Origin of the sequence: Corynebacterium sp. CCUG 70398 (assembly GCF_024454055.1) — a bacterium.
Taxonomy (GTDB): Bacteria; Actinomycetota; Actinomycetes; order Mycobacteriales; family Mycobacteriaceae; genus Corynebacterium; species Corynebacterium genitalium.
Genome location: NZ_JAGPYZ010000012.1, coordinates 1 through 41,759 on the forward strand (window position 1 = coordinate 1; position 41,759 = coordinate 41,759).

Here is a 41,759-nt window from a genome sequence, read left to right on the forward strand (position 1 = left end):
TGTCGCGACTGACCTGTCAACCATCAGGAATGCTGTCCCAGGCACGCCGTGTCAACTATGTCATGACTTCAGACACCGTCAGCCACCCCAACGCGAAAGGCCCTGTCCGCCCTTGAGAGGGAACGGACAGGGCCTTCTACTTTGGCCGCTTTGGTGGCTAGAAGTCCTCGCCTGCCTTGACGGATTGGCCCGGCTCAAGCTCGATGTTCCAGTAGCCCAGGCCGTCGTACGGGCTCAGCGTTTCGCCGCCGGTGTTAATGATTTCCACCGGGTCGCCGCGCTTGGTGTTTTGCAAAAACCACAGGGCATCGTCAGGGCGCGCGTTGATGCAGCCGTGCGACTGGTTGTGCTTACCCAGCGCCCAGATTGCCCACGGCGCGGAGTGGACGTAGATGCCCGAGTAGGACAGCTGCGTCGCGTAGTCGACCGGGGTGACGTAACCACCGTTTTCCAGCGCCAGGCCGTACGTGCGGGAATCCATGACCAAGTGGTCGTGCTGGTCGCCCACGACATAGGTGCCGTTCGGGGTATCAAATGCCCCGTCCTCACCGAGGGAGACCGGGAACGACTTGATCTCTTCGCCGTTCTTGAACACGGTCAGCGTCTTGCCGTAGTTGTTCACCACCGTGCGGAACTCATCGCCGACGGTGAAAGAGGTCTCTGTGTCCTCAGCGCCATAGATGCCGTCGCCCAAGTCGCGGCCGTAGAAATCTGCCTTGACGGTCACCTCGGTGCCGGGCTCCCAGTACTCCACCGGGCGCCAGCGCAGCTGGTTGGCGTCCAGCCAGATGAATCCACCCTCGGTGTCATTGGATGTTTCGACAGTGATCGCGTCCTCAACGGCCTGCTTGTCGCTAGGAGCGATGTCGAAGTAGAACGAGATCGCCTGGCCGACGCCAACCTCTTCGCCTTCCTGCGGGCTCAGGGAAGCGGTCGACTGCGCCGACGGAGTCACCGTCGAAAACGTCGCCGTCGAGGTCTTGCCGGATTCCGTGGTGGCTTCGACGGTGTACTCGCGGCTGTACCCCAGCGGCTCTGCCGTGGTCCACTCCGTCTTGTCGTCGTTGAGCTCGGCTTCAACCTCTTTGCCGTCTTCGTTGGTCATGGTGACCTTCTCAAGACCGGCGGGGGCGGTCACGGTGACTGGGACAACCGGTTCCACGTCCTCGGCACCGTCTTCGACAGAGATCTCTGCGGGGTCATCCTTGACCTCTTCCGTCGTCTCTGTCGCCTCTGAATTCTCCGCTGCGTTCCCATCCTGCTCGATGGTGCACGCCGCCAACGCCGAACCCGCGATGATCAATGCCACACCTGCGGCTGCCGCGCGCCTGACACGCGAACCCCAGCTCTTACTCATCCTCGAAACACACAACCCTTATTCAAGTCCCAAACAGGTGCCATACACGTGCAAGGCCCCGTCGCAACAACTTCTCACAATATAGGTGGCCGACACACGAACTCCAGTTGCATCACGGGCCTTCCACCAACCTGCCACCAAGCTGATATTAACCGTGTACCGTCGCGTTATCGCACCGTTACCCTCTGTTCAACGGCCAGCGAAAACAGGGCTCCCTCACCCTTTCCACCACCTCCCCGCTTTTCGGCAGTGACCTGGCGATTTCACTCTGCGCAGACCTAACTGCTATATTTTCTCTTCGTTGCCGTAACGGCCAACGCGCCACTAGCTCAACTGGCAGAGCAGCTGACTCTTAATCAGCGGGTTCGGGGTTCGAGTCCCTGGTGGCGCACACTACGACAGGCTGGGAGTTGCTCCCGGCCTGTTTTTCTTTGCGCGCATTCCGCACCCAGCCTTTTGTACCCTGGGGCCCGTGAATATCTCCGCAGTGACTGTGTTCGCGGGGGCGCGCGAGGGTGTGGACCCAACAATGACGTCCCTCGCGCACGCCTTCGGTACCGCGTTGACGCGCCACGGAATGACCCTGGTGTACGGCGGCGGCCGGTTGGGCATGATGGGCGCCGTCGCCCAGGGGGTCATTGATGCCGGCGGCGCCAGCGTGGGGGTCATGCCAGAGCACCTCGCCGCCCACGAGGTTGCGCACACAGGGTTGGGGGAACTGGTCATCGTGGATACGCTCGCGCAGCGCAAACGCATCATGAGTCAGCGGTGCGACGCGTTCGTCGCGCTCCCCGGCGGTGCGGGCACGCTCGACGAGCTTTTCGACGAATGGACCAACCAGCAACTCGGCCTGCACACCAAACCTATTGGCCTGCTCGGGGCTGATTTCTGGCGGCCGTTGACGGACATGATCGATCACATGGTGGCCCACGGGTTTGTGCGCCAGGAAGACCGCGACAGTCTCGTCGTGGCTGACGATCCGGATGAGCTCCTCGCCGCACTGACACAGTGGACACCCCAACCGCCCCGGTGGTGAGCACGGCGGTGAAAGCATCCGCGCGCCGGCCACGCGGGCTAAGCTGGCACGCATGAACCGCGCACTCGTTGTCGTTGACGTACAGAATGACTTTTGCCCCGGCGGCACCCTCGGCACCGCACGCGGTGATGAGGTGGCTGCCACCATCGCCGAACACATCGCCGCCGCCGATAATTACTCCCACATCGTCGCTACCCAGGACTGGCACATTGATCCGGGCAGCCACTTCTCGGAAGAGCCGGACTTCGTCGACACATGGCCGGTCCACTGCGTCGCCGACTCCGAGGGTGCTGCACTGCGCGCACCTATCGCAGATGTCCGCTTCGACGAGTACTTCCGCAAAGGCGAGTACGAGGCGGCGTACAGCGGCTTCGAGGGGGCGTCGGCAAGCGAGGGCGCGCTGCTCGCTGACTGGTTGAAAGCGCATGATGTCGCTGGCATCGATGTCGTCGGCATCGCCACCGACCACTGTGTGCGCGCCACCGTGCTCGACGGGCTGAAGGAAGGCTTCAACGTGCGCGTACTGCGCGAGATGTGCTCGCCTGTCGACGACGCATGCGGCGCCGCCGCCCTCGAGGAGATGCGCAGCGCCGGTGCCGAGCTGGCCTAAACCAGTCTAGAAACACGACCAGCGCACCCCGCAACGGATATTGCGCAGGGTGCGCTTGGGCGCGACGAAGGACTACTTGCGGTCTGCCAGCAGGCGCTGCAGGTCCTTGAGATCCTTCTTCTTCTTGCGCTTGTTGGACACGTTGATCACCACAATGGCGGCAATAGCGACACCGATGCCGGCGAGAACCTTCTGCACCTTGTCGTCTTTCATCTTGTTCTGCACCTGAGCCTTCGCGTTGTTGGCCAGGTTCTCCGGGCGGGTGCGGTCAGCGATCTCGTCGATCGTCTGGGCCAGGTTGCCGCGGGTGCGCTCGATGTCGCGCTGGATGTCGTTAATGTCGCGTGCCACGTCATACTCCTTTGTGGATAAATTTCTCTCGCCACCACAGTACTGCATCCCCGCTACAGTGGCGGGCATGACTGAAAACACACGCTTGACCCCCGGCGATAAGGCTCCCGACTTCACCCTCACCAACGACAAGGGCGACACCGTGTCGCTGAGCGACTATGCGGGTCAGCGCGTCATCGTCTACTTCTACCCGAAGGCGAACACGCCGGGCTGCACCACCGAGGCGTGCGATTTCTCCGAGAACTTGAGCCAGTTCAACGACGCTTCTGTCGCCGTTGTGGGCATCAGCCCTGACACCCCGGAGAAGCTGGCGAAGTTCCGCGCCGACCACGACCTGGGCTTCGAGCTGCTGTCCGACCCGGACAAGGAGGCAATGACCGCATACGGCGCCTTTGGGGAGAAGAAGAACTACGGCAAGATCGTCCAAGGCGTCATCCGCTCCACCTTCCTGGTCGATGCCGACGGCACCATCGAATCCGCCCAGTACAACGTCAAAGCAACCGGCCACGTTGGCCGTTTGCTGCGCGATCTGGACCTCTAGCTTTCGCCGCGAACTACGCGCCCTGTACACTGTGAACCGCTTCGCGCACCGGGCATCGGCTCATGCGCGAATAGGCGCCCGTGGCGGAATTGGCAGACGCGCTGGATTTAGGTTCCAGTGCCGTAAGGCGTGAGAGTTCAAGTCTCTCCGGGCGCACTACTCATTCCCGGCGCTTTTGGCGCACTTAGGCCGGTTGATAGACTTTCACTGTGACCGAACCAGCGCCGGGCTCCTCTTCCAGCCCCGAAGAACAGCCGCAACGCGACCATGTGCGCGTGAAGGCGTGGCACGTGCTGCTGCTCATCGCTGCTGTGATCGTCTCGCTGATGCTGGCTAACTGGCAGTGGTCGCGCTACACCTCCGGCACCGGTTCGCTACAAAACCTCGGGTACGCGCTGCAGTGGCCCATGTTTGGCCTTTTCCTCATTTTCATTTACCGCGCAGGCATGCGGATGGAAAACGAGAAGATTGACGCGGAGAACTCCGGCGACCGCATGCAGGCGCTTTACGACGCTGATGCCGCCGCCTTCGGCAACCCCTCCCCCAGCCCGAACCAAACCGACGCCGCGCCCGAGTCCCGCCGCACTGCCGACGAGGACCTCCTCGAGGACTTCCTGCCCTCGCGCCCGGAGCTCAACGTCGAGGAGTTCAACGCCCTGAACACGCCGCGACGCCGCCAGCACGACGCGTGACGCCCAGTACTACAAGGAGAAACTACACCCCATGACAACGCCCGAAAGCCAGCCCGCCCCGCAGCCGGGCCAGCCCCGTATTCACCCTGAGCGCCAGCGCCGCGTGAAGACCGCACTGAATCTTTTCTCCGTCGCTGCGTGGGTCACCGGTGTCATGCTGCTACTCCTGTGCGCACGCATGATCATGGAATACGGGCTGAACATGGATGTCAGCGCACTGAACTGGGTGGCGGTCGGCCACGGCTGGATGTACGCACTGTTCCTTCTGGCCACACTCAACCTGGGTATGAAGGCACGGTGGTCGGTGCAGACATGGCTGGTGACCGCACTGGCCGGCGTGGTGCCGTTTCTCTCCTTCTTCGTAGAATACTGGCGCCGCAGGGAAGTCAAGGCGGAGTTCGATCTGGCGTAGTGCCAACGCTGGGCGGGCGCGTCCAGCCCCTAGAAAACGTGAAAGGACCGGTGTGAAAACCGGTCCTTTGTTGTTGCACTAGTAGTCGGTGGGGCTATTCGCCGACCTTGGTCAGCACGAGAATGTCCTTGGCGTCGCCACCGTCCGGGGTCAGGGTGAGCGAGTTCTCGGTCTGCTCGGTCTTGTACTTCAGGTCCTTGCCGGTAATAACGTCGGCAAGCTTCAGGTCGTCGCCGTCGACCTCGCAGCGGGCGGTGTCGGACTCGTTAGTGTCCGGGTTGGTGACCATCCACTCACAGTCGCCGCCGTTGATCTTCAGAGTGACCTTGCCCGCTGCGACACCAGTCTCTGCGTCCTGGCCGGTGCCCTCCCAGGTGCCGTCCAAGGAGTTACCACAGGCAACGAGCAGACCTGCAGACATCACGGTTGCACCTGCGAGTGCGATTGCCTTCTTTGCTGACTGAACAGTCATTTTTGCGATTCCTCCAATGAGTTTGATTAGCATTTAATAATTCGACTCTACCAGCGCGGTGCTCCCTCACTCCGAGACGCAGCGGCCCGAGCCGATTGCTACCGTAGTGCCGCGATATGCGTGGCGAGCTCGCGCAGTGCTTTTCCGCGGTGGGAGCGGGCGTTCTTCTCCTCCGCACTGAGCTCAGCAGACGAGCGCCCGTCAGCATCAGCGGGCTGGAACAGCGGGTCGTAACCGAAGCCGTTGGAGCCGCGAGGCGCGCGCAACAGCGCACCTTCCCAGCGCCCCTCAGCGGTGACCTCGGAACCGCCGGGCACGACGAGCGCGCAGCAGGACACGAACGCTGCACCGCGATGCTCGTCAGGAATGTCGCTGAGCTGTGCTAACAGCAATTCGTTGTTGGCAAGGTCGTCACCGTGGCCGCCCGACCACCGCGCAGAGAGAACACCAGGCATGCCGTTCAAGGCGTCGACGGCGATGCCGGAGTCATCCGCCACGCACGGCAGACCGGTAGCCGCTGCCCCGGCGCGGGCTTTGATGAGCGCATTTTCGGCGAATGTCAGCCCCGTCTCCGCAGGTTCAGGGTAGGCCTGCACGTCGCGCAAGGAAACGAGCTCGATCTCGTCGATGCCGAGCTCAGAGAGAACAGTTTCCAGTTCTCCGAGCTTCTTCGCGTTTCCGGAGGCGACGAGGACACGCACAGGATTGGGGGTTACCACCCGAGGGCCGCCTTTTGTGCGTCGATAAGCTCACGGCATCCCTTTTCCGCGGCGTCGAGCATCAAGCCGAGCTGCTCGCGGCCGAAGAGGCCGTGCTCACCGGTGCCCTGCACCTCGACGAAGTCACCGGAGTCAGTCATGACCACGTTGAGGTCGACCTCGGCGCGGGAGTCCTCTTCGTACGGCAGGTCGAGACAGACGCGGCCATCGACAATACCCACAGAGACCGCAGCAACAGGGGCGAGCAGCGGCTCGCCGGGGACGACTCCTTGCTCCTTGAGGTAACCGATCGCGTCCGCAAGCGCGACGTACGCGCCCGTGATCGAGGCCGTGCGAGTGCCGCCGTCAGCCTGCAGGACATCGCAGTCGAGCTGAATCGTGTTCTCCCCCAGCGCCGTGAGATCCACAGCGGCGCGCAGCGAGCGGCCCACCAGACGCGAGATTTCATGCGTGCGGCCCTTGACCTTGCCCTTCATCGACTCGCGCGGCATGCGGTCGTGGGTCGCAGCCGGCAGCATCGCGTACTCGGCGGTCAGCCAGCCTTCGCCAGAGTCCTTCTTGAAGCGCGGCACGCCCTCTTCGGCGGAGGCGGTGCACATCACGCGGGTGTTGCCGAACTCGACGAGCACGCTGCCCGCCGGGTTTGAGGTGAATCCGCGGGTGATGCGCACGGGGCGCATTTCGTCCAGAGCGCGGCCGTCGGCACGCAAGAAAGCTTCAGTCATGCTCACGAGCCTACAACTCGTAGACTGCCTTAGCCTCGCCGAGCACGATCTCGCCTTCGAACTCCGTGCGCGCAGCTTCCAGCGTGGCTTGCATGTCCGACCACGGTTGGATGTGCACGAGCACAAGCTTGTCGACGCCTGCCTCACGCGCAATCACACCCGCTTCCTGCCCCGACATGTGCATGCCCTCAGGGGTGCCGTCACCCTTGTACGGGCCCCACGCGGCTTCGCAGAGGAAGAGGTTGGCGTTACGCGCGGCGTCGATAAGCGTGGGCGTGTAGCAAGAATCGCCGGAGAAGCAGATGACGTTGCCTGAATCGCGGTGCTCCACGCGCAGTGCGTGCGACTCAGCAGCCGGGTGGACAACAGGGAACGGGGTGACCGTCACCGAGTCGATGTCGACGGGCTTGCCGGATACCCATGCCTGAAAGTCGAACGTGTCGGACAAATCCGCGATGTCATCCGGCCCGTCGCCGCACATCCGGCCAATGTGTTCTGGGGTGTAGCTGGGCCCGCACAGCTTGTGGCGCTGCCTGGCAGGAGCCGTCGGGTGAAAGCGGCGCCACACGCACAGCGACGCGGTATCGGAGCAGTGATCCGCGTGCAGGTGGCTAAACAGCAGGTGCGCATCAGACGGGTCCGCGACTTCCTGCATGGCAGCCAGCGCACCGGGACCAAAATCCATGAGGATGCCCGGCTCGTTCGCCCCCGTCTCAATCAGGTAGGAAGAGCCTGGGTTGCCCGGCGCTGCCAAGGACCCCGTGCACCCGAGAACTGTCAGCTTCATAACTTTACTGTTACACAAACCTGAGGGAAAGGTTAAGCCAGAGAGCGGAAGATCACGCATGGTTTTCCTCTGAGACACCCGCCACAGACGCGCCTGCAGCTGGGCCGAGGAAGCGCGGGCCGAGGCGGTGGAAGGGTTCCGGATCACCGGTCGATTCGAAAGTGCGGACTGGCTCATGGTCAACATCGGCGAACATATCGCGCTCCGTGAGAATGCGCAGAACGTCCTTGGCGGTCTCTTCCGCAGAGGAGACGAGGGTGACATCATCGCCGATAGCCAACTGAATCACGCCAGATAGCAGCGGGTAATGGGTGCACCCAAGCACAAGCGTATCCACGCCCGCCGCCTGCAGCGGCTCCACATAGCCTTGGGCTACGCCGAGCACTTGACGGCCGTGAGTGATGCCGGCCTCCACAAACTCGACAAAAGCGGGACATGCCGCCGCCGTCGCTTCAATCCCGGGAGCAAGGGAAAACAGATCTTGGTACACACCAGAACGAATGGTGGCTTGGGTACCAATGACGCCGACTTTGCCGTTCCGTGTCGTCGCAACAGCGCGGCGGACGGCGGGTTTGATCACCTCGATGACGGGGACGCTATAGCGCTCGCGCGCGTCATGCAGGAAGGCGGCGGAAGCCGTGTTGCACGCAATGACGATCATCTTGCAGCCACGCTCCACGAGATCGTCCGCAATTGCCATAGCGTGGCCGCGCACCTCAGCGAGCGGCTTCGGGCCATAGGGCCCGTTCGCGCCGTCGCCGATGTAGATAACTGATTCCCCCGGCAGCTGGTCCATGACAGAACGTGCGACTGTCAGACCGCCGAAACCGGAATCAAAAATGCCGATGGGGGCGTTATTGCCCCCACCGACGTTGTCATCGCTGAAGCTGTCACCACTGTCCATCATGATTGGCCAGTCTAGTGACAGCCGCAGCCGAACTGCATTAAGCGGCGTCCAGGCCGGAGGATTCGCCGACCAGCGGGGAGTCCGCGACGACCGGGCGAGCCGGCTCCGCCAGAGCAGCAGCCATCTTGGCCAGAGCGGAGGAGACGACCTCCATCTCGTAGTCCGACAGGTTGTCGAACATGATGCGGCGCATCTCGCCCACGTGGCCCGGGAGCCCTGCATCGACGGTCTTGGTGCCGGCCGGCGTCAGCGTAGCGAAAGTGGAGCGGCCGTCGTTCGGGTCCGGGGTACGGGAGACGAGGCCCTTCTTCTCCAGACGCGTGACAACGCGGGAGAGGTGAGACAGAGACATCATCGTTGCGTCAGCCAGTTCGGTCATGCGCAGAGACTTCTTCGGAGCCTTTGCCACGTTCAGGAGAGCCTGAAATTCGAAGTAGGTGACACCTGCATCACGCTTGAGCTGTGCGTCCAGAGTCGACGGCAGCTTCATGTGGCAGGCCCAAACGCGCGTCCAGGTCTCAGCCTCGTGCGCAGAAAGTCGTGTGTTCAAGTTCGCGTCCATGTTTCCCATAACGCTTAATATAATCTAAGACCTTAGAAGTTCATGTGCTGACACAGAAAATATTTCTTTTGCATGTACCGAAAACGCAGTGAACAGGTCTTTTGCTCAGAAAATTTTCTGAAAATCTGAATTTAATCTGATTTCCTTGTCCATAACCGAACAATGAATGCGCGACAAAGAAGCCTTTGCCCATGTAGTTCACAGGTTCAGCGCGCTTGCCTCCGCGCCTGTTTCTCAGCCTTCCGGGATTGCTTCCTGGCCTGCAGTTCCGGCGGATCGTCCGAGGTGATCAGCACACCAGCGGCGACACCGCCAAGGCCGCCGAACAGGTGAGCCTGCCAGCTAATGCCGTCCTGCATAGGCAAGACACCCCAAATAAATCCTGAGTACATCAGGCCCAGAACACCCGCCAGCGCAATCTGGCTGCCGGAACGGTTGAAGAATCCGCGTACAAGCAAGTAGCCCAGCCAGCCGTACACGAGCATGGAGGCGCCGATGTGGTTTGTCCCCAACCCGCCAAGAATCCACGTGCCGATCCCGCCCACCAGCACCACGAAGGCCGTGACCTCCCAGAACACCCGATGCCCGGAGTAGCCGATCAAAAACGCGAAAATCGCGCCGGGGATCGTGTTGGACATCAGGTGCTCGAAGTTCGCGTGCAGGATCGGCGATGAGAGGATGTGCGGCAGCGAAGAAGGGTCCAGCGGGTGAATGCCGAAGTACGTCAACCGGCCGCCGAAGATGACCACATTGACTATGTGCACCGCCCAGATGAGCACCACATATCCGATGGCGTAGGTGAAGCCCGTTCGCGTTTGCTGGCCGCGGGAGCGGTACGGACTCCTTTGCTGAGAGGGCACAACGGGACCGCCGCCAACGCCGGGAGCACCGTGCTGACCGGGTTGACCACCGTAGGGGTTGAAACCGTATGTAGGTCCCTGGCCAGGATGCGGGGAGGAATATGGATAGCTCATGGTGCGGCCAAGCTTAGGTGATCTCGCTCCACGCGGCGACACCATAACCAGGTTCAGCGGCCGCGACGCCACGGACGACTGCAGCTTCGACGCACCGAGCGGACGCGTCGCACAAGGCGTAGTAGAGCTCCGGGTCCGCGGCGGCGTCGGCTGCGGACCCCGTGTAGGCCTCCGGTTCGGCGGTGGAGACTGCGAACAGGGTATCGCCGTCGAGAGCCGAGTGTGCGGGGCGCACGGCGCGAGCAATCCCGTCATGGCCGGTCATCGCGAGGCGCTCAAGCTTATCGACGCCCACCGGGCAGTCCGTCGCCACCACCCCGATCGTGGTATTCAGTTTCGGTTGGGGCCGCTCCAACGCGGCAAAGGCATCCAGGTCCACAGCGGGGCGGGCGGGGTCGCCGAAGAAGCGGCCAGTGGCCGCGTCAATGACACTGCCGAGCGGATTGGCCACGACAGCGGCGGCAACGGTGAAATCGTCGACACGTGTTTGTGCGACGCCGAACCCGCCGCGGAGAACGCCGGCGGTCGCGCCACAACCCGCACCGACTGAACCAACAGGGACGGCAGGGACGGCAGAGACCGCATCGCCGCTGTGGCCGTCGAGAGCCGCACGTACTGCGGCGGCACCGTCCTCCGGGCTGGGCCGGTGGTTCGGGTCGCCGATGATGAGGTCGAAGATGACGGCAGCGGGGACAATCGGCACCCGCGGACCCGGGTCGCCTTCACCGAAAACTGCGAACCCGAGGCCGCGGGATTCCAGCTCGCGCATCGCGCCATCGGCTGCGGCCAAACCGAAGGCAGAACCCCCGGCCAGCACGATCGCGTTCACGCGCTCCACTGTGTTGTGGGGTTTCAGTAGGTCAGTTTCCCGGGTGCCGGGGCCGCCACCGCGCTGGTCGACGGCTGCCACCATGCCGGCGGCGGACGTGGAGACAAGCGCCGTCACTCCCGTGTCGCCTAGCGATTGGTGGCCGAGGGCTAAACCGGGGAGGGAGAAACCGTCGATAAGATCCATCCGCTCATTCCCCCATGAGGGCCTGCAGCAGCGATTCCTGGCAGTACGCGAGCCACTCGACAAGGTTGTCGCGGTCCTGCTCAGCGGCCTCTGTCGGGGCGTCAGCAGAAGCGACGTAGAGGCGCATGTCGTTCAACGCGGCGATGACCTGCTGCGCCTCGTGCTCCTCGACACTCACCGCGACCCCGCCGGTCGGACCAAGCGCAGCGTTGATCACCTGCAAGTTCGCCAGCTTCGCCTTGATGATGTCCGTTTCGTGCAGGCTGCGCAGCAGAGCGTTGTCGCCGTCGAATTCTTCGTCCCCGGCGCGCTCAAAATCCGGCAGGAGGCGGGCGAGCGACGGGTCCGCCGGTGCCTCGGTGTGGCCGGAGGGCATATCCATCATCTCCGCGAGCTCATCCTTCGGCGCGGACTGCGCGCGTTGGATCAACACCTCCGACACCGTGGCCGTGAGATCCCCAATGACCTCGCGCTCCATCGGCTCGAACACAGTGCTAAAGCGTGTGGCCCGCATCAGGCCTTTCTTCCGCCGCCACGGCTGCATGCCTTATCTCCTTTCCAAGCTTGGCCACATCACGCGGCCGGACGGGAACTTTAACCAGCTTGCTGCATCGTGGCCCACAGACCCGCGGTGTGCAGCTTCTTCACGTCGCCCTCGACCTTGTCTTTCTCGCCGGAGGACACCACGGCTTTGCCTTCGGTGTGCACCTGCATCATCAGCTCCTGGGCGCGCTTGCGGCCGTAACCCAGCACTGTCTGGAACACGTAGGTGACGTAGCTTTGCAGGTTCACCGGGTCATCCCACACAATGCACATCCACGGCAGGTTCTCCGCCGTGTCGACGTTGACCTCAATCTGCTCATCAAGGTCAGGTGTGGCCATGGGGGAACCCATCCGGACACCGGGCCGAATCTCAGGGTTGACACCAGTCATGGCTTCAAGCGTACTAAAGAGTGCTCTGCGCGTACGCCCCACGGCCACGGCCACTGCCACTGCTACTGACACGGCGCTGACACAACACCGACACAGCTCTGTCCTTGTCGTTCGAAGACGAGGAAAGACTAGGCTTGACTGCATGAACGAACAGCCGTCAACCGCCTTTCTCACCGACATGTACGAGCTCACCATGCTCGATGCATCCATGAAGGACGGCACCCACTCGCGCCAATGCGTTTTCGAAGTCTTCGCCCGCAAGCTGCCCAACGAACGCCGTTACGGAGTTGTCGCAGGCACTGGCCGCCTGATTGAAGCCGTGGAGAAATTCCGCTTCACCGAAGACCAGTTGTCCACGGCCGACTTCCTTAGCGAGGAAACCCGTGAGTACCTGCGCAACTACCGCTTCACCGGGCACATTGACGGCTACAGGGAAGGTGAGCTGTACTTCCCCTACTCCCCCATCCTCACCGTGCGCGGCACATTCGCAGAATGCTGCATCCTGGAGACGGTCATCCTGTCGATCCTCAACTCCGACTCCGCGATCGCCTCCGCCGCCTCGCGCATGGTCACGGCTGCCGACGGCCGCCCGATCATGGAGATGGGCTCGCGCCGCACCAACGAGCAGGCCGCGGTGACCGGTGCACGTGCCGCCTACATCGCCGGGTTCGGCTCCACCTCCAACATGGAAGCCTCCCTGCGCTACGGCATCCCGGCCTCCGGCACCGCCGCCCACGCCTGGACGCTGCTGCACACCAACCCTGACGGCACCCCGAACGAGAAGGCCGCTTTCAAGGCGCAGATCGACTCCCTCGGTGTGGACACGACCCTGCTGGTGGACACCTACGACATCACCCAGGGTGTAGCCAACGCGGTGGAGGTCGCGGGCCCGGAGCTCGGCGGCGTGCGCCTGGACTCCGGTGACCTGGGCATCATGTCGCGGCGCGTGCGGGCGCAGCTCGATGAGCTCGGTGCGTACAACACGAAGATCATCGTCTCCTCCGACCTGGACGAATTCGCTATCGCCGGCCTGCGGTCGGACCCGGTCGACGGCTACGGTGTGGGCACGTCGGTAGCCACGGGTTCCGGAGCTCCCACGGCAGGAATGGTGTACAAGCTTGTGGAGGTAGACGGTGTGCCCGTCGCTAAGCGCAGCTCCGGCAAGCAAATGAAAGGCGGCGCGAAGGGAGCACTGCGCACGTACCGCGGCTCCGGTGTCGCGGTCGACGAGATCGTTTACCCGCTCGATAAGCACCCCGGAACCCCGACGACGCTGGATTACCGCGAGCTTGTCGTCCCGCTCATCCGCAACGGTGAAATCGTCGAGGGGCTAGATGACCTTGAAGCGACCCGCACCCACCTTGCGAAACAACGCGAAACGCTGCCCTGGGAAGGTCTGTCGTTGTCCCGCGATGAACCGGCGATCCGCACACGCTTCGTCGGATTCCCGGAAGAGTGATGGAACGGTTGTCGCTGTCTGCGCGCGAGCTTCTCGACGCTGCCGTCGAATCCCTCGGCGGCACGCAACGCCCGGGGCAAATCGCCATGGCTGAGGCGGTTTCTCAAGCGCTTGCCGACGACCGTCACCTCGCCGTCCAAGCCGGTACCGGAACCGGTAAATCCCTGGCCTACCTGGTGCCCGCGATCCGGCACGCACAGGCGAACGACACGACCGTGATCGTCTCCACGGCAACGCTCGCTCTGCAGCGCCAGCTGGTCGAGCGCGACCTGCCGCGCCTGGTGGAAGCCCTTGACCCGCTGTTGCCGCGCACCCCGACGTTCGCCATCTTGAAGGGCCGCTCCAACTACGTGTGCCTGAACAAGATCGGTGTTTTGGACGGAACCGGGGACGGCCAGGAAGCGCTGGTCGACGAAGAAGACGTCTCCTGGCTCGGCCGCTACGTCAAACGCGTGCACGAATGGGCCGAAGAAACCGAGACCGGTGACCGCGATGACCTTGAACCCGGTGTGCCCGACAAAGCGTGGCGGCATGTCTCCGTCACCGCCAACGAGTGCTTAGGTGCCACACGGTGCCCGCACGGTACCGAATGCTTCGCCGAAGCCGCTCGCGTGCGCGCCGGTGAGGCCGACATCGTGGTGACCAACCATGCGCTTTTGGCTATCGACGCGCTTTCAGGCGCCTCCATCCTGCCCGAGCACTCTGCGGTCATCATCGACGAGGCCCACGAGCTCGACGGCCGCGTCACCTCCGTGGCCACCAATGAGATCTCCCCGCACGCGCTGCGGCTCGCGGCCCGCCGCGCCGGGAAGCTGGGAGAAAACAGGCGCAAAGACACGCTCGAGGAGCTTATCGACGACTTCGCCGCCGTCCTCGACACCGAATCCCCTGGCCGCTGGGAAACGATCTCGGATCCCGCCCGCGCCGCCTTCGTCGCAGTGCAGGATGAACTGCGCCGCACGGGCGAGGCCATCGCCCGCGCCCCGGAGGGTGAAGCCACCAAGGACCCGGAGACCGCAGCCGAGCGGGAGAACTTGCGCAACCACGTAGGCGAGCTGTACACCTCCTTCGATCGCATCTTGAGCGTCTTCGACGAAGATGACCCCGCTAAGCACTTCGACGTCGTCTGGCTCGCCCGCAGCGCCTCCTCCAGCCCGGAGTCCGCCTCCGTTTCAGTGGCACCGCTATCGGTGTCGGCCTTGTTGCGCGACAACCTGTTTGGTGAGCAGACGGTCGTGCTCACCTCCGCCACCCTTGCTGTAGGCGGCAACTTCCGCGCGATGGCCGCGGCCTGGGGGCTTCCCGACGGCACCTGGGACAGCCTCGACGCCGGCACCCCCTTTGACCCGCGTCGCTCTGGAATTCTCTACACCGCTAAGCACTTGCCGCCGCCGGGCCGCGACGGCATCAGCGAGGGCACCCTCGACGAGATGGCTGAGCTCATCACCGCGGCCGGCGGGCGGACGCTGGGATTGTTCTCCTCTCGCCGTGCCGCACAAGAAGCCGCGGACGCTTTGCGCTCTCGGTTGCCGTTCGACATTCTGGTCCAAGGCGACGACACCATCGGCGCACTGGTGAACAAGTTCGCCGCCGGGGAGAACGTGTGTCTGTTCGGCACCTTGAGCCTGTGGCAGGGTGTCGATGTCCCCGGCCGCTCCCTCTCCCACGTCATGATCGACCGGATCCCCTTCCCCCGCCCCGATGCCCCGCTGCTCCAGGCCCGCTCCCGCGCCGCCGACGCCGCCGGCCGTTCCGGGTTCATGGATGTTTCCGCCACCCACGCCGCACTCCTGCTCGCCCAAGGTGCCGGCCGGTTGCTGCGCAGCACCACCGACCGCGGCGTCGTCTCCGTCCTGGACAGCCGTTTGGTGACAAAGCGCTACGGATCCTTCCTCCGCGCGTCCCTCCCCGACTTTTGGGAGACGACAGACCCCGAAGTGGTGCGCGGCGCGCTGCGCCGACTCGTGGCTCAGCCTGCTGAGAAGTCCTCGGCCGAGTCTTCCGCGGAGTAAGCGCCAGGATGCGCCACCACCGTCACTGACCCTGGAGCGACCTCCGTGAAGCCGCTATCGCGGACGGGGACAGACGCGGGAAGCGCCGCGGTGGCGCGGATAAGCTCCCGTGGCACCTCGCGGACCGCAAGGGGAAAGCCGTCGAGAGCCCAGCGCACCGCCCACGCTTCGCTCATCTGCGCGGCAAGCAGCATCGACCCGTGGCCGACCTGGGCGGCGGCCTTACCCGCGGTCATTGCGAGCGAGTCGTCGACAAGAATCACTGGCACCGATGACATCTCGATGCCACCGACACTGGGCGCCGGCAGGTCATCGTGCGGGAGGTCGGTGCCTTTGATCTGCAGTTTGCTGATCGCGTGCGGAACCTCCCCGACGGCGGACGGAATGAACGCGCGAGCTTCGGCGACCGGACCCGTTGCGCTGGATCGGAACGTGCAGCCGGGCAGCGTCTGCGCGTTCTCCCACGCGGCACCGCGGGCACGCCGCGCGATCTTGCGGATCCGGTGGCCGTACCACTGTGCTAGCGCGTCGCGCCAGGCGGACTCCTCCCCCGCGCGCGGGTCGAGACACACAGCTGCAGCGGCTTGGGCAGCGGCCACCAGAGCGTCATTACGCTGCGGCGGGTCCGCTTTCGGAATGTGCAGCGCGATCTGCATCGCCTGAACGGTGGCGGGATCGTCTGGGTCTTCTGCGCCGCGGTGGTCGTCGGCAAGGCTCCCGGCTAGGAAGCGGTGCGCTGCCGCGATGAGCGCGGCTGTGTCAGCTGTTTCCGGCATTAATCGAGTGCGACTTTGCCGTCGATACCCTGCTCCTCGTTGAGCGTATCGATCTCATGGCGCGGCACGCCCATGATGTACAGCACCGAATCCAGGAACGGGTGGGTGACCGAGGTGTCCGCGACCTCGCGCAGCGCTGGCTTCGCATTGAAAGCGATGCCCAGACCGGCCGCGGTGAGCATGTCGATGTCATTCGCACCGTCGCCGACCGCCACCGTCTGGGACAAACGCAGGCCCGAATCTTCAGCGAACTCGGCGAGGAACTCCGCCTTCGCCTTCCGGTCGACGACTTTGCCGATCACCTTTCCGGTGAGTTTGCCGTCCACGATCTCGAGCGTGTTCGCGCGCACGTAATCGAGGTCCAGGTCGGCCGCCATCGGCTCGAGCACCTGGATGAACCCGCCCGAGACAACCGCGGTGCGGTAGCCCATCTGCTTCAACGTGCGGATCGTTGTGCGGGCTCCGGGAGTGAGTTCGATGTCGCGTGCGACGCTGTCAAGCACCGACGCGCCCAGCCCCGCCAGCGTTGCGACGCGCTCGCGCAACGACTCCTCAAAGTCCAGCTCCCCGCGCATCGCGCGCTCGGTGACCTCGGCGACCTCCGCTTCACGACCCGCGTGAGCAGCGAGCATCTCGATGACCTCGCCCGTGATGAGGGTCGAATCGCAGTCGAAACACACCAGGCGTTTCGAGCGGCGGGCCAGACCAGCGCGCTCAATCGCGATATCGACGCCGAGAGCTGTGGTGAGCTCCGCTAACGCTTGGCGCACCGTGTGGCTGACCTCGTCGCCGGAACCAGGAATGGTGATCGACAACTCCAATCCCGTCACCGGGTAATCAGAAATGCCGCGGATACGGTCGATGTTCGCACCGAAGTCCGCGAGGGTGCGGCCGATTTCAGAGACCGCCTCCGCCGTCACCGGATCGCCCAGCACGACCACAGCATGGGTGGAACGGCGACGCTGCGGAGCCAAAGATGCCTCGTCCGTCTCGATGGTCACCGATTGGTCCGCCAGCTCCGGTGCCGCTTCAAGGTCGTGGCGTAGCGCCTCGACACCGCTCGTGGTGACGCCCGCGAACGCCGCGAGAGCAAGACGGCCACGGAACTGCGCCTGCTCAACGTCCAGCAGCTGCGCCCCGTGCTGGGACAACACCGCGAAGAATGCCGCACTCACACCGGGGTGATCAGCCCCCGACAACGTGATCACTGCGTGCTGGAGGCCGGGTTGAAGGGTCACCGAATACGTCATGAATTCGAACCTACAGCAACAGGCCCCGCTCCACGATGTGGGGAGCGGGGCCTGCCGGTTAGTTCAGGAGTGGCCTATTAGTCGGTCGCCTTGGTGGAGCCGGAGTCGCGGCCGTCTGCCGGACGCACCTTGGTCACGGTCTCCGTGGCAGTGCGCTGCGAAGCAGAGGTCACGGTCTCGGACTCACGGGAGTCAGAGCCAGTGTGCTCGTTCTCTTCCGGGGTGGTTGCCTCAGAGCGCGGGTCGTGGTGGCCGGTGTGGGCCTCACGGCGCAGGGTTTCCACCATGTGCGGGTAGTGCAGCTCGAACGCGGGGCGCTCAGAGCGGATACGCGGCAGGGAGGTGAAGTTGTGGCCAGGAGGCGGGCAGGAGGTTGCCCACTCCAGGGAGTTGCCGTAGCCCCACGGGTCGTCGACGGTGACGACCTCGCCGTAGCGCCAGGACTTGTACACGTTCCAGATGAACGGCAGGAAGGCGATACCCAGGATGAAGGAGCCGATCGTAGAGATCTGGTTCAGCAGGGTGAAGCCGTCGGAGTCCAGGTAGTCGGCGTAACGGCGCGGCATACCCATGTTGCCCAGCCAGTGCTGGACCAGGAAGGTCATGTTGAAGCCGATCATGACGAGCCAGAAGTGGATCTTCGCCAGGCGCTCGTCGAGCATGCGGCCCGTCATCTTCGGGAACCAGAAGTAGATGCCTGCGCACGACGCGAACACGACCGTACCGAAGAGGGTGTAGTGGAAGTGCGCGACAACGAAGTAGGTGTCAGACAGCTGGAAGTCCAGCGGCGGGGCAGCCAGCATAATGCCGGTCAGACCACCGAAGAGGAACACGAACAGGAAGCCGACGGACCACAGCATCGGGCTTTCAAAGGTGAGGTGGCCGTTCCACATGGTGCCCACCCAGTTGAAGAACTTCACGCCGGTCGGAACAGCGATCAGGAAGGTCATGAAGGAGAAGAACGGCAGCAGAACCGCACCGGTGACGTACATGTGGTGCGCCCACACAGCCATGGACAGGCCACCGATGGCCAGGGTTGCAAAGACCAGGCCGATGTAGCCGAAGACCGGCTTGCGGGAGAAGACCGGGATGACCTCGGAGATGATACCGAAGAACGGCAGTGCGAGGACGTAGACCTCGGGGTGGCCGAAGAACCAGAACAGGTGCTGCCACAGAATGGCGCCACCGTTGGCCGGGTCGAAGATGTGGCCGCCGAGTTTGCGGTCGTAGAGCACACCGAGGGCTGCAGCGGTCAGCAGCGGGAAGATCATCAGGGCCAGGATGGAGGCCACGAAGATGGTCCAGGTGAACACCGGCAGACGGAACATGGTCATGCCCGGCGCACGCAGGGTGAGCACGGTGGTCACCATGTTGATGGCGGAGGCCAGGGTACCGATACCGGTTGCACCGACACCGAGGATCCACAGGTCAGCGCCCACACCCGGGGTGTGGATCGAGTCAGCCAGCGGCATGTACATGGTCCAGCCGAAGTCGGCAGCGCCACCCGGGGTGAGGAAGCCGGCGAGCATGGCGATGACACCAGCGGTAGTGATCCAGAAGCCGAACGCGTTCAGACGCGGGAAAGCGACATCCGGGGCACCGATCTGCAGCGGCAGAACGAAGTTGGCGAAGCCCCACACGATCGGGGTACCGAATGCCAGCAGCATCACGGTGCCGTGCAGGGTGAACAGCTGGTTGAACTGCTCATTGGAAAGGAACTGGAGACCCGGGGAGAAAAGCTCCGCGCGGATCAACAGGGCCATCAGGCCACCGACGAAGAACCAGATAAACGCCGAGATGATGTAGAAAATGCCCAGCTGTTTGTGGTCCGTGGTGGTCATCAGGTCCCAAAGGCGGGTGCCTTTGCGGGCCTTGCCGGTCGGCTCCGGCCGTGCCGGTGCAGCCTCGACGACATCAGCGTCGAGCCGTGGTGCCACAGCAGTCATACGTATCCTCCTGAATTAACCTCAGCCGCTCCACCCCCAGTGGGATTTCCCGGGGGCGCCCCGGCCAAGCCTTCCCGGAGCTGACGAGAATCAGCTCGCAGAGAGCATAGATAGGGCGCGGCTAATACCGCTTCATCTTAACCAGCGGTCCAGCGAAAATCCAGATGACGTGCAGCCTCTTCGCGCTGCTCATTCCGGGGGCAACCACTCCCCCAGCTCACAGCCCTGAACTGGGCTGTAACCACCAGGCACCCGACTACCGCATGCCCGGCGATGCCCGGATTTCAACCCAGAACGGGGGCGGTATAACCCCGGAATAGGTTAAGCCAAAGAATGCCCCGGCCGGCCCAAAAATGGACCAGTCGGGGCATGGGACCCACAGGTCAGGGACGGGTTAGAAGTCCCAGTCGTCGTCCTGCGTGTCCTCGGCCTTACCGATGACGTAGGAGGAGCCGGAGCCGGAGAAGAAGTCGTGGTTCTCGTCGGCGTTCGGGGCAAGCGATGCCAGGATGGCGGGCGACACGCGCGTCTCGTCGACCGGGAAAAGTCCCTCGTAACCGAGGTTGTTCAGTGCCTTATTGGCGTTGTAGCGCAGGAAGCGCTTGACGTCCTCGGTCCAGCCGAGCGGATCGTAGAGGTCCTCGGTGTACTGGATCTCGTTGTCGTAGAGGTCGTAGAGCAGGTCGAAGGCGTGCTCCTTGAGCTCGTCCTGGCGTTGCTGGGACTCGTCGCGCAGGCCGACCTGGTACTTGTAGCCGATGTAATAGCCGTGCACTGCTTCGTCGCGGATGATCAGGCGGATGATGTCGGCGGTGTTGGTCAGCTTGGAGTGCACCGACCAGTTCAGCGGGAGGTAGAAGCCGGAGTAGAACAGGAAGGACTCCAGCATCACCGAGGCGATCTTGCGCTTGAGTGGATCGTCGCCGCAGTAGTAGCTCTGAATGATTTTGGCTTTGCGCTGCACCTCGGCGTTTTCTTCGGTCCAACGGAAGGCATCGTTAATCTGCGGTGTCGACGCGAGCGTCATGTAGATGTTCGAGTAACTCTTCGCGTGGACGGACTCCATGAACGCGATGTTGGTGTACACAGCCTCCTCGTGCAGTGTCTTCGCGTCCGGGATGAGGGAGACCGCACCGACGGTGCCCTGGATCGTGTCCAGCAGCGTCAGGTTGGCAAACACGCGCATCGTGGACAGCTGTTCTGCGTCGTTAAGCGTGTTCCAACTCGGGATGTCGTTGGACACCGGGATTTTCTCCGGCAGCCAGAAGTTGCCGGTGAGGCGGTCCCATACCTCCTGGTCTTTGTCGTCAGGGATGCTGTTCCAGTTCACGGCCTTCAAAGGCGCGGGGTGGGATTCGACGTACGCCTCGTAATCGTGGGTCTCCTCGTGGGTCATGCCACCCATCCTAGAGGGTTACGGGCATTTGCTTGACGACGCACCCAACCCCTCCCCCAAAAATGTCGCACCCCGAGGGGGGAACGCGATGGTTCCGACCCTCGGGGTGCGACAGGGCACAGAAAACCTAGAGCATGCAGGACACGCAGCCCTCAACCTCAGTGCCCTCGAGCGCCATCTGGCGCAGGCGGATGTAGTAGAGCGTCTTGATGCCCTTGCGCCACGCGTAGATCTGGGCGCGGTTGATGTCGCGGGTGGTGACGGTGTCCTTGAAGAACAGCGTCAGCGACAGGCCCTGGTCCACGTACTTCGTGGCTTCAGCGTAGGTGTCGATGATCTTCTCGAAACCGATCTCGTACGCGTCCTTGAAGTAGTCAGCGTTCTCGTTGTCCATGTGCGGCGCCGGGTAGTAGACGCGGCCGATCTTGCCTTCCTTGCGGATCTCGATCTTGGAGGCGATCGGGTGGATCGACGAGGTCGAGTTGTTGATGTAGGAGATCGAGCCGGTCGGCGGAACCGCCTGCAGGTAACGGTTGTAAATGCCGTCGCGGGCGACATCGGCCTTGAGCTGCTCCCATTCCTCAGCGCTCGGGGGCTGGGCGGAGGAGCCGTCGAAAAGCTCCTTGACGCGCTGCGTCTTCGGCTGGAAGTCGGCCGGGTTGTAGCGGTCGAAGAACTCGCCGCTGGCGTACTCGGAGTCCTCGAAGCCCGCGAAGCGCTGGCCCTTCTCTACGGCGATCTTGTGGGAGGCCTTGAGGCACTCGTACATGATCGTGGCGAAGTAGGCGTTGGTGAAGTCCAGGCCTTCCTCGGAGCCGTACTCGATGTGCTCGCGGCCGAGGTAGCCGTGCAGGTTCATCTGGCCCAAGCCGATGGCGTGCGAGGCATCGTTGCCCTCGCGCACGCTCGGCACCGAATCGATCGAGGTCTTGTCCGCGACAGCCGTCAGGCCGCGAATGGCGGTCTCGACGGTGCGGGAGAAGTTGTCCGAATCCATTGCCATCGCAATGTTGAGCGAGCCCAAGTTGCAGGAAATGTCGTGGCCGATCGTGTCGTACGTCAGGTCCTCATTGAGCACGGAGGCAGAGTTGACCTGGAGAATCTCCGAGCACAGGTTGGACATGTTGATCCGGCCCGTCTTCACCGGGTTCGCACGGTTCGCGTGGTCCTCGAAGAGGATGTACGGGTAGCCGGACTCGAACTGGATCTCGGCGATCGTCTGGAAGAACTGGCGCGCCTTGATCTTCGTCTTGCGGATGCGCGGGTCTTCCACCATCTCGTCGTACTTCTCCGTGACAGAGATGTCGGCGAACGGCACACCGTAAACGCGCTCGACGTCGTACGGGGAGAACAGGTACATGTCGTCGTTGCGCTTGGCCAGCTCAAAGGTGATGTCCGGGATGACCACACCGAGCGAGAGCGTCTTGATGCGGATCTTCTCGTCCGCGTTCTCACGCTTGGTGTCCAAGAAGCGCATGATGTCCGGGTGGTGCGCGTTCAAGTACACCGCACCAGCACCCTGGCGGGCGCCGAGCTGGTTGGCGTAGGAGAAGGAGTCTTCCAGCAGCTTCATCACGGGGATGACACCGGAGGATTGGTTCTCAATGTGCTTAATCGGCGCGCCGGACTCGCGGATGTTGCTCAGCAGCAGCGCCACACCACCACCGCGCTTCGATAGCTGCAGGGAGGAGTTGATGGCGCGGCCGATGGACTCCATGTTGTCCTCGATACGCAGCAGGAAGCAGGACACCAGCTCGCCGCGCTGTGCCTTACCCGCGTTGAGGAAGGTGGGGGTGGCGGGCTGGAACCGGCCGGTCATAATTTCGTCGACAAGCGCGGAGGCGATCTCCTCGTTGCCGTCGGCGAGGAACAGTGCGGTCATGGCCACGCGGTCTTCGAAACGCTCCAGGTAGCGGCGGCCGTCGAAGGTCTTCAGCGTGTAGGAGGTGTAGTACTTGTACGCGCCGAGGAAGGACTGGAAGCGGAACTTGAAGGCGTAGGCCCGCTTGAACGTGGACTTCACAAAGTCCCAGTCGTAGGCCTTGATGACGTCCGGCTCGTAGTACTTGTTCTCCACCAGGTAGTTCATCTTCTCTTCCAGGTCGTGGAAGTAGACGGTGTTCTGGTTGACGTGCTGGAGGAAGAACTGGTTCGCGGCCTCACGGTCTTTGTCGAACTGGATGTGGCCGTTCTCGTCATAAAGGTTCAGCAGCGCGTTGAGCGCGTGGTAGTCGAGCTGATCTGCCGTGTCGACGGGCTCAGCGACGGTCTTTCCCGTTGTGGCGGTCACTGTAGTCGGGCCTTTCTTGTGCGGGAGTTCATGGAGCGTTTATAGGAGAGGTACAGCTATGAAGTTGTGAAGTCTGTTTTCACACCGTTTGGTAGCGCTCGCGCAACTGTGCAAGCCGTCGCGCGCTGTCGTCGACGCGGGTCTGCACGTGCCCGTCGAGCCGATCTTTTTCCGTGGATGTCATCGGGTCCAACCCGAGCCGCTCGCGGTGGGCGATAAGAGAATCACGCACGTGCGTGACGTCGTATTCGGTGCCCATCATTTCGAAGCGGTAGAGGTAGGGCACGCCCGTCTTAGCGGAGATCACCTCGCCTGCCCGGCCGAAATCAGGGCCGAAGTTGGAGTTGCCTCCCGCGATCACACCGCGCAGCAACCCGCGATTGTGCGGGTCATTGAGAAAGTGGATAACTTGCGGTGGCACGGGGCGCGAGTTCCCTTCGCTTATCGACGCCCCTCCCCCATACGTCGGCACAACCAAGACATAGGGCTTCTCCACTGTCAGTGGTTGCTGCGTGCGGCGCAGCGGAATGCGTGCCGCCGGCAAACCCAGCTTGCCGACAAACCGGTGCGTGTTCTCCGTCGTAGAGGAGAAATAAACCACCAGCATGCGCTACTCACCTATCTTCGGGCATACGATAAGCCGCCAGCTGGTGACGGCTTAACGGGCAGTGGGAATCGAGCTTAGGCGGCAGCCTCAGCGAGGGTGCGGATGCGGTCCGGACGGAAACCGGACCAGTGGTCACCGTCAACTTCCACGACCGGGGCCTGCAGGTAACCCAGCGCCATCACGTAGTCGCGGGCGGAATCATCCAGGGAGATGTCCACAGTGGTGTAGTTCAGACCTGCGCGGTCGAGGGCCTTCTTGGTCGCGTTGCACTGCACGCATGCGGGCTTGGTGTAGAGGGTGATGGACATGGCGGGGACGACTCTTTTCTGCTCGGGAAAACTGCTCTGATTACACGGCTTTGAACGTGGCACTTGGGCCTGTTGGCTTCCGGGGAACAACCAGCTGTTCACATCCCGGGGGCGAACACTTTGAAACACTATACGTTGTAGGAAAAACAAGCAACCACTACTACATATAGTAGTTACAATCATGGTATTTGCAGGATACGGCCACTAAATCACCTACATGTAGTTACCCCGGAATGTTTTACGCGTCCAGAATGGCTTACACGGGTGAAATTTTCCCGGAAAAGTGACTTATTTCACATTCTTTGGAAAATGGAGAGCGCCCCCGCCGCGAGCTTTCGCACGCAAGACGGGGGCGCTGGCGCTAAGAACCGCTTAACCCTGACGGGCCTTGAAACGCGGATCCTTCTTGTTGATCACGTACACCTTGCCGTGGCGGCGCACAACCTGGGCGCCCGGCTTGTTCTTCAGCGACCGAAGCGACTTGCGGACCTTCATCGGGCGCTCCTTTCTTTGTTGACTCTGCTGACACAATAGGCTCTGCGTGAGTGCCTCTATTTATCACGGCGCGCCAAGACAGGCGCTGCCGCACAACGGGGGACCATGTTACCCGAGCAGCCCCTTAACCACCAAAACGCTGCTTCATCTCACCAGCCACACTGTCGAGGGTGCGGCCCACCGTCTCCGGAACCATGACCTTGACAAATCCGGCGGCCGCGACACCGCACATCGCGAACATCACGAACGTCGCCGTCGCCCCCACGGTATCCACGAGCGGCAGGAAGAACTGCGCCACCGCCCAGTTCGCCATCCACAGCGCCAGACCCGCCACACCCATTCCCACGCCGCGGATCTGCGGAGGCACCAGCTCGGAGATGAGCAGCCACGTCGTCGGCGACACCGCAGCTTGTTGGGAAGCAATGAACAACGCCATGAACGCCAGCGCGAGCATTGCTAACGACGTATTCGCCTCAGCCGCCCGGTACACCACCGCCAGCAGCACCAGGAAGATCACGTTCAGCGTCAGACCGCCGAGCAGCAGCCGCTTCCTGCCGATCCTGTCCACTAGCTGCAGGCCGATGTAACAGGCCACCACCGACACCAGACCAATCACCATCGAGGTGTACACCGAGTTCTGAGTAGACACCCCGACGTTGTTCATCATCGTCGGAGCGAAGTAGACGATGGCATTGACACCGGAGATCTGCTGCGTCACACCCAGCAGAGCGGCCACGAGCACCGTCATGCGCATCCACCTCGACCCCGCCAAGGTGCGCCACTGGCCCTGCTGAGCTGCACGCACCTCCGCGTCCTCGCGCGTTGCCTGCGCGAGTTCGTCGGTGTCGATGCCGGTGCGGGAGGCGACGGCGCGGGCGTCGCTGATACGCCCATGCCGCGACAGCCAGACAGGCGTGTCCGGCAAGAACACCATGCCCACAGCCAAGACAGCGCCCGGCACCGCCGCCGCACCCAGCATGAGCTGCCAGCTGCCCGACGGTGCGAGAAGCGAATTGACCACGTACGCGAGCAACTGCCCCACCACAATCATCAGCGTGTTGAGCGACACGAGCCGACCACGCACCGCTGCCGGCACCATTTCCGAGATGTACATCGGCGTGACAATCGATACCGCACCCACTGCAACACCCAGGAATGCCCTGGCCGTACCGAGCATCTCCGGAGACGTCGCCAGCGCGCACCACACCGACCCGGCGACGAAGAGCACTCCGCCCAGAATGAGCGTCACACGACGGCCCAACTTGTCCGCCACTGCCCCGCCGCTGACAGCGCCGAGTGCAGCGCCGACGAGCAACATCGCGGTGACCATGCCCTCCTGCGCGGGCGACATGCCGAACTCGGGCGTGATGAACAGCAAGGCGCCGCTCATCACGCCGGTGTCATAACCGAAAAGAAGCCCGCCGAACGCCGCGATCGCGGCGACCGTACGGACGTACCTGCGCTGCTGCGCCGATGCTGTAGAACTCGTGGTGGACACAGCCTCAGTTGAAGTCATGCCCCACATAGTGCACCCGGCTACCATGGCTGTCATGTCAGACTCCGACCGGAACACGCAGCGAGAGATAGTGAACGCGCTGGCTGTGAAGCCCTTTATCGATCCAGCGGAGGAAGTCGCCGCCCGCGTCGATTTCCTCGCCGATTACCTCGCCGTGACTGGTGCCCGCGGCTACGTGCTGGGGATCTCCGGCGGGCAGGACTCCACCCTCGCCGGACGGCTCGCACAGCTCGCCGTGGAAAAGGTCCGTGCCAACGACCCCTCCAGCGAGTGCCAGTTCGTCGCCGTCCGTCTCCCCCACGGTGTGCAGTCCGACGAGGATGACGCGCAGCTCGCGTTGGACTTCATCCAGCCTGACCGCCGTGTCACCGTCGACATCGAACCGGCCACGACAGCAATGGGAGGCGCAGTAGCCGCCGCACTCGACGGGGCCGAGCTCACCGACTTCAATAGAGGCAACGTCAAAGCCCGCATGCGCATGATCACCCAGTACGCGATCGCCGGCGAGCTCGGCCTCCTCGTCGTGGGCACCGACCACGCGGCGGAAAACGTCACCGGCTTCTTCACCAAGTTCGGCGACGGGGCGGCCGACCTCGTCCCTCTCGCGGGCCTCAACAAACGCCAGGGCGCCCAGCTTCTGGAACACCTCGGGGCCGACAAGCGCCTTTATGAAAAGGTGCCCACCGCCGATCTCGAGGACGATCGCCCAGCGCTTCCCGACGAAGAAGCCCTCGGCATCACCTACCCCCACATCGACGACTATCTCGAGGGGAAGCAGGTTCCCGACGATGCGGCAAAGCGTCTCGAGCACCTGTGGGCCGTCGGCCAGCACAAGCGCCACCTTCCGCCTGGTCCCGCCGACACGTGGTGGCGTTGACGCCCCCGCCCCGAGAACCTAGAGTTCGCTTCCAAACGGATGGATGACCGTTGCACCGACAGTCGTGGCTGCACGCGCTAACTGTCGATCTGCCGTGACGAAATCACAGTGGAACTCACGAGAACGCAATAGAAGCCAGGTCCCCAGATGAATAGCGTCGAGCGCCTTCAGGAAACCAGGTATCGCCCCTGCAAATTCCACGACCTCGCTATTCAAACCGACGAGACTCAGTTTCGCCGCAAGGCCGAGGATCTGTGCGCCAAACTCTTCCGTTCTCTTGGGAACACGGGCGAGTTCGACTTTTCCGATCACAGAACTGACGAGATCTTTATCGTCGAGCACTTGCTTCGCCCACGCACTATGCACTTCGGAGACGGCGAGCGGAATGAGCGCTGACGTGTCTACGTAAACCGCACCACTAGAATTCACTACTCAGCGCCGCGTCAATGCGGTTGTCCTTGCGGTCTTCGAGGAATTGCTCAAGCGAATAACCGGTTCCCTCAATGGGCTCCCAGTTGATCTCCATGGGTACGCCCCTCTGCATGATCAGTCCGAGGTCCTCTAACCGGTCAATTCCGGTTCGCTGGCTCAGTGGCCGGATTTCCGCAACCGGCTTGCTGCGGTCTGTGATGGTCAAAGCAACCCCCTCCGATTGCACACGATCGATCACCCTGCGTGTTTGCTGGTTCAACTCACGCATAGACACCGTGTGGGAACGGTGGTGTTCTGCGAGAAGCTCTTGGAGCTTGCGTTCAACCTCGCCCATGGTGCAGACCCTCGTTTGTAGTACGTGTATTACATTGCGATTTTAGCAGCTACAACCAGTAGTTCAATCCCCTAACGGGTGAGGTCGAGGGTGCGCTCGGCGGCGTCGATAAGCGGGCGGGCGTAGCTCGCGCCGTGCGTGTAGCAGTGCACCGCGAGCGGGTGAAGCTGGTGGATCGGGATGCGGGCCTCCCAGTCGCGGCCGAGGTCGCCGCCGGCGACGAGGTAGCCCGATGCGATCTCGCTAACGTACGGAGCGCTAAAGAGCTCGAGCATCGCAATGTCTGTCAGTGGGTGTCCGCCGTGCGCCGCCGGGTCGATGAACCGCGGGCCGTCCGGCGAGAACAACAGGTTGCCCGCCCACAGATCGCCGTGGATGCGCGCGAGCGGGGCGTCTTCATCCTCCGCGACGAGTGCCTCGCACGCGCGTTTCACTGTCTCCAGCCCATCGGCGCTCAGCGTTCCGCCTTTGTGGGCTTTTTCCGCGAACGGCAGCACGCGCTGCTCCGTGAAGAACTCCGCCCAGCGCGGCACCGGGATGCAATCCTGCTGCGCGCGGCCAATATAGTTCGGCCCATCCCAACCCTCTGCAGGCGCGCCAAAGGCGTCTGCACCCATGGCGTGGATCGCGGCGAGCTCCTCCCCGGCGCGGTGCGCAGCCTCACGCGTTGGCCGGGCGGACGCGACCTCCTCGATAGTCAGGGTGTTCGCCTCCACATTGACGCTGTAAACCTCGACGACAGCGTTCGACCCTTCCCGCAGCCAGCGCAAATAGGCCGCTTCAGCTTCAGCGGCGCGGGGTCCAGTTCCGGTCTTAGTGAAAGTCTGGGGAGCAGTCATGCCTCCACGCTAGCTGCGCGCGGCGTTGTTCTGCTCTAGATCCAGCAAGTACTGCTTCATCTCGAGTCCGCCGGCGTAGCCGCCGAGTGATCCGTCGCTGCGCAGTACGCGGTGGCACGGCACGACGATCGGCAGTGGGTTCGTCGCGCATGCCGAACCGACTGCCCGCACCGCCCACGGATTGCCGATACGCGCCGCAAGCTCGCTGTATGTTTCTGTGCAGCCGTATTTGATGTCACTCAGTGCAGCCTGCGCTTGCGTGCGAAACCCATCGCCGGAGCGGTCGAGCGGTACGGTGAAGTCTCGACGTTCACCGGCGAAGTACTGTTCAATCTCGGCTGCCGCCTGGCGCGTGACGGCATTGCTCTCGCCGTGCACAGCTCCAAAGACAACGTGCACGAGCCCGCTTTCCGACGCTTCTAACCCCAGCTCCCCCACCGGTGTCTTCACTGTTTGGGCTGCGACGATCGGCTGTGTCATGGCGTCGATGCTACCCGCTCTCACCACCCCGCCATCTTGCGCTGACTGAGCTGGCCCTAACGGCGATCATCCAGCACAATCGATTTCAACCACCTGCGCTGCCACGGCGTCTCAACAGCGCGGGGATGGTAGTTCTCCCACACCCACCGGATTCCTTCTTCCGCAGAAAGTCCATCGAAAACAGTGAGTAATGCGAGCGCAGTGCCAGTGCGCCCGACCCCACTGCCGCACATGATGGCAACCTTTTCGTTCCGAGACCGTTCTCGTGCGAGCTGAAGAGCAGCGACCGCTTGATCAGTTGATGTGGGGACACCGAAATCTGGCCATCGCACCCAAATATGTGGACACGGAACCTCGACAGGTTCACGTCCGAGTAGAAGAACTAGAAAATCCGGATAGTTGCGCCGCGTGCGTCGAAGTCTTTTCCAACTACCACCCTTGAGGCGCGACCCGTCCGGAAGATCAACAACACCGTGTTCTCCGTCCGGCCACGCGCTCATGGCCGTATGTTAGGCATCCGCCGGGCTGTCTACGTAGACCAGCGGTTGACGGATCTCCACCTGCACTTGATCATCCACCTCGGGCGCAGAGCTGGTGGATGTCCACGCACGGAACTCTGTCCCGTCCAGGTCGACGGTCACGGAGAACCCGCTGACCTCGAACAAAGCGGACGTGACGGTAGCAGTTACTTCAGTGCCCGAGGATGACGAGTCAATGGAAACAGCTTCCGGCAGCACCGCCACAGTGACCTGCTGACCGTCCTGGAGGAGACGCTGGTTCTCAGACGCATCACCGTCTTCCGACACAACCGTGACATTGTCGACGGGCCACGATAACGCCGGCTTATCGACGGTGACGCGTCCGCCTGCAACCACACCTTCCAACAGTGTCGCATCGGCGATGAACGACGCCACCCAGGCAGTAGCCGGGCGGGACACGATCGACATCGGGGTGCCGAACTGTTCCAGCTTGCCGTCCCGCAAGACCGCGATCCGGTCCGCGATGGCCAGCGCTTCCTTCCGGTCGTGCGTGACATGCACCGATGTCAGATCGGACCCCTTCGTCAGCGACACCAACTCGCGGCGCAATGAGTCACGGAGGGGTTCGTCGAGTGCTGAGAGGGCTTCGTCGAGAAGCAGCACCTTCGGCGTGGAGACAATCGCGCGGGCCAACGCCACGCGCTGTTGCTGGCCACCAGACAGGGTCGCAGGTTTGCGTTTGCCGTAACCGGCAAGTCCGACAGTCTCGAGAGTCTTCTCAACGTTGCTGGTGATCTCTGATCCCGCCGCACCTGAGCGGCGCAGAGGGTATGCGACATTGTCGGCAACGCTCATATGCGGCCAAACCGCATGCTGCTGGAACACCATGCCCATGTTGCGCTGCGCTGGAGGTGTTGCGGATTGATCTTTTCCGTCAATCCGGATCTCGCCTGTCGACGGTGCAATGAAGCCCGCGATCGTTCGCAGCAGGGTGGTTTTTCCCGACCCCGACGGCCCCACGAGCGCGACGAATTCGCCACTGGAAATGTCCAGGGTGATGTCCTTCAACCCCTCGGTCCCGTCAGGGAATTTGACGGACAGATCCCTTATTTCGATGTCGCTCATCTTTAAGTCTCCTTATCGGGGTTACGCACCGTGAGGGCCAAAGCGGCGATGCCAACGACCGCGAAAATGAGCGCGAGCGCCGATGCTTGGTTGTAGTTTCCGGATTGCTGCAGGTTGAAAAGTTGGACACCGATCGTTGTGGTGCCAGGGGCGACCAGAAGAACCGAGACGGTGAGTTCACGAACTGCCGTGACTGCAACGAGCACCGCCCCGGATGCCACCGCTGGCAGTGCCATTCGGCCACTGGTGTCCCACAGGGCGCGGAGTCGGCCCGCCCCCGAGATCTCTGCTGCCTCCTCCATCGCGCGTGGAGTCTTCGCCAACGGTGCACGCACCGCCTGCAGGACCATTGCCGTGAACGCGCATACGTAGGCCAACAGAATCACCCAGCGGGTGTTGTAAATTCCCGTGTAGCGGCCCACAATGACCCAGCCGACGCCGATGATAAGACCCGGTAGAGCCGACGGCAGCAACGTGAGCAGACTTAGCGCAGTGTTCGAACGCGCCCGCGTTCGCGTCACCAGCAGGCCAATGCTCCACCCGAGCAGCGCGCACAACAGGGCCGCGCCTGCGGCGAGCACAAACGAGTTCTGGAAACCGTCCTGCACACGCGGGTTGGACAACGTGTTCGTGAAGTTGCTGAGCGTAATGGTGTCCAGCGTCATCGGGATACCGGGGGCGGGCAACAGCGCCCGGTAAGCCAGCCCCAGAAGCGGACCGAGTGTGATGGACAGTGCCAGAACCCAGGAAATGATCGTGATGGGCCATCGAGCTTTGCCTAGCGGAAGCTTCATCGACCCTTTACCTGTCGTGGTGGAAGCGTTCTTCGACACCAGGTAGTCGGCGACCACGGTGGCAATGCCGAGAAGCATGAGCACCGTTCCCACGGTGGACACCACCTGCAGGGGATTGCTCACCGTCCCCGATTCCATGAACCGGTAGACCATGGTGGCCAGCGTTTCATACTGCACCGGGGAACCGAGGATTGACGGAATTCCGAAGTCAGCCAGGTTTGACACAGCGGTGAGCGTGAAAGCACTGAGCAAGGCTGGTCCGAGAAGCGGGATAGTCACCGTGCGCAAGACAGTCGCGTTCCCTGCTCCGCTCACCAATGCAGCTCGTTCAAGGTCCGCTGGAATCGAACGCAACGCGGCAGAGACAATGACGTACACCACCGGATAGGAGTGCAAGGTCATCAGGAAGATGATTCCGTCTGCACCGTAGATGTCCCACACTGGTTTGCCGAAAACGGCATTGAGCCCCTGATTGCGGCCGAACAGCTGAAGCCATGAAATCGCGCCCACGAAAGGCGGCACCAACAGCGGTGACAGAAGGAAAAGACGCAGCACACCAGACCCGGCCACGTCGGTTCGCTCCAACAAGATCGCAACAGCACCGCCTACGAGAACTGCACCCAGTGACGACAACAACGTGGTGTACGTCGAGTTCCAGGTAGCACTCCACAGTCCTTGCTCAATAAGCGTCGGAAACTGGTTCCCGCCGAGCGCGAGCGACACCACCATCGCGAGCGGAGCAATGAAGATCGCAGCGGCTAGTAACCAAATCCCGATTCGGGCAACGTTGAGGCCCGGCGAACGCTGTGCCTGCACGTACGGCCCCTACTTCATGGCCTTCTCGAAGGACTCCACCGAGCGATCCCGGTCCCCGGTCAGCGTCTCCAGGTCAGTGTCCATCAGCTCAATATCGTCCAGGCCAGGGGCATCGCCCGGGGTGTCGATTCCGTCGATAACCGGCAGGTAGTTCTGCTCGACCGCGAGCTTCTGACCGGCCTCCGAGAGCAAGAACGTGATGTACTTCTCCGCGGCCTCCTGCTGCTCCGAATTGGCGAACACGCCAATGGGTTCCGTGATGTACGGCGACCCCTCCGTCGCGTACACCTCCTTGATCGGCGAGCCTTGCTCTGCGAGGTCGCGCACCAGGTAGTCGACGACGATGCCGACCGGGTGGCCGCCACCTGCGATCTCCTGCGACGTCGGACCGTTGGACGCCGCAATCATCGGGCTGTTTTGTCCCAGGCCTTCAACCCAGGATTCCCCGAGCTCCTCATTATTCATCCACACGGTGGCGTTGAACGCGGCCGCACCGGACACACTTGGGTCCGGAAGGACAATCTTGTCGCGGAATTTCTCGTCCGTCAGGTCCACCCAGGACTCTGGCGCGTCCGACTCCTCAATTACGTCCGTGTTGTACGCGATGACAGTCGGAATGATGCGCGTGCCCACGTAGTATCCCTCGGGGTCAACTGCCTCCTCCATGACACTGCTGGTGTCGACGTCTTTGAGCTCGGCGAGCAAATCTTCGGACTTGAGACCTTCGAAGGTCGGCGCGTCAGCCGCCCACATCAGATCCGCTTCGACCTGGCCGGACTCACGTTCAGATTCGATGCGTGCTTTCAAGTCACCAGTTCCCGCGCGGTACACCTCGACCTGGATGTCCGGGTGCTCTTTCTCAAACGCCGCGTTGATCTCGTCGACCTTCTCCTCCGGTTCGGACGTGTAGATCGTCAGGACGGTGTCATCACCAGCTGCGCCGATGCCGGCGTTCGGATCCTCGCTCGGCTCCGAACAACCGGATAGTCCGACAGCGAGAGCACCCGTAAGGGCGGTGATGGTCAAGGACGTGCGGAGCAAGCGCATAACGACTCCTTCAAAGAGCGCGGTGAGATCGTGGATAGCCGAAAGAAACGAGGGGATGCTAACTGGTGCATAACCATCCTCATCCGCGACAGAACTTACCAAACTCTCAGAATTCTGCAGTGCGAGACGAAAACCGGTGCATAGAGCCGCAAAATATGCGAAAACCCGCGGCCACAACGGCCACGGGCTGAAAAAAGTGGAGCTAACGGGATTCGAACCCGTGACCCCCACACTGCCAGTGTGGTGCGCTACCAGCTGCGCCATAGCCCCGTAACTTCAGCGGATCTCCGCGAAGCGACTTCGATCAATATACACCGGGTGCGGACGAGACCAAAATCGCCCGCAGCCAGTGACTTTTAGCTAGCTAGCAAGTCGTCGAGCCAGTTCTCGAGGGGCTTGGAGTCGACATCCTTGCCGTCGACAAGCACGCGCGGGGAGGAAAGGTCACCGGTCTTGTCCACGAGGTCCTTCTCGTTGGCTTCTCCGAGCTCCTTGGCCTTGTCGACGTACTCGCCGTTACGGATCGCGTCAACCGCATCCTTGGAGGCACCGACTCCCTTCGCAAGGTCGGCGAGCTTCTCCGGGTCAGCGCTGCCGTACAGGCTCTCCTGCTCTTCGAGGAGGGCCTTGCGCAGGTTCCAGTACGCCTCAGTCTCGCCCTTATCGGCGAGCGCGAGAACAGCGGCCAGAGTGTTCGTGGAGTGGCCGAGCTGGTACTGCTCGCCGGTGCCGTCCAGGAAGACCAACGGCTGGATGTGGACCTTGACCTCGCCGGCCTTGATCTTCTCCAACATTTCGGCATCAGTCTTCTTCGCCAGGTCGGCGCAGTAGCTGCACGCGAAGTCCTCGTAGAGAGAGGCTTCCTTCGCGCCGTCGCTATTCTCGCCGGACAGAGTGATTATGTTGTCGGTCAGCTCCATGTTCACGCCGTCGACGGGCTCAACGTTCTCGGCGATGCGTTCAGCCTGCGCGCCGCGTCCGTTGTAAACGATCAGGCCGATCACCAACGCGCCGACGAGGAGAAGAGCGAGGATCGCCCAGAGGAAGCCTTTGCCGCCGGTCGAGTTGGGGTTGGACACCTTGGTGGAACCCTTGGTGTTCGACTTAGAAGAGGAAGTCACAGTGCATCACCTTATGCATTCGGGGTCAAGCTGTTCCAGCAGGTAAGTCTACGGGTACAGCGCGAATTTCTTAAACGGTCGGTAGATCATGAATAGCGTCACGGCAATCAGCCCGACGTCGCGGATGATGGCCCACCTCAGATCGCCGTCAGTGTGGTCCGGGTCGGGCCCGAAGCAGCCGCAGTCGATCTGCAGTCCGCGGGCATAGGCGGATGCCAGGCCGATGATGAAGAGGACGAGCACACCGAACGACACCCAGCCAGCGGGGCGAATCTTGATGCCCAGCAGCAGAATAAGGCCGCCAGCGAGCTCCAGTGGGCCGATAAGGTTCGCCAGCAGGCCGGACCAGTGCGGAGTGAAGATCTCGTACGCTTCGATGCTCTGCGTCACGGTCATATGTTTGCCGAGCTTCGACGCGCCCGACGTAATCCACATCGCGGCAAGTCCGAAGCGTGCGAGCGCGGAGAGCACATCGAGCGCACGTTCGCTTGTCGACGTCTCCTCTGTCCACTGGTCCCCGCCGTCTACGGCGCCAGCCTCTGCTACCTGCGCATCTTGCTTAATTGCCACCTCAATGACCTTAGTCGATGGGTGGGGTGCCGGGAAGTTTCCCGTGATGAGGTTTCTATCACCCTCACTAGCGGATTCTTATTCGTCGAGCACCGAACTGACCAGGTCTTGGGCTTCCTTCTGGACCTGCTCAAGGTGCTCCGCGCCCTTGAAGGATTCGGCGTAGATCTTGTATTTGTCCTCAGTGCCGGACGGGCGGGCGGCGAACCAGGCGCTGTCGGTGGTGACCTTCAAACCGCCAATGGCAGCGCCGTTGCCAGGGGCTTCGGTCAGCTTGGCCGTGATGTCCTCACCAGCGAGAGTGTCGGCAGTGACCTGGTCCGGGGACAGCTTCTTCAAGGTGGCCTTCTGCTCTCGGTTCGCCTCGGCGTCGGTGCGGGCGTAGACGGGGTCCCCAAACTTCTCCGTCAGTTCACGGTAGCGGACTGACGGGGTCTTGCCGGTCACCGCGGTGATTTCCGCAGCGAGCAGGTCCATGATGAGGCCGTCTTTGTCGGTCGACCACACCGTGCCGTCCTTGCGCAGGAAGGATGCGCCGGCGGATTCTTCCCCGCCGAAGCCGACGGAGCCGCTGATAAGCCCCGGCACGAACCACTTGAAGCCGACAGGGACCTCGACGAGTTCGCGGCCGAGCGAGGCGACGACGCGGTCGATCATCGACGACGACACCAGCGTCTTGCCCACTGCCGTGTCCGCACCCCAGCCGTCGCGGTGGGAGAAGAGGTACTCGATGGCCACGGCGAGGTAGTGGTTCGGGTTCATCAGGCCCGCGTCGGGTGTCACGATGCCATGCCGGTCCGCATCCGCGTCATTACCGGTCGCAATGTCGTACTTGTCGCGGTTGGCCACCAAACTCGCCATCGAGTTCGGCGACGAGCAGTCCATCCGGATCTTGCCGTCAGTGTCAAGAGTCATGAACCGCCACGTGGCATCCACATGCGGGTTGACCACGTCAAGGTTGAGCCCATGCGCCTCCGCAATGGCGCCCCAGTAATCGACGCTGGCGCCACCCATCGGATCCGCTCCAATGTGCAGTCCGGAGCTGCGAATCGCCTCAATATCCACGACATTCGGCAGGTCAGCAACGTAGTTCGCCATGAACGGGTGCTTGCCGGCGCGCTCATCGAGCACACCGCTTGTCGACGTCGTGTGCACCCCCTCCAGGTCATTCGCCAGATACTCGTTGGCGCGCGCGGCGATCCAGTCCGTCGCGTCAGTGTCCGCCGGGCCGCCGGATGGCGGGTTGTACTTGAACCCTCCGTCACGCGGCGGGTTGTGCGACGGAGTGATCACGATGCCGTCCGCGCGCTGCGGGTCCGAGCCGGTCACACCGCCGGACAGCGTGGCGTTGTGCGCGAGAATCGCGTGGGAGACAGCGGGAGTCGGGGTGTAGCGGCCTGCGTCGTCGACAAGCACTGCGACATCGTTGGCGAAGAGCACCTCGAGCGCGGAGATCATCGCGGGCTCCGACAGCGCGTGCGTGTCCCGGCCGATGTAGACCGGGCCACCGATGTTGTTGGCGCGACGGTAGTCGACGATCGCCTGCGTGGTCGCCCAAATGTGCTGCTGGTTGAACGCGTTGTCCAAGCTGGAGCCGCGGTGGCCGGATGTGCCGAACGCCACCTGTTGGTCCGGGTTCTGCGGGTCGATGTCGCGGGTGTAGTAGGCGGTGACTACCTCCGCCATATCGATGAGATCGTCGGGGCGTGCTGGTTGACCTGCTCGTTCATGCGCCATGGGTGCTCCTTGAAGTCCTGGTGTGTCTCCGTCGGGTACACACCCCATCTTTCCTTCACCGCTGACAAATTTCCACGAAAATCCGCTACCGTGAACCGCGTGGTAAGAGAAGGACTCGTTGTCGGCTTCGGAGCGTCATTCGGCGCGCTGGTGCGTTTCGCCCTCACGCCGCTCATGGCGTCGCACCCGCCGGCAGAACTGCTGGTGACGTTGGGGATCAACATTGTCGGGTGCTTCCTGATGGGCCTGTTCGATCCACCTGAGTTCTGGGGCAAAGGCTTCCTGGGAGGCTTGACGACGTTTTCCGCCGTATCCCTCGCATCCATGCAATCCAGCGCGCTCTTCGCGGCTGTGTACATGTTCGGCACGCTGGCAGTCGCCATCGTCGCATGGCTGCTGGGCGACGCTTTGCGTAACCGCGCCGGAGCCCCCGCGTGATCCCCGGGAATGTCGGTCCCGACGGCCTCGTCGGCGTGGGCCTCCGGGAAGCGCTGGGCACCGAGGCAGCCCTGGAGGTCGTGTTCATCCTCTTCATGGCGGTCGGCGCCGGCGCGTTCCTCGGCGGCATTGCGCGATGGGCACTGTCGCTGGTGCCCGGCACCCATGTGGGTACGTGGGCGGCGAACATTGTCGGATCGGCCGTTTTCGGGTTTTCCACCCTCATGCCGGGAATGTGGCCCGCGTTCTTGGGCGCCGGGTTCGGCGGCGCATTGTCGACGCTCTCAACGCTCGCCAAAGAGGGCGGCACCATGATTAAGCACAAAGAATGGGGCCAGTTGACCAGCTACGTTTTAGCCACCGCAGCCGGCGGAATCATTGCGGCGTGGTTCGGCACACTGTGGGCATCGCGGGCGTTTATGTGACTGTGTAGCCGTGTAACTGTGTGACCGTGCCCGGCTACTCGGCGATGGCGTCGAGCGGCGGTGTTTTCGCCGCCCGCTGCGCCGGCCACAACGCCGCCACCACACCGACAACGACGGAGCCGGCCAGCATGATCGCCAGCATCGTCCACGGGTAGGCGATATTCTCCAGACCTTGGTCTGCGAGCACGGTGAGGAATGCCCAGCCCAGCGCGAGGCCCGTGATGATGCCCACGATGGCGCCGAAGACCGCGATCTGCACCGATTCGAGAATGATCATGATGCGCACTTGACGCCTTTGCGTGCCGACGGCCCGGAGCATGCCGATCTCTTGCCGTCGTTCGATCACCGACAACGTGAGGGTGTTGATGATGCCCAAGATCGCAATCACCACCGCGAGCGACAGCAGCGCGTAGAGGATGTAGAGCATCTGGTTGATCATCTGCTTGGCCTCACCGCCGACTTCCTCGGGCGAGCGGACTTGCACGACGATGTCTTCCTTGACCGCCTTCTCGAGGTTCGCACGCAAGGTGTCCTCGTCGACACTGCCGTCGCCGTTGGCGCCGACCATCTGGACATTGAGCGCATCCTCCGGCAGGAGCTCAGCCGCGGTGTCCTTGGAGACCACCCAGGTCTCCAGAATGTTGGACTCCCCGAACACCCCCTTCACCTCGACCATTGCGGGCGGGGCCGGCACTCCTGGCGCCGCGACCTCGACAGTGTCGCCGACACTGACCCCCTTCTCCTTAGCCAGAACTTCAGGCAAGATGACTCCGCCGCCAGTGAGGTCGGACGTGCCCTCGACCATGTCCAGGGCGATCAGATTGCCCGGGTCGCCGTCGATCACGTCGGTGATACCGCCGTCACCGAACTGGTAGCCGAACTCCCCCTCGACTGTCAGCGGGGTTCGGGAGTAGGTAACTACCTCGCCCACACCGTCGACCCCCTCGGCCTTTTCCGGCAGGTCTTGCGGAACCGGGAACGCGCCCATTTGGGGGCCGTAGAGGACCATGTCGGCGCTGACCTCGTTCTCTAAGACGTCGTCGACCGAGCGCTGCATCGTCGCCCCTAACATGCCGATCACCGTGACCAGCGCCACACCGAGTAAGAGCGCGAACGCCGTCGCCGAAGCGCGGCGCGGGTTGCGCTGCGAGTTCGTTGCGGCCAGCGAACCCACAGCACCGAACGGAGCTCCGATAGCGCGGCCGAAGACAGGAACGACCGGCAGGGACAGCGCAGGACCGGCCAAGAACAGCCCGATGATCACGCAGACCGCAGCGACTCCCACGAGACTCGCGCGCTGCCCTGTCGAACCGTCCTCCCACAGCACTCCCCACGCGGCGAAAGCTGCACCGGCGATCAGCAACACCACTCCGATGGTGGTGCGCACCTTCAGAGGCTGCGGAGCCGCCGATTCCGACGACCGCATCGCCTCAACCGGTTCGACCTGGCCGGCCCGCTGCGCCGGCGCCCAAGCAGACAAGATGGTCACAATGGTGCCGATGACAACCGGCACTGCCACCGCATCCACCGACAAGCCCCAGCCAGCGCCGGGCAGCTCCATCCCCTGGGTCTCCATCAAAGCCCGGATAGCGGCGACCATGCCCATACCGGCGATCACACCGAGTGCGGATCCAATGAACCCGACGATGAGCGCCTCCGCCACCACCGAGCGGGTGATCTGCCCCTTCGAAGCGCCGAGCGCGCGCAACAGCGCGAATTCCTTCGTGCGCTGCGCAACGATCATGGAGAAGGTGTTGGCGATGAGGAAGGTGCCCACCAACAAACCGACCAGGCCGAAGGCAATCAGAAAGTATGAAATGAAGGACAGGGCGTTGCGGATCTCTTCGGAGGTCTCGTCGGCAAGCACTTGGCCTTCTTTGACCTCGTAGTCCGGGTACTGCTCCCGCAGGTGCGCGACGAGCTCCGGTGCGTCCACACCGTCCGCGGCTGCGACGGAAAGACCTGGGAGGGTGTCTTGTGAGGCCGACATGTCGCGGTAGGCCGGCTCATTCACCAGCAAGCTTAACGACGCCCCCTGGTCCAGCTCATCCGTGTACATGCCCGTCACCGTCATCGTGTGGCGGGCTTGCGGATCGACAACGATGATCTCGTCGCCGACGTTGATGTTGTAGCGCTCCGCCCCCTTCTCGTTCACGACAGCCTCACCGACTTCAGCCGGCGCGGCCCCCTCGGTGATGTCGTAGGCCTCCCCTACCGCTTCTTCCGGCGGGTAGTACACTGAGACGGTAGATATGCCCGCTCCGGTCTGGTACGCCGTGCCGTTGGCATCAGCAATGACAACGGCTTTATTCGCGCTGATGTTGACCCGGGAGGTCTTCGGGTCAGCGGCAATGTCGTCGTAAAGCTGCGCAGGGAGCGACGGTGCGTTCTCTCCCGGCTGGACCACTGCGTCGCTATCGGCGTAGGCGCTTGCCACAGCCGAATCGAACGTCTTCTCCAGCATGTTGGTGAACATTAGGGAGCCGGAAATGAACGCCGTGCCCAGCACGACTGCAAGCACAGTCAGCGCGAGCCGGAGCTTGTGCGCCGCGATGTTACGCAGCGACACTTTCGTCATAGCGGAAGACATCGTGGCTAGTTCTCGATTCCGGACATCGTGGAAAGGATGTCCTCCATCGTGGGATTGCGCAGCTCATCGACAATCCGGCCGTCGGCAAGGAAAACAACGCGGTCGGCGTAAGAAGCCGCGCGGGCGTCGTGCGTGACGATGACCACCGTCTGCTCATCATTGTCAACAGCCGTGCGCAGGATCTCCAGCACCTCCCGCGAGGAGTTCGAGTCGAGGTTGCCAGTCGGCTCATCGCCGAAAATGATCTCCGGCCGGCTCACTAGCGCGCGGGCGCAGGCGACGCGCTGCTGCTGACCACCGGACAGCTCGCTCGGACGGTGCGACAGGCGCTTACTCAGACCGAGGCGCCGCGTGATCTCGTCGAACCAGGCCTGATCGACGTTGCCACCGGCAATATTGGTCGGCAGCGTGATGTTTTCCGCCGCCGTCAGAGTCGGCACAAGGTTGAAGGACTGGAAGATGAAGCCGAGTCGATCACGTCGCAGCGCGGTGATCTGCTTGTCGTTGAGAGTGGACAGGTCCGTGTCACCGATGAAGGCGGAGCCGCTCGTGAAAGAATCCAGGCCAGCCATCGTGTGCATCAGCGTGGACTTGCCGCTTCCCGACGGCCCCATGATGGCCGTGAACTCATTACGACCAAAATCGACATCAATGCCGTCCAGGGCGACGACCTGCGTGTCACCGGCGCCGTACGTTTTGCGGAGCGCTACAGCGCGGGCCGCTGCTGCAGGAGCGTGACGCGTATCGACGGCATCACGCACACTCTCCCCCTCATTCAACGCGTGCTTACTCATGGCTAGAGCCTCCTCGCTCGTTCCGGCACCCGACACTGCGAGTTGAATCGGTCACATCCTACAGTTTCCTTTGGATGGGCGAAAGACTCATAAGGGCGCAGCATCGCTCTCTGTGATGCTGCGCCCTCCGTCGAACTAACCCGGTACTAGCGCCCGATACCGGCAGCGAGTTCGTTGTTCCGCTTGTTCCAGTAGCGAAGATATTCAATCAACAAGAAGACGAGCGGAACCGAAGCTGCGGCAGAGATCCACCTGACAATACTGAACGGAAAATCCGAGGACAGGTCGTTGGTGATTCAGCGTGTACTTTCGGTCCATGCGGAGGATTCTTCGGCCCGTGTGCGTGTGCTATTTGCGGTCGTGTCTGCTTGCGCTGCTACTACGGTGTCGGGTTGTGCCGGGGTGGTGTGTGCGTGTGCTGGGAGTTCGGCTCCGGTGGTGAGAATAGCTGCCATCCCGGTAGCTGCGAGTGTGGTGCGACCCATGATGTTTCCCCTTTTTTTTCACGTTCTTGTGGTTCTATCTGTGAAGTCTTCGGGGGAGGAGGAATCGTTACAACCAGCGTGGGTTTAGGCAGACGCGGTTAACCCCCGGGGTGGCGCTGTGTGGCGCCGTTCCTCGGGGGTTGTTTGTGTCTGTATTGAGTTGTTTTTGTTGTTGTTGGTCGGCGGTAACTTACTCTCCCACACCCTCCCGGGTGCAGTACCATCAGC

44 protein-coding genes and 3 tRNA genes are annotated in these 41,759 nt (G+C 62.7%); 12 read left to right on the forward strand and 35 right to left on the reverse strand.

Going from position 1 to position 41,759, the window contains the following annotated elements:
* Positions 1–157: 157 nt before the first annotated feature.
* The gene (locus KBX07_RS10500) at positions 158–1,357 is read right to left on the reverse strand and encodes an Ig-like domain-containing protein (protein WP_255998578.1); all 1,200 of its coding nucleotides are present in this window, start codon (positions 1,355–1,357) and stop codon (positions 158–160) included.
* Positions 1,358–1,675: 318 nt separating this feature from the next.
* On the opposite strand from KBX07_RS10500, the gene KBX07_RS10505 reads away from it, so the two are divergent.
* From KBX07_RS10505 to KBX07_RS10515, 3 genes are all read left to right on the forward strand, one after another.
* Positions 1,676–1,748: transfer RNA gene (locus KBX07_RS10505), tRNA-Lys, on the forward strand.
* An 81-nt stretch (positions 1,749–1,829) separates the two neighbouring features.
* Complete coding sequence (locus tag KBX07_RS10510; protein ID WP_255998580.1) at positions 1,830–2,393, forward strand: TIGR00730 family Rossman fold protein; 564 nt, start codon at positions 1,830–1,832, stop codon at positions 2,391–2,393.
* A 52-nt stretch (positions 2,394–2,445) separates the two neighbouring features.
* Positions 2,446–3,003, forward strand: a complete 558-nt coding sequence (locus KBX07_RS10515; protein ID WP_256024071.1) for an isochorismatase family protein — start codon at positions 2,446–2,448, stop codon at positions 3,001–3,003.
* A gap of 72 nt (positions 3,004–3,075) precedes the next feature.
* Here KBX07_RS10515 and KBX07_RS10520 read toward each other — a convergent pair whose 3' ends face one another.
* The gene (locus KBX07_RS10520; protein ID WP_040423535.1) at positions 3,076–3,354 is read right to left on the reverse strand and encodes a DUF3618 domain-containing protein; all 279 of its coding nucleotides are present in this window, start codon (positions 3,352–3,354) and stop codon (positions 3,076–3,078) included.
* A 67-nt stretch (positions 3,355–3,421) separates the two neighbouring features.
* Here KBX07_RS10520 and bcp point away from each other — a divergent pair, with 67 nt between their 5' ends.
* The 4 genes from bcp to KBX07_RS10540 all read left to right on the forward strand — a co-directional run bounded on the left by bcp (position 3,422) and on the right by KBX07_RS10540 (position 4,999).
* Positions 3,422–3,895 (forward strand): thioredoxin-dependent thiol peroxidase, encoded by a 474-nt coding sequence (gene bcp, locus KBX07_RS10525; protein ID WP_040423533.1) that lies wholly within the window; start codon positions 3,422–3,424, stop codon positions 3,893–3,895.
* Between the two features lie 74 nt (positions 3,896–3,969).
* Positions 3,970–4,051 (forward strand) — tRNA-Leu (locus KBX07_RS10530).
* Between the two features lie 53 nt (positions 4,052–4,104).
* Positions 4,105–4,587: a hypothetical protein gene (locus KBX07_RS10535; protein WP_256024072.1), complete on the forward strand. Its 483-nt coding sequence runs from the start codon at positions 4,105–4,107 to the stop codon at positions 4,585–4,587.
* A gap of 31 nt (positions 4,588–4,618) precedes the next feature.
* Positions 4,619–4,999, forward strand: coding sequence for a DUF3817 domain-containing protein (locus tag KBX07_RS10540; protein WP_256024074.1), 381 nt, complete (start codon positions 4,619–4,621; stop codon positions 4,997–4,999).
* A 94-nt stretch (positions 5,000–5,093) separates the two neighbouring features.
* Here KBX07_RS10540 and KBX07_RS10545 read toward each other — a convergent pair whose 3' ends face one another.
* From KBX07_RS10545 to clpS, 10 genes are all read right to left on the reverse strand, one after another.
* Complete coding sequence (locus KBX07_RS10545) at positions 5,094–5,471, reverse strand: hypothetical protein (protein WP_050748790.1); 378 nt, start codon at positions 5,469–5,471, stop codon at positions 5,094–5,096.
* A 98-nt stretch (positions 5,472–5,569) separates the two neighbouring features.
* Complete coding sequence (gene rdgB / locus KBX07_RS10550) at positions 5,570–6,172, reverse strand: RdgB/HAM1 family non-canonical purine NTP pyrophosphatase (RefSeq protein ID WP_370687291.1); 603 nt, start codon at positions 6,170–6,172, stop codon at positions 5,570–5,572.
* Between the two features lie 11 nt (positions 6,173–6,183).
* A complete protein-coding gene (gene rph / locus KBX07_RS10555; RefSeq protein ID WP_040424232.1) occupies positions 6,184–6,915 on the reverse strand; it encodes a ribonuclease PH in 732 nt (243 codons plus the stop codon).
* A 10-nt stretch (positions 6,916–6,925) separates the two neighbouring features.
* Positions 6,926–7,702 (reverse strand): MBL fold metallo-hydrolase, encoded by a 777-nt coding sequence (locus KBX07_RS10560; RefSeq protein WP_256024077.1) that lies wholly within the window; start codon positions 7,700–7,702, stop codon positions 6,926–6,928.
* Between the two features lie 52 nt (positions 7,703–7,754).
* Complete coding sequence (gene murI, locus KBX07_RS10565) at positions 7,755–8,609, reverse strand: glutamate racemase (RefSeq protein ID WP_255995866.1); 855 nt, start codon at positions 8,607–8,609, stop codon at positions 7,755–7,757.
* A gap of 37 nt (positions 8,610–8,646) precedes the next feature.
* A complete protein-coding gene (locus tag KBX07_RS10570) occupies positions 8,647–9,180 on the reverse strand; it encodes a MarR family winged helix-turn-helix transcriptional regulator (protein ID WP_255995867.1) in 534 nt (177 codons plus the stop codon).
* A gap of 197 nt (positions 9,181–9,377) precedes the next feature.
* Positions 9,378–10,145 carry a rhomboid family intramembrane serine protease gene (locus KBX07_RS10575; RefSeq protein WP_083770259.1) on the reverse strand — a complete coding sequence of 256 codons (768 nt, stop codon included), beginning with the start codon at positions 10,143–10,145 and terminating at the stop codon, positions 9,378–9,380.
* Positions 10,146–10,158: 13 nt separating this feature from the next.
* Complete coding sequence (locus KBX07_RS10580) at positions 10,159–11,160, reverse strand: P1 family peptidase (protein WP_256024078.1); 1,002 nt, start codon at positions 11,158–11,160, stop codon at positions 10,159–10,161.
* Between the two features lie 4 nt (positions 11,161–11,164).
* A complete protein-coding gene (locus KBX07_RS10585; protein ID WP_256024080.1) occupies positions 11,165–11,704 on the reverse strand; it encodes a DUF2017 domain-containing protein in 540 nt (179 codons plus the stop codon).
* 50 nt (positions 11,705–11,754) lie between these two features.
* Positions 11,755–12,042, reverse strand: a complete 288-nt coding sequence (clpS, locus tag KBX07_RS10590) for an ATP-dependent Clp protease adapter ClpS (RefSeq protein ID WP_040423530.1) — start codon at positions 12,040–12,042, stop codon at positions 11,755–11,757.
* Between the two features lie 193 nt (positions 12,043–12,235).
* On the opposite strand from clpS, the gene KBX07_RS10595 reads away from it, so the two are divergent.
* Both KBX07_RS10595 and KBX07_RS10600 read left to right on the forward strand, forming a co-directional pair.
* Positions 12,236–13,552: a nicotinate phosphoribosyltransferase gene (locus KBX07_RS10595; RefSeq protein WP_256024081.1), complete on the forward strand. Its 1,317-nt coding sequence runs from the start codon at positions 12,236–12,238 to the stop codon at positions 13,550–13,552.
* Positions 13,552–15,564, forward strand: coding sequence for an ATP-dependent DNA helicase (locus tag KBX07_RS10600; protein ID WP_305083472.1), 2,013 nt, complete (start codon positions 13,552–13,554; stop codon positions 15,562–15,564). The genes KBX07_RS10595 and KBX07_RS10600 overlap by 1 nt, the downstream gene beginning before the upstream one ends.
* Here the strand turns inward: KBX07_RS10600 and KBX07_RS10605 are convergent.
* The 9 genes from KBX07_RS10605 to KBX07_RS10645 all read right to left on the reverse strand — a co-directional run bounded on the left by KBX07_RS10605 (position 15,522) and on the right by KBX07_RS10645 (position 26,148).
* Positions 15,522–16,340 carry an aminoacyl-tRNA hydrolase gene (locus KBX07_RS10605; protein ID WP_256024084.1) on the reverse strand — a complete coding sequence of 273 codons (819 nt, stop codon included), beginning with the start codon at positions 16,338–16,340 and terminating at the stop codon, positions 15,522–15,524. The genes KBX07_RS10600 and KBX07_RS10605 overlap by 43 nt on opposite strands.
* A complete protein-coding gene (serB, locus tag KBX07_RS10610) occupies positions 16,340–17,590 on the reverse strand; it encodes a phosphoserine phosphatase SerB (RefSeq protein ID WP_256024086.1) in 1,251 nt (416 codons plus the stop codon). The genes KBX07_RS10605 and serB overlap by 1 nt, the downstream gene beginning before the upstream one ends.
* A gap of 77 nt (positions 17,591–17,667) precedes the next feature.
* On the reverse strand, positions 17,668–19,536 hold the full coding sequence (gene ctaD, locus KBX07_RS10615) for a cytochrome c oxidase subunit I (RefSeq protein ID WP_255995874.1): 1,869 nt from the start codon (positions 19,534–19,536) through the stop codon (positions 17,668–17,670).
* A gap of 394 nt (positions 19,537–19,930) precedes the next feature.
* Positions 19,931–20,932 (reverse strand): class 1b ribonucleoside-diphosphate reductase subunit beta, encoded by a 1,002-nt coding sequence (nrdF, locus tag KBX07_RS10620; RefSeq protein ID WP_005288840.1) that lies wholly within the window; start codon positions 20,930–20,932, stop codon positions 19,931–19,933.
* Between the two features lie 127 nt (positions 20,933–21,059).
* Positions 21,060–23,222: a class 1b ribonucleoside-diphosphate reductase subunit alpha gene (gene nrdE / locus KBX07_RS10625; protein ID WP_255995876.1), complete on the reverse strand. Its 2,163-nt coding sequence runs from the start codon at positions 23,220–23,222 to the stop codon at positions 21,060–21,062.
* A 79-nt stretch (positions 23,223–23,301) separates the two neighbouring features.
* Positions 23,302–23,829: a class Ib ribonucleoside-diphosphate reductase assembly flavoprotein NrdI gene (gene nrdI / locus KBX07_RS10630; protein ID WP_255998592.1), complete on the reverse strand. Its 528-nt coding sequence runs from the start codon at positions 23,827–23,829 to the stop codon at positions 23,302–23,304.
* Positions 23,830–23,903: 74 nt separating this feature from the next.
* A complete protein-coding gene (nrdH, locus tag KBX07_RS10635; protein WP_005288829.1) occupies positions 23,904–24,137 on the reverse strand; it encodes a glutaredoxin-like protein NrdH in 234 nt (77 codons plus the stop codon).
* Positions 24,138–24,509: 372 nt separating this feature from the next.
* Complete coding sequence (gene ykgO, locus KBX07_RS10640) at positions 24,510–24,632, reverse strand: type B 50S ribosomal protein L36 (RefSeq protein WP_005288826.1); 123 nt, start codon at positions 24,630–24,632, stop codon at positions 24,510–24,512.
* Positions 24,633–24,756: 124 nt separating this feature from the next.
* Complete coding sequence (locus KBX07_RS10645; protein ID WP_050748866.1) at positions 24,757–26,148, reverse strand: sugar porter family MFS transporter; 1,392 nt, start codon at positions 26,146–26,148, stop codon at positions 24,757–24,759.
* A 25-nt stretch (positions 26,149–26,173) separates the two neighbouring features.
* Here KBX07_RS10645 and nadE point away from each other — a divergent pair, with 25 nt between their 5' ends.
* The gene (gene nadE / locus KBX07_RS10650) at positions 26,174–27,025 is read left to right on the forward strand and encodes an ammonia-dependent NAD(+) synthetase (RefSeq protein ID WP_256024087.1); all 852 of its coding nucleotides are present in this window, start codon (positions 26,174–26,176) and stop codon (positions 27,023–27,025) included.
* A gap of 18 nt (positions 27,026–27,043) precedes the next feature.
* Here nadE and KBX07_RS10655 read toward each other — a convergent pair whose 3' ends face one another.
* The 12 genes from KBX07_RS10655 to pgm all read right to left on the reverse strand — a co-directional run bounded on the left by KBX07_RS10655 (position 27,044) and on the right by pgm (position 36,799).
* Complete coding sequence (locus KBX07_RS10655; protein ID WP_256004609.1) at positions 27,044–27,454, reverse strand: type II toxin-antitoxin system VapC family toxin; 411 nt, start codon at positions 27,452–27,454, stop codon at positions 27,044–27,046.
* Positions 27,444–27,791: a type II toxin-antitoxin system Phd/YefM family antitoxin gene (locus KBX07_RS10660; RefSeq protein ID WP_005288803.1), complete on the reverse strand. Its 348-nt coding sequence runs from the start codon at positions 27,789–27,791 to the stop codon at positions 27,444–27,446. Before KBX07_RS10660 ends, KBX07_RS10655 begins: the two co-directional genes overlap by 11 nt.
* A 71-nt stretch (positions 27,792–27,862) precedes the next feature.
* On the reverse strand, positions 27,863–28,630 hold the full coding sequence (locus tag KBX07_RS10665; RefSeq protein ID WP_256024089.1) for a fructosamine kinase family protein: 768 nt from the start codon (positions 28,628–28,630) through the stop codon (positions 27,863–27,865).
* Between the two features lie 9 nt (positions 28,631–28,639).
* A complete protein-coding gene (locus KBX07_RS10670; protein WP_256024091.1) occupies positions 28,640–29,110 on the reverse strand; it encodes a methylated-DNA--[protein]-cysteine S-methyltransferase in 471 nt (156 codons plus the stop codon).
* Positions 29,111–29,166: 56 nt separating this feature from the next.
* Positions 29,167–29,610 carry a protein-tyrosine phosphatase family protein gene (locus KBX07_RS11480; protein WP_370687246.1) on the reverse strand — a complete coding sequence of 148 codons (444 nt, stop codon included), beginning with the start codon at positions 29,608–29,610 and terminating at the stop codon, positions 29,167–29,169.
* Positions 29,611–29,619: 9 nt separating this feature from the next.
* Positions 29,620–30,714, reverse strand: a complete 1,095-nt coding sequence (locus KBX07_RS10675) for an ABC transporter ATP-binding protein (RefSeq protein ID WP_256024092.1) — start codon at positions 30,712–30,714, stop codon at positions 29,620–29,622.
* Positions 30,715–30,716: 2 nt separating this feature from the next.
* Positions 30,717–32,324: an iron ABC transporter permease gene (locus tag KBX07_RS10680; protein ID WP_005288789.1), complete on the reverse strand. Its 1,608-nt coding sequence runs from the start codon at positions 32,322–32,324 to the stop codon at positions 30,717–30,719.
* 9 nt (positions 32,325–32,333) lie between these two features.
* The gene (locus tag KBX07_RS10685; protein WP_256024094.1) at positions 32,334–33,371 is read right to left on the reverse strand and encodes an ABC transporter substrate-binding protein; all 1,038 of its coding nucleotides are present in this window, start codon (positions 33,369–33,371) and stop codon (positions 32,334–32,336) included.
* Between the two features lie 197 nt (positions 33,372–33,568).
* A tRNA-Ala gene (locus KBX07_RS10690) sits at positions 33,569–33,641 on the reverse strand.
* An 86-nt stretch (positions 33,642–33,727) separates the two neighbouring features.
* The gene (locus KBX07_RS10695; protein WP_005288784.1) at positions 33,728–34,492 is read right to left on the reverse strand and encodes a thioredoxin domain-containing protein; all 765 of its coding nucleotides are present in this window, start codon (positions 34,490–34,492) and stop codon (positions 33,728–33,730) included.
* A gap of 48 nt (positions 34,493–34,540) precedes the next feature.
* Entirely contained in the window at positions 34,541–34,963 is a 423-nt protein-coding gene (locus tag KBX07_RS10700) for a MauE/DoxX family redox-associated membrane protein (protein ID WP_255998620.1), read from the reverse strand.
* Positions 34,964–35,140: 177 nt separating this feature from the next.
* On the reverse strand, positions 35,141–36,799 hold the full coding sequence (pgm, locus tag KBX07_RS10705; RefSeq protein ID WP_256024096.1) for a phosphoglucomutase (alpha-D-glucose-1,6-bisphosphate-dependent): 1,659 nt from the start codon (positions 36,797–36,799) through the stop codon (positions 35,141–35,143).
* Between the two features lie 90 nt (positions 36,800–36,889).
* On the opposite strand from pgm, the gene KBX07_RS10710 reads away from it, so the two are divergent.
* A complete protein-coding gene (locus KBX07_RS10710; RefSeq protein WP_005288775.1) occupies positions 36,890–37,237 on the forward strand; it encodes a CrcB family protein in 348 nt (115 codons plus the stop codon).
* Positions 37,234–37,662, forward strand: coding sequence for a CrcB family protein (locus KBX07_RS10715; RefSeq protein ID WP_255995887.1), 429 nt, complete (start codon positions 37,234–37,236; stop codon positions 37,660–37,662). Before KBX07_RS10710 ends, KBX07_RS10715 begins: the two co-directional genes overlap by 4 nt.
* Before the next feature lie 34 nt (positions 37,663–37,696).
* Here the strand turns inward: KBX07_RS10715 and KBX07_RS10720 are convergent, their stop codons facing one another.
* Both KBX07_RS10720 and KBX07_RS10725 read right to left on the reverse strand, forming a co-directional pair.
* A complete protein-coding gene (locus KBX07_RS10720) occupies positions 37,697–40,252 on the reverse strand; it encodes an ABC transporter permease (RefSeq protein WP_370687290.1) in 2,556 nt (851 codons plus the stop codon).
* Between the two features lie 5 nt (positions 40,253–40,257).
* Positions 40,258–41,046: an ABC transporter ATP-binding protein gene (locus KBX07_RS10725; RefSeq protein WP_255998612.1), complete on the reverse strand. Its 789-nt coding sequence runs from the start codon at positions 41,044–41,046 to the stop codon at positions 40,258–40,260.
* Positions 41,047–41,759: the final 713 nt, after the last annotated feature.

Bases quoted from the DNA above. Each gene is read 5' to 3' on its own strand.
- KBX07_RS10575 (WP_083770259.1), bottom strand. From the start codon at position 10,145: ATGAGCTATCCATATTCCTCCCCGCATCCTGGCCAGGGACCTACATAC.
- KBX07_RS10545 (WP_050748790.1), bottom strand. From the start codon at position 5,471: ATGACTGTTCAGTCAGCAAAGAAGGCAATCGCACTCGCAGGTGCAACC.
- KBX07_RS10605 (WP_256024084.1), bottom strand. From the start codon at position 16,340: ATGCCGGAAACAGCTGACACAGCCGCGCTCATCGCGGCAGCGCACCGC.
- bcp (WP_040423533.1), top strand. From the start codon at position 3,422: ATGACTGAAAACACACGCTTGACCCCCGGCGATAAGGCTCCCGACTTC.
- ctaD (WP_255995874.1), bottom strand. From the start codon at position 19,536: ATGACTGCTGTGGCACCACGGCTCGACGCTGATGTCGTCGAGGCTGCA.
- KBX07_RS10670 (WP_256024091.1), bottom strand. From the start codon at position 29,110: ATGACACAGCCGATCGTCGCAGCCCAAACAGTGAAGACACCGGTGGGG.
- KBX07_RS10675 (WP_256024092.1), bottom strand. From the start codon at position 30,714: ATGAGCGACATCGAAATAAGGGATCTGTCCGTCAAATTCCCTGACGGG.
- KBX07_RS10540 (WP_256024074.1), top strand. From the start codon at position 4,619: ATGACAACGCCCGAAAGCCAGCCCGCCCCGCAGCCGGGCCAGCCCCGT.
- KBX07_RS11480 (WP_370687246.1), bottom strand. From the start codon at position 29,610: ATGAGCGCGTGGCCGGACGGAGAACACGGTGTTGTTGATCTTCCGGAC.
- KBX07_RS10720 (WP_370687290.1), bottom strand. From the start codon at position 40,252: ATGTCTTCCGCTATGACGAAAGTGTCGCTGCGTAACATCGCGGCGCAC.
- clpS (WP_040423530.1), bottom strand. From the start codon at position 12,042: ATGGCCACACCTGACCTTGATGAGCAGATTGAGGTCAACGTCGACACG.
- KBX07_RS10560 (WP_256024077.1), bottom strand. From the start codon at position 7,702: ATGAAGCTGACAGTTCTCGGGTGCACGGGGTCCTTGGCAGCGCCGGGC.
- KBX07_RS10660 (WP_005288803.1), bottom strand. From the start codon at position 27,791: ATGGGCGAGGTTGAACGCAAGCTCCAAGAGCTTCTCGCAGAACACCAC.
- KBX07_RS10600 (WP_305083472.1), top strand. From the start codon at position 13,552: ATGGAACGGTTGTCGCTGTCTGCGCGCGAGCTTCTCGACGCTGCCGTC.
- nrdH (WP_005288829.1), bottom strand. From the start codon at position 24,137: ATGTCCATCACCCTCTACACCAAGCCCGCATGCGTGCAGTGCAACGCG.
- KBX07_RS10570 (WP_255995867.1), bottom strand. From the start codon at position 9,180: ATGGGAAACATGGACGCGAACTTGAACACACGACTTTCTGCGCACGAG.
- pgm (WP_256024096.1), bottom strand. From the start codon at position 36,799: ATGGCGCATGAACGAGCAGGTCAACCAGCACGCCCCGACGATCTCATC.
- murI (WP_255995866.1), bottom strand. From the start codon at position 8,609: ATGATGGACAGTGGTGACAGCTTCAGCGATGACAACGTCGGTGGGGGC.
- KBX07_RS10515 (WP_256024071.1), top strand. From the start codon at position 2,446: ATGAACCGCGCACTCGTTGTCGTTGACGTACAGAATGACTTTTGCCCC.
- KBX07_RS10580 (WP_256024078.1), bottom strand. From the start codon at position 11,160: ATGGATCTTATCGACGGTTTCTCCCTCCCCGGTTTAGCCCTCGGCCAC.
- serB (WP_256024086.1), bottom strand. From the start codon at position 17,590: ATGACGTATTCGGTGACCCTTCAACCCGGCCTCCAGCACGCAGTGATC.
- KBX07_RS10585 (WP_256024080.1), bottom strand. From the start codon at position 11,704: ATGCAGCCGTGGCGGCGGAAGAAAGGCCTGATGCGGGCCACACGCTTT.
- nrdF (WP_005288840.1), bottom strand. From the start codon at position 20,932: ATGACCCACGAGGAGACCCACGATTACGAGGCGTACGTCGAATCCCAC.
- KBX07_RS10595 (WP_256024081.1), top strand. From the start codon at position 12,236: ATGAACGAACAGCCGTCAACCGCCTTTCTCACCGACATGTACGAGCTC.
- ykgO (WP_005288826.1), bottom strand. From the start codon at position 24,632: ATGAAGGTCCGCAAGTCGCTTCGGTCGCTGAAGAACAAGCCGGGCGCC.
- nrdI (WP_255998592.1), bottom strand. From the start codon at position 23,829: ATGCTGGTGGTTTATTTCTCCTCTACGACGGAGAACACGCACCGGTTT.
- KBX07_RS10500 (WP_255998578.1), bottom strand. From the start codon at position 1,357: ATGAGTAAGAGCTGGGGTTCGCGTGTCAGGCGCGCGGCAGCCGCAGGT.
- rph (WP_040424232.1), bottom strand. From the start codon at position 6,915: ATGACTGAAGCTTTCTTGCGTGCCGACGGCCGCGCTCTGGACGAAATG.
- nadE (WP_256024087.1), top strand. From the start codon at position 26,174: ATGGCTGTCATGTCAGACTCCGACCGGAACACGCAGCGAGAGATAGTG.
- KBX07_RS10665 (WP_256024089.1), bottom strand. From the start codon at position 28,630: ATGACTGCTCCCCAGACTTTCACTAAGACCGGAACTGGACCCCGCGCC.
- KBX07_RS10685 (WP_256024094.1), bottom strand. From the start codon at position 33,371: ATGCGCTTGCTCCGCACGTCCTTGACCATCACCGCCCTTACGGGTGCT.
- KBX07_RS10645 (WP_050748866.1), bottom strand. From the start codon at position 26,148: ATGACTTCAACTGAGGCTGTGTCCACCACGAGTTCTACAGCATCGGCG.
- KBX07_RS10725 (WP_255998612.1), bottom strand. From the start codon at position 41,046: ATGAGTAAGCACGCGTTGAATGAGGGGGAGAGTGTGCGTGATGCCGTC.